This is a genomic window from Arthrobacter sp. Soil764, from assembly GCF_001428075.1.
GTDB lineage: Bacteria > Actinomycetota > Actinomycetes > Actinomycetales > Micrococcaceae > Arthrobacter.
This window is the reverse complement of the sequence record NZ_LMSI01000001.1, coordinates 1-57,671: the sequence shown is the minus strand read 5'-3', so window position 1 is coordinate 57,671 and position 57,671 is coordinate 1. Positions and strand designations below refer to the sequence as shown.

The 57,671-nt window shown below is 65.4% G+C and carries 46 protein-coding genes, 1 tRNA gene and 6 pseudogenes; 28 read left to right on the top strand and 25 right to left on the bottom strand.

The window, feature by feature from the left end; all coding sequences use genetic code 11:
- Positions 1-141: 141 nt before the first annotated feature.
- From ASG86_RS00250 to ssd, 5 genes and pseudogenes are all read right to left on the bottom strand, one after another.
- Entirely contained in the window at positions 142-522 is a 381-nt protein-coding gene (locus tag ASG86_RS00250) for a DUF4244 domain-containing protein (protein WP_056328606.1), read from the bottom strand.
- 158 nt (positions 523-680) lie between these two features.
- Positions 681-1,286, bottom strand: a complete 606-nt coding sequence (locus ASG86_RS00245) for a type II secretion system F family protein (protein WP_056328603.1) — start codon at positions 1,284-1,286, stop codon at positions 681-683.
- Entirely contained in the window at positions 1,283-2,077 is a 795-nt protein-coding gene (locus ASG86_RS00240; RefSeq protein WP_056328601.1) for a type II secretion system F family protein, read from the bottom strand. Before ASG86_RS00240 ends, ASG86_RS00245 begins: the two co-directional genes overlap by 4 nt.
- Positions 2,074-3,374 (bottom strand): annotated as a pseudogene (locus tag ASG86_RS00235) (TadA family conjugal transfer-associated ATPase). The gene ASG86_RS00240 and the pseudogene ASG86_RS00235 overlap by 4 nt, the downstream one beginning before the upstream one ends.
- Complete coding sequence (gene ssd, locus ASG86_RS00230) at positions 3,371-4,405, bottom strand: septum site-determining protein Ssd (RefSeq protein ID WP_082566632.1); 1,035 nt, start codon at positions 4,403-4,405, stop codon at positions 3,371-3,373. Before ssd ends, ASG86_RS00235 begins: the two are co-directional and overlap by 4 nt.
- Positions 4,406-4,750: 345 nt before the next feature.
- On the opposite strand from ssd, the gene ASG86_RS00225 reads away from it, so the two are divergent.
- Positions 4,751-6,487 (top strand): bifunctional 3'-5' exonuclease/DNA polymerase, encoded by a 1,737-nt coding sequence (locus ASG86_RS00225; protein ID WP_056328596.1) that lies wholly within the window; start codon positions 4,751-4,753, stop codon positions 6,485-6,487.
- Positions 6,488-6,665: 178 nt separating this feature from the next.
- On the top strand, positions 6,666-6,857 hold the full coding sequence (locus tag ASG86_RS00220; protein WP_082566611.1) for a YegP family protein: 192 nt from the start codon (positions 6,666-6,668) through the stop codon (positions 6,855-6,857).
- Positions 6,858-6,860: 3 nt separating this feature from the next.
- On the opposite strand, the gene ASG86_RS00215 is transcribed toward ASG86_RS00220, so the two are convergent.
- Genes ASG86_RS00215 through ASG86_RS00205 form a run of 3 tightly spaced genes read right to left on the bottom strand, consistent with a single transcriptional unit; the run spans position 6,861 to position 9,849 of the window.
- Positions 6,861-7,538, bottom strand: a complete 678-nt coding sequence (locus ASG86_RS00215) for an NUDIX hydrolase (RefSeq protein WP_056328592.1) — start codon at positions 7,536-7,538, stop codon at positions 6,861-6,863.
- Entirely contained in the window at positions 7,535-8,329 is a 795-nt protein-coding gene (nth, locus tag ASG86_RS00210; protein ID WP_056328589.1) for an endonuclease III, read from the bottom strand. Before nth ends, ASG86_RS00215 begins: the two co-directional genes overlap by 4 nt.
- A 44-nt stretch (positions 8,330-8,373) precedes the next feature.
- Positions 8,374-9,849, bottom strand: coding sequence for a hypothetical protein (locus ASG86_RS00205; RefSeq protein WP_056328586.1), 1,476 nt, complete (start codon positions 9,847-9,849; stop codon positions 8,374-8,376).
- 407 nt (positions 9,850-10,256) lie between these two features.
- Between ASG86_RS00205 and acs the strand changes: the two genes are divergently transcribed.
- From acs to ASG86_RS00180, 5 genes are all read left to right on the top strand, one after another.
- On the top strand, positions 10,257-12,278 hold the full coding sequence (gene acs, locus ASG86_RS00200) for an acetate--CoA ligase (RefSeq protein ID WP_056328584.1): 2,022 nt from the start codon (positions 10,257-10,259) through the stop codon (positions 12,276-12,278).
- Between the two features lie 205 nt (positions 12,279-12,483).
- On the top strand, positions 12,484-13,794 hold the full coding sequence (locus tag ASG86_RS00195; protein WP_056328580.1) for an ABC transporter substrate-binding protein: 1,311 nt from the start codon (positions 12,484-12,486) through the stop codon (positions 13,792-13,794).
- 106 nt (positions 13,795-13,900) lie between these two features.
- Complete coding sequence (locus ASG86_RS00190) at positions 13,901-14,866, top strand: carbohydrate ABC transporter permease (protein WP_056328577.1); 966 nt, start codon at positions 13,901-13,903, stop codon at positions 14,864-14,866.
- Entirely contained in the window at positions 14,863-15,777 is a 915-nt protein-coding gene (locus ASG86_RS00185; RefSeq protein WP_056328574.1) for a carbohydrate ABC transporter permease, read from the top strand. The genes ASG86_RS00190 and ASG86_RS00185 overlap by 4 nt, the downstream gene beginning before the upstream one ends.
- Before the next feature lie 58 nt (positions 15,778-15,835).
- Positions 15,836-16,624: a DeoR/GlpR family DNA-binding transcription regulator gene (locus ASG86_RS00180; RefSeq protein ID WP_056328572.1), complete on the top strand. Its 789-nt coding sequence runs from the start codon at positions 15,836-15,838 to the stop codon at positions 16,622-16,624.
- Here ASG86_RS00180 and ASG86_RS00175 read toward each other — a convergent pair.
- Both ASG86_RS00175 and ASG86_RS00170 read right to left on the bottom strand, forming a co-directional pair.
- The gene (locus ASG86_RS00175) at positions 16,621-17,649 is read right to left on the bottom strand and encodes a LacI family DNA-binding transcriptional regulator (protein WP_156386075.1); all 1,029 of its coding nucleotides are present in this window, start codon (positions 17,647-17,649) and stop codon (positions 16,621-16,623) included. The genes ASG86_RS00180 and ASG86_RS00175 overlap by 4 nt on opposite strands.
- A 1-nt stretch (position 17,650) precedes the next feature.
- Positions 17,651-18,856, bottom strand: a complete 1,206-nt coding sequence (locus ASG86_RS00170; RefSeq protein WP_056328570.1) for a Gfo/Idh/MocA family protein — start codon at positions 18,854-18,856, stop codon at positions 17,651-17,653.
- Positions 18,857-19,066: 210 nt separating this feature from the next.
- Here ASG86_RS00170 and ASG86_RS00165 point away from each other — a divergent pair, with 210 nt between their 5' ends.
- From ASG86_RS00165 to aroQ, 8 genes and pseudogenes are all read left to right on the top strand, one after another.
- Entirely contained in the window at positions 19,067-20,008 is a 942-nt protein-coding gene (locus tag ASG86_RS00165; RefSeq protein ID WP_056328568.1) for a carbohydrate ABC transporter permease, read from the top strand.
- 10 nt (positions 20,009-20,018) lie between these two features.
- Positions 20,019-20,945: a carbohydrate ABC transporter permease gene (locus ASG86_RS00160; RefSeq protein WP_056328565.1), complete on the top strand. Its 927-nt coding sequence runs from the start codon at positions 20,019-20,021 to the stop codon at positions 20,943-20,945.
- A gap of 45 nt (positions 20,946-20,990) precedes the next feature.
- Positions 20,991-22,331 (top strand): ABC transporter substrate-binding protein, encoded by a 1,341-nt coding sequence (locus tag ASG86_RS00155; protein ID WP_056328563.1) that lies wholly within the window; start codon positions 20,991-20,993, stop codon positions 22,329-22,331.
- 147 nt (positions 22,332-22,478) lie between these two features.
- Positions 22,479-24,659 (top strand): alpha-galactosidase, encoded by a 2,181-nt coding sequence (locus ASG86_RS00150; protein ID WP_056328560.1) that lies wholly within the window; start codon positions 22,479-22,481, stop codon positions 24,657-24,659.
- Between the two features lie 91 nt (positions 24,660-24,750).
- Positions 24,751-25,156: pseudogene (locus tag ASG86_RS20860) on the top strand (SDR family NAD(P)-dependent oxidoreductase); the annotation flags it as partial.
- Between the two features lies 1 nt (position 25,157).
- Positions 25,158-25,844: pseudogene (gene galE, locus ASG86_RS20855) on the top strand (UDP-glucose 4-epimerase GalE); the annotation flags it as partial.
- A 3-nt stretch (positions 25,845-25,847) separates the two neighbouring features.
- Positions 25,848-26,048: pseudogene (locus ASG86_RS21165) on the top strand (LacI family DNA-binding transcriptional regulator); the annotation flags it as partial.
- 261 nt (positions 26,049-26,309) lie between these two features.
- The gene (gene aroQ, locus ASG86_RS20850; RefSeq protein ID WP_056328556.1) at positions 26,310-26,774 is read left to right on the top strand and encodes a type II 3-dehydroquinate dehydratase; all 465 of its coding nucleotides are present in this window, start codon (positions 26,310-26,312) and stop codon (positions 26,772-26,774) included.
- Positions 26,775-26,784: 10 nt separating this feature from the next.
- On the opposite strand, the gene ASG86_RS00130 is transcribed toward aroQ, so the two are convergent.
- Entirely contained in the window at positions 26,785-27,969 is a 1,185-nt protein-coding gene (locus ASG86_RS00130) for a MarP family serine protease (RefSeq protein WP_056328552.1), read from the bottom strand.
- 196 nt (positions 27,970-28,165) lie between these two features.
- Here ASG86_RS00130 and ASG86_RS00125 point away from each other — a divergent pair, with 196 nt between their 5' ends.
- The gene (locus ASG86_RS00125) at positions 28,166-28,843 is read left to right on the top strand and encodes a Crp/Fnr family transcriptional regulator (RefSeq protein WP_013602309.1); all 678 of its coding nucleotides are present in this window, start codon (positions 28,166-28,168) and stop codon (positions 28,841-28,843) included.
- Between the two features lie 55 nt (positions 28,844-28,898).
- On the opposite strand, the gene arfA is transcribed toward ASG86_RS00125, so the two are convergent.
- From arfA to ASG86_RS20355, 8 genes are all read right to left on the bottom strand, one after another.
- Positions 28,899-30,437 (bottom strand): arabinosylfuranosidase ArfA, encoded by a 1,539-nt coding sequence (gene arfA / locus ASG86_RS00120; RefSeq protein WP_056328549.1) that lies wholly within the window; start codon positions 30,435-30,437, stop codon positions 28,899-28,901.
- 55 nt (positions 30,438-30,492) lie between these two features.
- A complete protein-coding gene (locus ASG86_RS00115; protein WP_056328547.1) occupies positions 30,493-31,389 on the bottom strand; it encodes a carbohydrate ABC transporter permease in 897 nt (298 codons plus the stop codon).
- A 2-nt stretch (positions 31,390-31,391) separates the two neighbouring features.
- Positions 31,392-32,372, bottom strand: coding sequence for a carbohydrate ABC transporter permease (locus tag ASG86_RS00110; RefSeq protein WP_235565028.1), 981 nt, complete (start codon positions 32,370-32,372; stop codon positions 31,392-31,394).
- Between the two features lie 25 nt (positions 32,373-32,397).
- The gene (locus ASG86_RS00105) at positions 32,398-33,732 is read right to left on the bottom strand and encodes an extracellular solute-binding protein (RefSeq protein ID WP_056328546.1); all 1,335 of its coding nucleotides are present in this window, start codon (positions 33,730-33,732) and stop codon (positions 32,398-32,400) included.
- A 223-nt stretch (positions 33,733-33,955) separates the two neighbouring features.
- On the bottom strand, positions 33,956-34,957 hold the full coding sequence (locus ASG86_RS00100; protein WP_056328543.1) for a LacI family DNA-binding transcriptional regulator: 1,002 nt from the start codon (positions 34,955-34,957) through the stop codon (positions 33,956-33,958).
- An 80-nt stretch (positions 34,958-35,037) separates the two neighbouring features.
- Positions 35,038-35,949 (bottom strand): NUDIX hydrolase, encoded by a 912-nt coding sequence (locus ASG86_RS00095; RefSeq protein WP_056328541.1) that lies wholly within the window; start codon positions 35,947-35,949, stop codon positions 35,038-35,040.
- A gap of 15 nt (positions 35,950-35,964) precedes the next feature.
- The gene (locus tag ASG86_RS00090) at positions 35,965-36,498 is read right to left on the bottom strand and encodes a RidA family protein (RefSeq protein ID WP_056328538.1); all 534 of its coding nucleotides are present in this window, start codon (positions 36,496-36,498) and stop codon (positions 35,965-35,967) included.
- Position 36,499: 1 nt separating this feature from the next.
- The gene (locus tag ASG86_RS20355; protein ID WP_009359196.1) at positions 36,500-36,655 is read right to left on the bottom strand and encodes a DUF4177 domain-containing protein; all 156 of its coding nucleotides are present in this window, start codon (positions 36,653-36,655) and stop codon (positions 36,500-36,502) included.
- A 37-nt stretch (positions 36,656-36,692) separates the two neighbouring features.
- On the opposite strand from ASG86_RS20355, the gene ASG86_RS00085 reads away from it, so the two are divergent.
- The 5 genes from ASG86_RS00085 to ASG86_RS00065 all read left to right on the top strand — a co-directional run bounded on the left by ASG86_RS00085 (position 36,693) and on the right by ASG86_RS00065 (position 43,954).
- Positions 36,693-39,020, top strand: coding sequence for a transglycosylase domain-containing protein (locus tag ASG86_RS00085; protein ID WP_056329609.1), 2,328 nt, complete (start codon positions 36,693-36,695; stop codon positions 39,018-39,020).
- Positions 39,021-39,026: 6 nt separating this feature from the next.
- Complete coding sequence (locus ASG86_RS00080; protein WP_056328535.1) at positions 39,027-39,971, top strand: metallophosphoesterase; 945 nt, start codon at positions 39,027-39,029, stop codon at positions 39,969-39,971.
- Positions 39,972-40,167: 196 nt separating this feature from the next.
- Positions 40,168-41,976: an ABC transporter ATP-binding protein gene (locus ASG86_RS00075; protein WP_056328532.1), complete on the top strand. Its 1,809-nt coding sequence runs from the start codon at positions 40,168-40,170 to the stop codon at positions 41,974-41,976.
- On the top strand, positions 41,973-43,799 hold the full coding sequence (locus ASG86_RS00070; protein WP_056328528.1) for an ABC transporter ATP-binding protein: 1,827 nt from the start codon (positions 41,973-41,975) through the stop codon (positions 43,797-43,799). The genes ASG86_RS00075 and ASG86_RS00070 overlap by 4 nt, the downstream gene beginning before the upstream one ends.
- Before the next feature lie 78 nt (positions 43,800-43,877).
- A tRNA-Pro gene (locus tag ASG86_RS00065) sits at positions 43,878-43,954 on the top strand.
- Between the two features lie 140 nt (positions 43,955-44,094).
- Here the strand turns inward: ASG86_RS00065 and ASG86_RS00060 are convergent.
- A complete protein-coding gene (locus ASG86_RS00060; RefSeq protein ID WP_056328526.1) occupies positions 44,095-44,322 on the bottom strand; it encodes a hypothetical protein in 228 nt (75 codons plus the stop codon).
- A gap of 130 nt (positions 44,323-44,452) precedes the next feature.
- On the opposite strand from ASG86_RS00060, the gene ASG86_RS00055 reads away from it, so the two are divergent.
- Positions 44,453-45,718: a helix-turn-helix domain-containing protein gene (locus ASG86_RS00055; RefSeq protein WP_056328523.1), complete on the top strand. Its 1,266-nt coding sequence runs from the start codon at positions 44,453-44,455 to the stop codon at positions 45,716-45,718.
- 51 nt (positions 45,719-45,769) lie between these two features.
- Here ASG86_RS00055 and ASG86_RS00050 read toward each other — a convergent pair whose 3' ends face one another.
- Both ASG86_RS00050 and purD read right to left on the bottom strand, forming a co-directional pair.
- The gene (locus ASG86_RS00050; protein WP_056328521.1) at positions 45,770-46,708 is read right to left on the bottom strand and encodes a phosphoribosylaminoimidazolesuccinocarboxamide synthase; all 939 of its coding nucleotides are present in this window, start codon (positions 46,706-46,708) and stop codon (positions 45,770-45,772) included.
- 3 nt (positions 46,709-46,711) lie between these two features.
- Positions 46,712-48,028: a phosphoribosylamine--glycine ligase gene (purD, locus tag ASG86_RS00045; protein ID WP_056329608.1), complete on the bottom strand. Its 1,317-nt coding sequence runs from the start codon at positions 48,026-48,028 to the stop codon at positions 46,712-46,714.
- Between the two features lie 96 nt (positions 48,029-48,124).
- On the opposite strand from purD, the gene ASG86_RS00040 reads away from it, so the two are divergent.
- Genes ASG86_RS00040 through ASG86_RS00030 form a run of 3 tightly spaced genes read left to right on the top strand, consistent with a single transcriptional unit; the run spans position 48,125 to position 51,198 of the window.
- Positions 48,125-49,711, top strand: coding sequence for a molybdopterin-dependent oxidoreductase (locus tag ASG86_RS00040; RefSeq protein ID WP_156386074.1), 1,587 nt, complete (start codon positions 48,125-48,127; stop codon positions 49,709-49,711).
- Between the two features lie 50 nt (positions 49,712-49,761).
- Positions 49,762-50,778, top strand: coding sequence for an asparaginase (locus ASG86_RS00035; protein ID WP_056328516.1), 1,017 nt, complete (start codon positions 49,762-49,764; stop codon positions 50,776-50,778).
- A gap of 42 nt (positions 50,779-50,820) precedes the next feature.
- Positions 50,821-51,198 carry a sterol carrier family protein gene (locus tag ASG86_RS00030; RefSeq protein ID WP_056328514.1) on the top strand — a complete coding sequence of 126 codons (378 nt, stop codon included), beginning with the start codon at positions 50,821-50,823 and terminating at the stop codon, positions 51,196-51,198.
- A 14-nt stretch (positions 51,199-51,212) separates the two neighbouring features.
- On the opposite strand, the gene ASG86_RS00025 is transcribed toward ASG86_RS00030, so the two are convergent.
- From ASG86_RS00025 to ASG86_RS00015, 3 genes are read right to left on the bottom strand one after another with little or no spacing between them, the layout of a single operon-like run.
- Positions 51,213-51,974 carry an SDR family oxidoreductase gene (locus ASG86_RS00025; protein WP_056328511.1) on the bottom strand — a complete coding sequence of 254 codons (762 nt, stop codon included), beginning with the start codon at positions 51,972-51,974 and terminating at the stop codon, positions 51,213-51,215.
- Positions 51,975-51,987: 13 nt separating this feature from the next.
- Complete coding sequence (locus ASG86_RS00020) at positions 51,988-52,731, bottom strand: aspartate/glutamate racemase family protein (protein WP_056328508.1); 744 nt, start codon at positions 52,729-52,731, stop codon at positions 51,988-51,990.
- Positions 52,732-52,783: 52 nt separating this feature from the next.
- Positions 52,784-54,352, bottom strand: coding sequence for an NCS1 family nucleobase:cation symporter-1 (locus ASG86_RS00015; RefSeq protein ID WP_056328505.1), 1,569 nt, complete (start codon positions 54,350-54,352; stop codon positions 52,784-52,786).
- A 493-nt stretch (positions 54,353-54,845) separates the two neighbouring features.
- On the opposite strand from ASG86_RS00015, the pseudogene ASG86_RS00010 reads away from it, so the two are divergent.
- The 3 genes and pseudogenes from ASG86_RS00010 to ASG86_RS20840 form a co-directional block, all read left to right on the top strand.
- Positions 54,846-55,933 (top strand): annotated as a pseudogene (locus ASG86_RS00010) (pyruvate dehydrogenase (acetyl-transferring), homodimeric type); the annotation flags it as partial.
- A gap of 1 nt (position 55,934) precedes the next feature.
- Positions 55,935-56,732 (top strand): annotated as a pseudogene (locus ASG86_RS20845) (pyruvate dehydrogenase (acetyl-transferring), homodimeric type); the annotation flags it as partial.
- A gap of 1 nt (position 56,733) precedes the next feature.
- Positions 56,734-57,671 (top strand): transketolase-like TK C-terminal-containing protein (locus tag ASG86_RS20840; RefSeq protein WP_442854280.1); only part of this gene is annotated, 938 nt, incomplete at both ends.

Below are 57,671 nucleotides of genomic sequence, written 5' to 3'. Positions count from 1 at the left end.
GGGAACTGGCTTTCAGGTTCCCGTCTTCCAGGGAACTGGCTTTCAGGTTCCCGTCTTCCAAGGAACTTGTTTCGACGGCTGTGGCTTCGACCGACCTGTAACCGAGGGCTCCTTGGAGAAGGCGTCCGGCCGGTGAAGCCGTCACGGCAGCGCCAGCGCCGTGCGGATGAGGTTGAGGAGGAAGCCACGTACTTCGTCGCTGCGGAGGATGAACACGAGCAGCCCGGCGAACCCGACTGCGGCGAGGGTGGCGATGGCGTATTCCGCGGTAGCCATGCCCGCCTGTGAACCCAGCAGCCCGCAGCGCCGGATGCTGGGCCGGGTACTGCCCGCGCCGGGGTAGAGCTGCACGACGTTGCTGGTTACGGGGACAGAACCTTTGGGGGCAAGGGAAGCGGCGGAAGCGTACGGTGCCCTGCTGGTGGCGGGCCGGCTGCTGTCCTGTTGTGCGGGCTTCTGGCCGGACGCGGCGAGCGCGGAGGTTCCGGCGGTGTAGTGGCGGCGGTGGTTGTTGATGTACATGTGGTTTCCTTTCCGTGGGTACCGGTGGTTTTCCCGGCTGTCTTGACTCTTCCCGGCCCCGCAGGAGCGGGTAAGTGAGTGGATGGGCTAAGTGGAAAAGGTGGGCGATTCAGCCTTTGTGGAGGAAGGGACCAGCATCTGTGGGCACGGTCCTGTGGTCAGCCGGATGGCACCAGGGCCAGCAGCACCGGGACAACGCCAAGGCAAATGAAGGCGGGAAGGGAACACAGTCCCAGCGGAACCACCAGCTTCACGCCGAGCGAGGCGGCCCGTTTTTCCGCGGCCCTGAACCGTTCCCGGCGAAGCCTGGCGGCCTGGGCGTAGAGGATTGCGGACGACGGCGCCCCCGTGAGTGCGGCGAAGCCGAGTGCATACCGGAGCTCCAGGATTTCCGGCAGCCGTACGGCGGAGCTGCGCCACGCTGTTTCCCAGTCGGCGCCAATGGCGAGCGCCGAAACCACGGGCCGCAGGGAGTCCCTGTATTGGGGCACGGCTGAGGCAGCCACCAGTTCCAGCGAACGGCCGATACCGGCGCCGGCGTCGAGCATCGCCGCGACAAGTTCGAGCATCATGGCCGTATCCTTCAAGCCACTGCTGCGCGCTCCCTCCGGTTCCTCAGCGGCGGCCGTCCGACGTGCTCCTGGTCCTGTATGAAACAGGCGGCGGAGCCGGTGACGCGACCGGTCGGGTCCTGAACACCCAAGCCAGATACCTGCGCCGAGCAGCAGGAACAGCGCCAGGCCCGGGGTCCAACCCGGAGTCATGGCACTCCTGCCCCTGCAGCCGCCGCAACAAGCCGGGCGGACCAGGCCCTTCCGGCTGCAGTAAGCACCACGCCGCCAAAAAGCGCGGCCAGCCCCAGAGGTGTTCCCAACAGGGTGGCCAGCGGATCCACACCCAGGGCGACGCCCAGTCCAAGACCCATCGCCGGAAGCCAAGTCAGGAGGCGGACTGTGGCTTTGGGACCGGCGAGAGCGGTTTGCCGGGCCGCGTCCGCATCCTCCTCCGCTTCCAGCTGGGCAGCGAACCGGGTCAGCACGTCGGCAAGGGGGCAACCGCTGGCTTCGGCGATGTCGAAGCAGGCAGCAAGCTCAGACCATGTCCTGGCTTCCCTGCCCCGGCGCGGGAACGCCAGGGAAACCGCACGCCGGATGGCCTCTGAAACAGGAGCCCCGGTTGCCGCGGCCGCGCGAGCGGAGGCCAGGACTGCAAGGGAACCGGTTGACAGCACCGGGGACGGGAGTGCCAAGTGAAGCCTCTGCCCATCCTCAGCGGTCCCATACACGGTCCACAGTTCGTCCCACAGCCGCCCCGGCGTTCGTCCGCCTTTGAGCAGCGCCGCCAACTGCTGAACCACCAGGGTCAGGCCGGGTCCCCGCGTCCTTTCGGAACCCCTGCCGGCCGGGCTGACCCACGGCAGTATCCGGTGTTTCCGGCCTCCGGGCGCCATCGGGCTCTTGCCGCCCGCTGCCCGCAACCTGGATGCGGCGTTCAGGGGCGGCTTGAGGAGCAGCACCATGGCGGCGACCAGGAGCGCACAGAGGAGGATCGTCACAGGATGTCCCCGGGGTCCATCCCCAAACGGGCTGCGAGCGCAGGCCAGCCGGGACCCGGCACGCCCGATTCTTCAACGGCCGGCACCACCGTCAATCCTCCGTTCCGTCATGAATCAGTCCGACGCACAGGACTTCCCTGCCCCGGGGCGTCCTGCCCACGTGGATGACAACATCGAGCGCACTGGCAGCCTGGAGACGCACGGCGTCGGGGCCCAGCCCTGCGAGGGCCCCGAGGGCGTTGAGCCTCGCGGGAACTGCCGCTGCCGTATTCGCATGGATCGTGCCTCCGCCGCCGCTGTGCCCGGTGTTCATCGCGGTGAGGAGTTCGCGGACTTCCCCGCCCCGGCACTCACCCACCACCAGCCTGTCCGGACGCATGCGCAGTGCCTGCCTTACGAGTTCGCCCAAATCCACTGCACCGCCGCCTTCAAGGTTTCCGTGGCGTGATTCCAGGGCGACCACGTGGGGGTGGACAGGATTCAGTTCGGACGCGTCCTCGATCAGGACCAGCCGTTCCTCCGCCGAACACAGGCCCAGCAAGGTGGAAAGCAGCGTGGTCTTCCCGGAACCCGTGGCCCCGCTGATCAGGAAGCTCAGCCTCCTGTCCACGACTTTCTCCAGCACCGCCTGCACTCCCGGACCAAACATTCCGCTGGAGCGCAGCTCTTCCATACTGAAGACCCGCTCCCTGCGGATCCGCACGCTCAGCAGCGTCCCGGACGTGGAAACCGGCGGCAACACGGCATGGACACGGTAGCCGCCGGCAAGCCTGACATCGACACAGGGTGAACCGTCATCCAGGCGGCGCCCGCCCGCGGCGACAAGCCTGCAGGCCAGCGCCCGCAACTGGGCCTCGCCGTCGAACAGGACAGGAACGCGCTCTATGCCGCGGCCCCGGTCCACCCACACGGAGCCGGGAGCGTTGACGAAGATGTCCGTGACGGCCGGGTCCCGGGTAAGTTCCTGCAGCGGCCCCAGCCCGTTCAGTTCGGCACTGATCCGCTCCACCGCGGCGAGTGACCCAGCGGTGCCCAACAGCTTGCCGGTGGCCTGGACGGCCGCCGCAACGCGTGAAGGCGTCACGGCTCCCGCCTCAGCCATCATGGACTCCCGGACTGATTCCAGCAGCCCTGAATCGACCGTCCTGGCGCCGGCTGCTTCCCTGCTGCGCACCGGGCGGCCTGCCTGGCCCGTTTCCAGGATGCGGGCGCTGCGCCGTGAACCCGGGCCTCCAGCCCCCGCTGCGGCGCCTGTTTCCCTGGCCGGTGCCGGCGGGCTGCCCGGCGCCCGCCTCATGCCATGTCTCCCACCGTCAGGTCATCGCCAAGCCAATCAAGCACAGAAGCCGCAAAGTTCCGGATTTTCCGGCGCTTCCCCAGGTCCAGCAGGCGGCCCGATTCCATGGCTCCCGCAACGGCGCGGAGTTCAGGTATCCGGCCCTGCACCGGCAGCCCTACAGCATCGGCGATCAGCGCAGCGTCCAGGGCAGAACCGGGGCGGCCCCGGACCAGCAGGGCCGCCTCCACCGGCGGAAGCTCCTGGAGCAGGCGCACCGCCGCCACTGCCGCCTTCAGCTGTGCGGGCACCACCATCATGATCCGGTCGCAGTCCCACGCCACCGTATGGAGCGGCTCCGCACCCCTTCCCACGTCGAGCAGGACCAGTTCATATCCACGGCGGGCAGCGTCAAGCACACCCGCTGCGGCTGCGGCGGCGACAGGAAGGGGCTGCTCACGTGTGGCAGGCCAGGACAGGAAGGAAAAGCCTCCCGCGACCGGCAGGGAATCCGAGAGCTGGAGGGGGTCGATGCTTCCCCTTGCCTCAGCGAGGTCCGGCCATCGGAGCCCGGGGTTTTCCTCGGCGGCGAGGGCCAGCTCCAGGCCCCCTCCCCATGGGTCGCCGTCAACGAGCAGGACACGCACCCCCAGCCCTGCTGCCGCCTGCGCTATCCAGATGGCGGCGGTGGTGGCTCCGGCGCCGCCGCAACCGCCCGTGATGCCAAGGACCAGTCCGCCCGGGCCTGGCGACCGCGACCTGCTCAGATGGTCGGCCAGCCAGGCAGCAGCATCCGGCAGCACGGCAACACGTTCCGCCCCCAGGGCAGCGGCGAGGTGCCAGAGGCTGTCCCCTTCACCGTCGAGGCCCACCATGACTGCAGGTGTCTGGCGCCGCGGCGGCAACTCACGCACGTCGCTGCCTACCAGGACGGCGGACGACGCTTCCCAATGACGTCCAGCCTCCACGGCATCGGGCACAACGCGCAGATGCGCACCGGCGGCTGCCACAATACGCTCCACTTCGGCCCGGAGGACGCCGGAGGAGGTCACCAACAGCACCTCGCCCGGACCGCCAGGCGCCGAACCACCAGGTTTTGGACCATCAGGCTTTACGTTGTCCGGCAGCCAGGCCGTGCCGGATGACGCCCCGTCCGTTGGCCGCCAGGAAGAGCCGGCGGCCCGTCCCGGTGCGGATGGGGATGCGTTCAGCTGATGCCTGCTCATGGAGCCACTCTGCCGCGAGGACGTAGCCCGGTTAAGGGAGCAAACCCCGTATGTGGACAACCTGCACCGCTGGCTCCGCGGACCGCACCACCACGGGGGTAAAGCACCACCACAACGGCAAGGCGCCAGCGCCGAGGGCAGGGCATACCCCCGGCAGGGCAGAATGGAAGCATGTACCTGCTGCTCGCCGCCCACCCACACGGCGCGGCGCTCCAGGAACTGACCCAGGCGGGCCACGCCCAGCCGGCCAACCCTGAACCCCGCACCGTGGCACTCAGCGGCCTTGCCGCCGTCGTACGCGATCTGGAAGCCCGGCGCCCGGGCGGCCAACCGCCCCGCTGGATCTGGCACCGGACCGAGGACTGGTACCCCGCGCTGCTGGCATCAGGGGTGGAGGTGGAACGCTGCTACGATCTCACCCTTTGCGGCACCATCCTGGCCTTCTCCCAGTTCAGCGCCCACACTGACTATGCCCGGAACACGGACAGGGCACCGGTGGAAGATCCAGTGCTTCCGCCAAAGGCACTGAAGCCACCACGTCCCCCTGCGGACCAAGGGGCCCTGTTCGACAACCCCGCCGCGGCGCCGGCACCCGGCTGGACGCTTGAGGAGCTCCGGGCCGAATACGCCGCCCAGCAGGCTGCGCTGGCCGCTGTGGGCACCGCGGAAAACCGTCGGAACCGCCTCCAGCTCCTGCTCGCCGCCGAGTCTGCGGCCGCCATCGTGGCTGCCGAGATGCAGCATGCCGGCGTCCCATGGCGCGAGGACCTGCACGAACAGATACTGGCCAGCCACCTGGGTCCCCGCCCGCCCGTGGGCCAGCGACCGGTGAAGCTGGACGCGCTGGCTGCGGAACTGCGCGCCCTGCTCAACTCACCCGGGCTGAACCCGGATTCCCCCCAGGACCTGATGCGTGCCCTGCACCGCAACGGGATCGAGGTCAAAAGCACGCGGAAGTGGGAGCTCAGGGAGTCCAGCCATCCGGCCATCGAGCCGCTGCTGGAGTACAAGAAGCTTTCCCGCCTCCACGCCGCGAACGGCTGGGCCTGGCTTGATGCCTGGGTGGACGGCGGGAGGTTCCGCCCGGAGTACGTGGTGGGCGGCGTGGTGTCGGGTCGCTGGGCATCCCGCGGCGGCGGTGCGCTGCAGATCCCCCGGCAGGTCCGCGGCGCGGTGCACGCCGACCCCGGCCACAAGCTCATCGTTGCCGATGCCTCTCAGCTGGAACCGCGCGTCCTGGGCGCCCTCGCGCAGGACTCGGCCATGGCTGAGGCGGCGCGGGACCAGGACCTGTATGCCGGGATCGCCGCCAAGGGCTTTGGCGGGGACCGGGCCAAGGCGAAGATGGCCCTGCTGGGGGCCATGTACGGGGCCACTTCCGGCGAGGCAGGCCGCCTGATGCCGCAGCTGGCCCGCATCTATCCGCGCGCGGTGGATTTTGTGGAACGCGCGGCACGGGCCGGTGAGGCGGGCGGGACGGTGACCACCAGGCTGGGCCGCAGCAGTCCTCCGCCCTCGCAGCAGTGGTTCCTGAGCCAGCGCTCGTCCACGGCGGAGGAGCAGCGGCGGGCAGAGTCGATTGCCCGGTCCCGCGGGCGCTTCACCCGGAACTTCGTGGTCCAGGGCTCGGCAGCGGACTGGGCGGCCTGCTGGCTGGCAGAATTACGACGGCGGCTGCGCGCCTTGCGGACGGCAGGAACCGGTGGCAGCGGCGGGGGTGTGCGGGCCGAGCTTGCCTTCTTCCTGCATGACGAGGTGATGGTGCATGCGCCGGCGGACGGCGTCGGCGCCTGCATCGCGGCCATCGAGGAATCAGCGAAGGCTGCGAAGGAGCTGCTGTTCGGCCCCATCCCTGTGGAGTTCCCGGTGAGCATGGCCGTGGTCGACTCCTACGACCTCGCTAAATAGCGGGGCGGGGGCCAGCCATGCTTGCCTGCAACAATGCGAAGTACCCTTGGCGACGCAAAAGTAACCTACCCGGTGGTAGCTATACTCCCCCGGTGACGGACGTTACAGTCGAAGCGACGACTGAAGCAGACCGGTCCACACGCTGATGCAACGACGCATACCAGGGAGGTCCCCGTCCATGGCGGGAAGATTTGAAATACACCGTGCAGGCGACGAGTCGTACCGGTTGCGGCTCACCGATGCCGAGGGCAACATCGTTGCGGTGTCACCAACCTTCAAATCCCTCAGCATGCTCCGCGACGGGATCAAGGCCATGCGCGAGAATGCCGCCACCGGCATCGTGGTGGATTTGCGCCAGCAGCAGGCCTGAAAATTAGACCCCTATCGGGTGCAGCCTGGTGCGGTCCCACGGAACAGACCAGCCGAGCTGGTCGAAGAGGCCGCTCAGCACGATCCCCGTGAAACCCCACACCACCACGCCGTTGACCGTGAAGGCAGGGCTGTCGAACGTACGGCCTGCCCGGTGGACGGTGGCCATGACCCTGTTGTCCGGGTCCAGGAGGTCCCTGACCGGGACGCGGAATACCTGTGCGGACTCGCCGTAATCAACCACCCGGACTGGCGACGGCGAATGCCACCACCCGAGCACAGGCGTCACCAGGAAGTTGCTGTGGGCCAGGCCCAGGTCCTGGAGCGTGCCCAGGACTTCCACCCCGCCTGAGTCCAGTCCGGTTTCCTCCTCGGCTTCCCGGAGCGCAGCGGCCACGGGTGTCTCGCCCCGGTCGATGCTGCCGCCGGGAAACGCCACCTGCCCCGGATGGGACCCCAGGGTATGGGCGCGCTCCAGGAGCAGGACGTCCAGGTCCGCGGGCGCCAGCGGCTTACCGGAGGCGGCCGGGACGTCGTCCAGCACGCCGAAGAGCATCAGGACGGCGGCCCTGCGGGCACGCTCGGCGTCCACGGTCAGCGCTGCCCAGCGCGGATCGGGCGGGCCGGCCGTTCCGGATGCCGCCCGCCGGACCAGGCCGGCCAGGTCTTCGCGTGCGCTCACGGAGCCCTCGTCTGGGAAGCCATCCGAATCTCCGCGGCCCGGTGCTGTTCGGACAGGTACTGCTCCAGCAGCGCCTCGCTGCCGGGTGCAAGTTCATATTTCAGCAGCTTGGCCGCTTTGACGGGATCGGTCTCCCCCAGCCCGTAACTGGGGCACCAGTTGGCCACGGGACAGGCCCCGCAGGCCGGCTTCCGGGCGTGGCAGACGCGGCGGCCGTGGAAGATGACCCGGTGGGACAGCATGGTCCAGTCCCTGCGCTCAAACAGCTCCGCCACGTCCTGTTCGATCTGCACCGGGTCCTCGGACTGGGTCCAGCCAAACCGCTTCGCGAGCCGGGCGAAATGCGTGTCCACGGAGATGCCCGGAATGCCGAAGGCGTTGGCGAGCACCACGTTGGCGGTCTTGCGGCCCACCCCGGGCAAGGTGACCAGATCCTCCATCCGCCCCGGGACTTCACCATCAAAGTCGTCCACCAGGCGCGTACACAGCGCACGGACGTTACTCGCCTTGGCGCGGAAGAACCCGGTGGGCTTGAGAATGGTTTCCAGCTCCGTGGGGTCCGCCTCCGCCAGCGCCCGGGCGTTGGGCCAGCGCGCAAACAGCACTTTGGTGACCTGGTTGACCGTGACGTCGGTGGTCTGGGCGGACAACACGGTGGCCACCAGCAGCTCGAACGGGTTGCGGAAGTCCAGTTCCGCGTGGGCATACGGATATTTTTCGGCGAGGGCCCGGTGGATACGCCGTGCCCGCCGCTTCAGCGCCAGGACGGATTCGGACGAGACCAGGGGCATGCCCGCGGCCTGCCCGGTCTTGCTGCGGGGCCCTGCCACCGGCGTCAGCCGCGCTCGATGTTGCTGAGGTCGCGCAGGACGCCCAGCCGCCCGTCGGTGTGCTGGACCAGGAATTCGTGACCCCGGTCCTCAAGTGCCAGCACCCATCCGCCTGGTTCGATCACGAACGCAGGCGCGCCCGTCCGCGGGTCATAGGCCGTGCGGTGCTGGGCGACGGCGAACCAGAACGCCTCATGGATCGGCTGCCCGTCAGCTTCATCGTGGCGGATGGACGGATCCACCGTTGCCCCGATCGGCTGCTCCGCCCGGACCTGCTGGTGCACGGCGGTGGCGGCCGGCGGTTCCCATGCCGCCTGTGGAGCGCCGGCTGCAGGGGCTGCCGCGTGCTGCGTCTCCTCCGCTGCCGGGGTTGGGCCAGGGCGGACGACGTCGGCTGCCTGGGTGGGCGGGCCGGCGTCGGCATGCGGCGTGCCGGCTTCCTGGTCGGAGACTTCGGGAGCCGTTGATACGGGCGCGGTTGGCGCGGAAACTGAGGGGGTCGCTCCCGCTCCCGCTCCCGCTCCCGCTCCCGCCGGGACGGTGCCGGCCCCGGCAGCTGCCGCGCCGGTTCCCGCACTGGCAGCTCCCGCGCCGGCGGCTCCTGCGCCGGGGGTTCCCGCCGCGGCGGCTCCCGCAGTGGCACCCCGGGGATTCGTCACGGGGACGGCAGCGGTAGCGGGCATGTGAGCGGAACGCGCCGGCTCATGGCTGGGGCTGGAAGATCCCGGCTGGACTGCGGAGGAACCTGCACCGGCGCCACCGAACAGGGCGCCGCCCTTGAAGCCGCCCTTTGACTGGTTGGAGCCGGACTGGTTGGAGCCGGACCCGGGCTTGGGAGCTTTGGGGGTCCGCGGCTTCCGGGCCGGAACCGCGGCCTCACGTGCCACGATGTGGGCCGGCGATTCCGGCCGGTCCTTGAAGTCCGCCGAAAGGTACGGCAGGAAGCGGCCCAACACGGTGGCGGCGAAGAGGATGAGCGCGCCGATCAGGCCCACCAGCAGGCTGGTGGCGTACCCGCCTGCAACCGACAGGAAGAAGAAGGCAAGGGCGAAGGAGGCCACCACGGAGGCGAACTGGTCGATCGAGAGCGAACCCACCCGGATCCTGGTGGCGGGTGCCAGGCGGCGGGCGGCGAACAGTGCGCTGGCAATCAGCGGCAGGATGATGCCCAGTCCCAGGAAGAACAGGTTGTTCAGGTTCCACAGGTTGTACCTGGCGCCGAAGAGGGGAAGCAGGGATGCGACGAACAGAACCAGGGTGGCGGCGAAGACGGCCAGGTCCCGCACGGTGAACGGTCCAAGCACGGCCTGGTTGGCGTTCGGGTCGATCTTTGCGGAGGCGGCCTTCTGCCCTGCAGACTGCCCCTTGGCGTCGTTGCCGGCCGGTGTCGCGTGCCCTGGTCCTCCCAGGGCGGATCCGGATCCTCCGGTTTCCGCCTTGGTGTCCGGGCCCGTTCGCTGGCCGTAGCTCTGCTGGTTCATTCTGCTCTCCTTAGCGTGGCGGCACCGGGACCGGTCCGGACCCGAAAACTGTGCCGTCTTGACATGCGGTCCGGGCCCGGCAAGGCACTGTGTGCACCCCGCCGGCGCGGTCCGAAGTGAAGTCACAATTCCATCTCAGCCTAGTCAACGGCCAAGCCGATCACTAGCTGGAGCAGGTCTCCACGGGTGCCGGGCGAGTCATGCAGACGCCATTCACCGCATAAAAAATGCCGCTCGCGGTGGTGCATGTGACGCCGCACACAGCCGATGCGCGGGAAGCATTAGGCTTGATTGCGGAACAGCTCTTTGCGGTATGCCGCCCCGACTGAAGCCCAGTGCCGTGCGAACGGCGGGCCATGCGGTGGCGGCGTCCCGCGCGGCGAAGATCGATGAATGATGAGGTTCACATGTCCCAGGACACCCCCAGCTCCACGGCCACCGTTCCGTCCGCTTCGGCCCAGCCGGAAGGACAGGAAGGCCATCAGGGCGACGCCTTCGAGAACCTGCTCAATGAGACCCGGGCTTTCCCGCCCTCCGCTGAATTCGCTGCCGACGCCGTTGTCACCGCAGCCGAGTACGACGAGGCGAATGCGGACCGGCCGGCCTTCTGGGCCAAGAAGGCACGGGAACTGCTGACCTGGAGCAAGGACTTCACGCAGGCCTTGGACTGGTCGGACCCGCCGTTCGCCAAGTGGTTCGTGGGAGGTGAGCTCAACGCTGCCTACAATGCCCTGGACCGGCATGTCGAGGCCGGCAAAGGCGACCGCGTGGCCATTTACTTCGAGGGCGAGCCCGGCGACACCCGCACCTACACGTACGCCCAACTGACCGAAGAAGTGAAGAAGGCCGCCAACGCTTTCGAGTCCCTGGGCGTGGCCAAGGGTGATCGGGTTGCCGTATACCTGCCCATGATCCCGGAAGCCGTCATCACCTTGCTGGCCTGCGCACGGATCGGCGCGGTCCACTCCGTCGTCTTCGGCGGGTTCTCCGCCGACGCACTCCGGTCACGGATCGATGACGCCGAAGCCAAGCTCGTTGTCACTGCCGACGGCACCTACCGCCGCGGCAAGCCCAGCCCGCTGAAGCCGGCCGTTGACGATGCCCTGGCCCACGACGGCCACACGGTACAGAACGTGGTGGTGGTCAAGCGCAACGGCCAGGACGTGGACTGGACGGAAGGCCGTGACCACTGGTGGGCGGACACGGTGGAGGCCGCCTCCGCCGAGCACACTGCCGTGGGCCACGATTCGGAGCACCCCCTGTACATCCTGTACACCTCGGGCACCACCGGGAAGCCCAAGGGCATCCTGCACACCACCGGCGGCTACCTCACCCAGACCGCCTACACCCACAGGGCTGTCTTTGACCTGCATCCGGAAACGGACGTGTACTGGTGCACGGCCGACGTCGGCTGGGTCACCGGCCATTCCTACGTCGCCTACGCGCCGCTCATCAACGGGGCAACGCAGGTCATGTACGAAGGCACCCCGGACTCCCCGCACCAGGGCCGCTGGTGGGAGATCGTGGAAAAGTACAAGGTTTCCATCCTCTACACCGCCCCCACCGCCATCCGCACCTTCATGAAGTGGGGCGCGGAAATCCCGGCGAAGTACGACCTCTCCTCCCTGCGGGTGCTGGGTTCGGTGGGCGAGCCCATCAACCCCGAGGCCTGGATGTGGTACCGCAAGGTGATCGGCGGCGACAAGGCACCCATCGTGGACACCTGGTGGCAGACCGAAACCGGCGCGCAGATGATCGCCCCGCTCCCCGGCGTCACCGCCACCAAGCCCGGTTCGGCGCAGGTTCCGCTGCCCGGCATTGCTGTGGACGTAGTGGATGAGATGGGCGAATCGGTCCCCAACGGCCACGGCGGCTTCCTGGTCATCCGCGAACCGTGGCCGGCTATGCTGCGCGGCATCTGGGGTGACCCGCAGCGGTTCAAGGACACCTACTGGTCCCGCTTCGAAAACATGTACTTCGCCGGCGACGGGGCCAAGAAGGACGAAGACGGCGACATCTGGCTGCTGGGCCGCGTGGACGATGTCATGAACGTCTCCGGACACCGGCTCTCCACCACCGAAATCGAATCCGCCCTGGTCTCCCACCCCGCCGTGGCGGAGGCTGCCGTCGTGGGCGCCACGGACGAAACCACCGGGCAGGCCGTGGTGGCGTTCGTCATCCTCCGTGGCGATGCGGTGAACAACGGTGACGCCACCGTCCAGGAACTGCGCAACCATGTGGGCAAGGAGATCGGGCCCATCGCCAAGCCCAAGAACATCCTGGTGGTGCCGGAGCTGCCCAAGACCCGGTCCGGCAAGATCATGCGCCGACTTCTCAAGGACGTGGCCGAGGGCCGCGATCCGGGTGACGCCACCACGTTGTCCGATCCCACGATCATGCAGCAGATTGCCCAGTCGCTCAGAAAGTAACAGTGGCTTAGCATCTCTCCCCGGACCACTGAATGGCCCCGTTTCCCGCGTCATCGCGGGAAAGCGGGGCCATTCCTGCGTTGTGACGATTCAAACGACGCCAGTGGTGAAACTGTTATTTAAAGTTCTTCCATGTTCGCTTTTGCAAGATTATAGTCAGCATATGTGAGGTGCCTCACACCGGCTATTTTTCAAGGGAGAGAACATGGCTTCAAAGTTCGATGCGTCGGCAACTGCATTTCCAAGCAGACGGACCATCCTCAAGACAGTCGGCGTGGGGGCTGCCGGCCTGGCCGGCATCCCGTTCCTGGCAGCATGTACCGGCGGCAGCGGACCGTCGGCAACCGGCTCCGATTCCTCCGGACTGACGTTTGGTTCAGGTTCTTCGGATGATGTTCCCAAGCGTGCGTACCAGGCCGTCACGGATGCCTTCACGGCAAAGACCGGCAAGAAGGTCACCACCAACGTTGTGCCCCACAACGATTTCCAGAACAAGATCAATTCGTACCTGCAGGGTTCACCGGATGATGCCTTCACCTGGTTCGCCGGCTACCGCATGCAGTACTACGCGGGGAAGGGACTGCTCGCGCCCATTGACGACGTCTGGCAGACCATTGGCGGCAACTACTCCGATGCGCTGAAGAAAGCCTCCACCGGTCCGGACGGCAAAATGTATTTCGTGCCCAACTACAACTACCCGTGGGGATTCTTCTACCGGAAGAGCCTGTGGGCAGAAAAGGGCTACCAAGTCCCCGAAACCTTTGATGCGCTGAAGTCGCTCGCCGCCAAAATGAAGGCCGACGGCATCATTCCCATCGGCTTTGCGGACAAGGACGGCTGGCCGGCCATGGGGACGTTCGACTACCTGAACATGCGGCTGAACGGCTACCAGTTCCACGTGGACCTCTGCGCCCACAAGGAATCCTGGGACCAGCAGAAGGTCAGTGCCGTCTTTGACACCTGGAAGGCGCTCCTGCCGTTCCAGGACCCCGCGGCGCTTGGCCAGACCTGGCAGGACGCCGCCAAAGCCCTGGAAGCGAAGAAGACCGGCATGTACCTCCTTGGTTCCTTCGTCACCCAGCAGTTCACCGACCCCGCGGTACTGGACGACATCGATTTCTTCGCCTTCCCGGAAATCGCGATGGAAGGGCGGGACGCGGTGGAGGCACCCATCGACGGCCTGCTGCTCTCGAAAAAGGGCGGCGAGAACAAGGCCGCCCGGGACTTCCTGGCGTTCCTCGGCACGCCCGAGGCCCAGGACGCTTATGCCAAGGTGGACAACTCGAACATCGCAACGGCCAAGGGTGCGGACACCTCAAAGTTCACGCCGCTCAACAAGAAGTGCGCGGACACCATCAAGGGCGCCAAGTACATCAGCCAGTTCTTTGACCGCGACGCGTTGCCGGCCATGGCCAACAACGTGATGATCCCTGCCCTGCAGAGCTTCATCAAGGACGGCAGCGTCGATGTCAAGAACCTTGAGGCGCAGGCCAAAACCCTTTACGCAGCGCAGTAATTGAACACAGCGCAGTAGTCCCGTCAAAGGCAGGACGACGGCGGCAGGAGACTTCCGCCGTCGTCCTTCCCCACCTGCACCAGGCCCCAGCTAGGGAAAGATTTCCATGAGCAGCACTGCACAAGAACTGATCCCGCCGGAAGCGCGGGAACCCGCCGGCTCCCGGCCCGCCAAAAGCGGCCGTGTCCGCCGTTTGTCCGGGCGGGACAAACTGGTCCTGTCCCTGATGGTGGGCATCCCCACCCTGATCGAACTGGCCCTCGTTTGGCTGCCCACGCTGATGTCCGTGGGACTCAGCTTCACCCGCTGGAACGGGCTGGACCTGGCGGACATCCGTCCGGCGGGAGGCGAAAACTACCAATTCATCTCCCAGGACTACCCGCCGTTCTGGCCCGCGGTCCAGCACAACCTGCTGTGGCTCCTGTTCCTGGCACTGATCGCCACGCCGCTGGGCCTGTTGCTGGCCGTGCTCCTGGACCAGAACATCCGCGGCAGCAAGATCTACCAAAGCATCTTCTTCGCCCCCGTCATGCTGTCCCTCGCCCTGATCGGCATCATCTGGCAGCTGTTCTACCAGCGGGACAACGGGCTCCTGAATTTCCTCCTGGGCACGGCCGGCACACCGAAGGCAGTGGACTGGTTCGGAGACTCGTCGGTCAACATGTGGGCGGCAATGATCGCCGCCACCTGGCGGCATGCCGGCTACGTCATGCTGCTGTACCTGGCCGGCCTGAAGGGCGTGGACCCGAGCCTGAAGGAAGCTGCGGCCATCGACGGCGCCAGCGCCGTCCAGACCTTCTTCCGTGTGGTCTTCCCGGCCATGCGCCCCATCAACATCGTCATCGTGGTGATCACCATCATCGAGTCCCTCCGCGCCTTCGACGTCGTCTACGTCATCAACCGCGGCACCAACGGCCTGGAAATGCTCAGTGCCCTGGTGATCCAGAACCTGGTGGGCGAGGGCCAGGTGATCGGCGTCGGATCTGCCCTGGCGGTGGTGCTGCTGGTCATCTCGCTTGTTCCCATCGTCTTCTACCTCAGCCGCACCTTCGGCAAGGAGAACCAAGCATGAGCATTGCCGCTGCCCGCGCCGCCGGGAACGCCACCGCCAACCAGTCCCGCTCCGGCAGCCGGCCCAAACGCCATTACGGGACACACATCTTCCTTGCGGCCATGGCCGTCATGTGGCTGGTTCCGTTGGGCTGGGCCCTCTTCACCGCGCTCCGGCCGGTGGCCTCCACCAACGAGCATGGCTACTTCAGCGTGGCCGGGGAGTTCAACTTCGACAACTTCGTCCAGGCCTGGACCCAGGGCGGGTTCGCCACCTATTTTTGGAACTCGGTCATCATCACTGTCCCCTCCGTCCTGCTGACGCTGTTCCTTGCCTCCCTGATGGCGTTCGCCGTCAGCCGGGTGAACTGGAAATTCAACATCACCCTGCTGATCATGTTCACCGCCGGCAACCTGCTGCCCCCGCAGGTCCTGGCGGCACCCCTGTTCGAGATGGCCAAACACCTGGAGGTGCCCTATTCGTTCAGCGACTCCGGCAACCTGCTCAATACCTACATCGTGGTGATCGCCATCCACATCGGGTTCCAAATGGGGTTCTGCACCTTCGTGCTCTCCAACTACATGAAGGCACTCTCCGCAGACCTGACCGAGGCTGCGCTGGTGGACGGCGCGGGCATCTGGCGGCAGTACCGGGAGATCATCATGCCCTTGTGCAGGCCCGCGTTCGCCGCGTTGGCCACGCTTGAGGTCATCTTCATCTACAACGACTACTTCTGGCCGCTCCTCTTCATCCAGAGCGGCAACCGGCTCCCCATCACCACCGCGATCAACAACCTGCAGGGACAGTTCCTGAGCAACTACAACCTCCTTGCCGCGGGAGCGGTCATCACCGTCATTCCCACCCTGGTCATCTACCTGCTCCTGCAACGGCAGTTTGTTGCGGGCCTGACACTTGGTTCCAGCAAGGGGTAGGTAAAGATGGACTGTGACGGGGACACTGCTCCCCCAACCTCCGCCCGAAAGGAACACCATGCTCCCCGCTGCTCGACACCAGGCCATCGTGGACACAGTCCAGCGGGAACGGGTTGTCCGCGTGTCAGACCTGGCCCAGCAGCTGGGCGTATCCCTCATGACCGTCCGGCGGGACATCGAACTGCTGGAGGAAGCCGGCCGGCTTGAACGGATCCACGGCGGCGCCAAGCTTCCGGGGGACGCCAGCACCCATGAACCCGGCTTCGAACTGAAGTCCACACAGCTGACCTCGGAGAAGCGTGCCATTGCCGTTGAAGCGGCTGCGCTGGTCCAGGAGGGGATGGCCGTTGGCCTGAGCGCCGGAACCACCACCTGGGCGCTCGCCAAAGAACTTGTTAACGGGCCGCCCATCACCGTGGTCACCAACTCGGTGCGCATCGCGGACTTGTTCCACCATGCCGCGGCCGCAGGCCGGACCCACTACAGCTCCACGGTGATCCTCATCGGCGGCCAGCGGACGCCGTCGGACGCCCTGGTGGGCCCCATCGCCACCAGCGCCCTGAAGCAGCTGCACCTGGACCTGCTGTTCCTGGGCGTCCACGGCATGGACGCGGTGGCCGGCTTCACCACCCCCAACCTGCTCGAGGCGGAAACGAACCGTGCCTTTGTGGCTGCCGCGCGCAAAACAGTGGTGCTGGCGGACCACACCAAATGGGGTGTCCTTGGCATCAGTTCCATTGCGTCGCTGGACGAAGTGGATGAGGTGATCAGCGATCCGGGGCTGGGTTCGGAAGCCCAGCGTGTCCTGCAGGAGAAGGTGGGCAAGCTCCGGCTCGCTGCTGCCTAGGGGCAGCCGCAGGACTGCCGGACCTGCAGTTCGGCGGGGAAGATCAGGTGCTCGGATGCACTGCCGCGGTGTGCCCCGATCAGGGCGCTGACGGCGGCCTCCGCCATGGCCTTTGCCGGTTGCTTCACTGTGGTGAGGGGAGGCCAGCTGTATTCCGCTTCAGCTGAACCGTCAAAGGATGCCAGGGCGATGTCCTCCGGAATGGACAGCCCCGCTTCATGGAGGGCCCGGAGGATCCCCACTGCCTGCAGGTCGGAGGTGGCAAAAATGGCGGTGGGGCGGTCCGCGGCGGCCAGGAGCCGCTTGCCCGCCGCGTACCCGCCCTCCCGGGTGAAGGGGGCGCGGACAATGGGACCCTCCGGCAGGCCCGCCTCGGCCAGGGCCTGCAGCCAGCCCTCCTCGCGGCCGTCATAGTAGTTGCCGGTGTTGGTACCCATGGCGAGGGCGATGTTGGTGTGCCCGTGGCCGATCAGGTGTTTGACAGCCGATTTTGCCCCGGCCACCAGGTCCACCCCCACGCTGCTGAATCCTGGCGCATCGCCGCTGTGGTTCAGCAGGACAACAGGAATCTCCGCAGAATCAAGTTCCGGCAAGGCAGGTTCCATCAAAACGCTGGAAAGGATCACCCCGTCCACCTGCCGCGCAGCAAGGTTGCGGACGTTCCGGAGTTCCTTCGCCAGGTTTCCGTCCGAATTGGTTAGCACCAGGGCGTAGCCCAGTTCAGCGGCGGCATCTTCCACCGCATGGGCCAGCAGCGAGAAGAACGGGTTGCTGTTGTCCGGGATGACCAGGCCTATTGTTTCGCTGGACCCCAGCTTCAGGGCCCGTGCGGCAGCATTGGGACGGTACCCCAGCCGGCGGATGGCGTCCTGGACTTTCGCCTCCGTGGCCGGGGCTACCTTTTTGGGTCCGCCATTGACCACATAGCTGACGACGGCGGTGCTGACGCCGGCATAGCGCGCAACATCCTTGCGCGTCACCGGTCCCCGGGGCGCCGGAACAGTCGAAGTGGCCATGGAGTACATGCTAGCTACCAGTGGACGGGGCGTCGCCAAAGTCGCGGATGGGAAGCCGCGCGCCGTTTTGCAGGGCGGACTGGTGGGCCACGATGCCCGGAAGGGTGTAGCGGGCAGCAACCCAGGCATTCACGGGCGGCAGGGTGCCGTTGTTGACCGCGGTGACGAAGTCGTCCACAAGGAAGTGGTGGCTGCCTTCATGCCCATTGGGTGCACCGCGAAACTCCTCGGGAAGCCTTTCCGCATTATGGACGGGTGCGAGCCCGGAGACGAAGGCATCGCGAAGCTCGGGGGCCACGTTGGCCAGTGAGGGGTCGTCCAGGGACATGCTGGGCCGGGTTTCCATTTGCTCCGAGATGTCATGGACGTTTTGCTTGTCCTGCCACACGGTGACCTTGGCGAGCTGCTCGAAGCTTGCCTCAGTACCAAAGAAGCGGAAGCGGGATTCGCGGATGTGGGAGGGGTAGCCTACGCGGCGCATCTCATTGGTGCGCATCACGCCGCCGTCGTTCAGCTCGAAGAGTGCGGTGGCGTTGGAGAAGTCGTTGCCGAACATGCTGACGTCGCGGTCGAAGACGCCGTCGTTCCGGTCATCCCGAACCCCTACACAGCTGACGCTGACCGCGTGCGACGGGACGGCGCCCAGCACTCCACCGATCGCGTGCGTGGGGTACAGCATGGGCGGGTAACTGGCTGTCTCTTTCCAGCGGTCGCCGCCGCTGTACTGGTAGGCATCGTAAAACCCCAGGTCCATGTCGTGAACGTAATCGCCCTCGGAGTAAAAGATCCGGCCGAACCTGCCGGCCTCCTGCTGCTCGCGGGCATACACCGTGGCCGGGTTGTAGTAGCTGGTCTCGCCCATCATGTACACCATGCCGGTGTCACGGACGGCCTCGATGATGCGGGCGATTTCCTCTTCGGAAACCGCCATGGGGACAGCCGAGTAGACGTGTTTGCCTGCCCGCAGCGCCCGTTCCACCAGCGGCCCGTGGGTCCAGCGCTGGGTAAAGATGGCAACGGCGTCAACGTCCGAGGCGAGAAGTTCTTCGAAGTCCGCCTTGGTGCCCGCCAGGTGGTACCGCTCCACGGCTTGGGCAGCACGCTCCGGCCGCTCGTCCACCACATAGACGTCGCTGACGCCGGGGTGGAGGTTGAACAGGTGCGCGAACTGGCCGCCGAACTGACCGGCTCCTACTACGCCGATTGAAAACGTCATTGTCTACCTTTCCTGGACGGTGGAAGCACTCAGGCAAGCGCTGTCCATCAGTGAACCCAGTGTTCCACTCGCTTCTACTCGAGTCAACAGGCCGATTACGTGGAAAGTCCTTTTTGTGACTGATTAAAACTCACCCTTGCGGCCCCTAATCTACTCGTGTAGATTGCTTTCGAAGTTGTTACCCCCGTCACAGTCAGGAAAGGGTCGAAGATGACCACCCTTGCCAAACGCTCAAGATCTCTTTCACCGGCACCGGACAAACCCAAGCGCAACGGCGGTCTCCGCCAGCTCGGTGACCTCAAGATAGCCCTGCTTTTCATCGCACCGGCCATGATCGGCTTCATCGTCTTCTACGTCGTGCCCACCGTCCGCGGCGTGTACCTGAGCTTCACCGAATACAGCATCCTGGGCGACCCCGAGTGGGTGGGCATGGAAAACTACACGGCCATCGCCAAGGATCCCCTCTTCTGGAACTCCCTGGCCGTCACAGGACAGTACGTCTTCCTGAACATCGTCCTGCAGACCGCACTGGCCCTGGGGCTGGCCCTCCTGATGCACCAGGTAGCCAAATCCACCATCATTCGGGGCACCCTGTTGCTGCCGTACCTGATGTCCAACGTGATCGCCGCGCTGCTGTGGTTCTGGATGCTCGACTACCAGATCGGCGTGGTGAACCAGTTCATCGAGTGGGCGGGACTTCCCCGGGTGGCCTTCTTCGGCAGTGAAGCGTGGGCCATCCCCACCCAGGCCCTGATCAACACCTGGCGGCATATGGGCTACACGGCGCTGCTGATCTTCGCCGGCCTGCAGGCCATCCCCGGCCACGTATACGAGGTAGCGAAACTGGACGGCGCGTCAGCCTCCCAGACCTTCCGGAAAATCACCATTCCGCTGCTTCGCCCGGTCCTGGTCCTGGTGCTGGTGGTGACCGTGATCGGTTCCTTCCAGGTCTTCGACACCGTTGCCGTCACGTCGGGAGGCGGCCCGGTCAACGCCACCCGCGTCATCCAGTACTACATCTACCAGCGCGCATTCACCGAGTCGGACTTCGGCTACGGATCCGCCATCGCCGTCATTCTCTTCCTCATCCTCGCCCTGGTGGCCTTCATCCAGATGAAGTTCCTCAAGGGCAACGAGTCGGACCTGGACTAAGGAATCCTCCATGACCACCACTGCAAGCCGCGCGCCGCTGCCGGCCGCAACCAGCCGCCGTCGTACTTTCAACCCCCGCCGCGCCGCCGCCTGGGCCCTCCTGGTCCTCGCTATCGCCGTCTCGGTCCTGCCCTTCCTCTGGGTCCTTCGGACGGCGCTGTCCACCAACAACGCGCTGGCCACCAATGCCACCAGCCTGTTGCCGGCCGAGTTCAGCTTCGGCGCCTTCAAACGCGTCTTCGGGCTCCAGACGGCTGCCGAGGCTGTGGCAGAAGGCGGTTCCGGAGCGCAGATCGACTTCTGGCTCTACCTGCGGAACTCCATCATCTTCTCCTCGATCACTACCGCCGGGGCAGTGTTCTTCAGCGCGATGGCCGCCTACGCTTTCGCCCGGCTGCGCTGGAAGGGCCGGAACGCCGTCTTCAGCCTCTTCCTCGGCACCATGCTGGTCCCGCCGATCTTCACGGCACTGCCCAACTTCCTGCTGATCAAGAACCTGGACCTGCTCAACACGATGCTCGGCATGGTCCTGCCGTACCTCTTTATGACCCCCTTCGCCATCTTCTTCCTGCGGCAGTTCTTCCTGAACATGTCCCGCGAGGTGGAAGAGGCAGCAATGCTCGACGGCGCCAAGCACCTGAGGATCTTTTTCCAGATCGTCCTGCCCAACGCCGCAGCCCCCATTGCCACCCTTGCCCTGCTCACCTTCATCGGCCAGTGGAACGAATACTTCTGGCCGCTGCTGGTGGGCTCCCAGGACGACGTCCGGGTGCTGCAGGTTGGCCTGGGCGTCTTCAAGTCCCAATCACCGCAGGGCGCACCGGACTGGTCCGGGCTCATGGCCGCCACCCTGATCTCCGCCCTGCCGGTGCTGATCCTCTTCGCCGCCTTTGGCAAGAAGATCGTCAACTCCATCGGCTTCTCCGGCATCAAGTAACCACCTGCAACCCTTCCACCCCACCCCTGAACGGAAAGTAGAACCATGAAGAAATCACTCGGCGCCGTCGCCGTTGCCGCCGCTGTGGCGCTCTCCCTGTCCGCCTGCAGTGGATCCTCCTCCTCCGCCGAGGCGTCCAAGGGCGAGATCAACTACTGGCTTTGGGACGCCAACCAGCTCCCCGCGTACCAGCAGTGCGCTGACGACTTCAGCAAGGCCAACCCGGACATCAAGGTCAAGATCACCCAGCGCGGGTGGGACGACTACTGGAGCACCCTGACCAACGGCTTCGTGGGCGGCACCGCTCCGGACGTGTTCACCAACCACCTGGGACGCTACGGCGAACTGGCCGAGAAAAAGCAGCTGCTGGCCATCGATGACGCCGTCAAGAAGGACAACATCGACCTGACCGCGTACAACGAAGGCCTCGCCGATCTCTGGGTAGGCCAGGACGGCAAGCGCTACGGCCTGCCCAAGGACTGGGACACCATTGGCCTCTTCTACAACAAGGCGATGCTCGCCAGCGCGGGCATCACCGAGGACCAGATGAAGAACCTCACGTGGAACCCCGAAGACGGCGGCACCTACGAAAAGGTCATCGCCCACCTCACTGTGGACAAGAGCGGCAAGCGCGGCGACGAGCCCGGCTTCGACAAGAACAATGTGGCCGTGTACGGACTGGGCTTGAACGGCGGCGGCGACTCCTCCGGCCAGACCGAGTGGAGCTACCTCACCAACACCACCGGATGGTCCCACACGGACAAGAACCCGTGGGGCACGCACTACAACTACGACGACCCCAAGTTCCAGGAGAGTATGGGATGGTTCGCCGGGCTGGCTGACAAGGGCTACATGCCCAAGCTGGAGACCACTGTGGGCGCAGCCATGGCTGACACCTTCGCCGCCGGCAAGTCGGCCATCAACGCGCACGGCTCCTGGATGATCGGCCAGTACACCGGCTACAAGGGCGTCGAAGTGGGCATCGCCCCCACCCCGGTCGGCCCCAAGGGCGAGCGCGCCTCGATGTTCAATGGCCTGGCCGATTCCATCTGGGCGGGAACAAAGAAGAAGGACGCATCCATCAAGTGGGTGGAGTACCTTGCCTCCGCTGACTGCCAGGATGTTGTAGCCTCCAAGGCCGTGGTCTTCCCGGCGCTCAAGGCATCCTCGGACAAGGCTGCCGCGGCATTCGCCGCGAAGGGCGTGGACGTCACAGCCTTCACTGAGCACGTCAAGAACAAGACCACGTTCCTGTACCCCATCACGGACAACACCGCCAAGGTCAAGGGCATCATGGAGCCCGCCATGGACGCGGTGGTTTCGGGCAAGGCGCCGGCGAGCTCCCTCACCCAGGCCAACGAACAGGTCAACGCCCTCTTCAAGTAGGCCCCATTCGTGGCTGCGTATGTGGTCGCAGCCACCGGCTGGATGCCGCCGTTCCCTCCTCGCGGCGGCGGCATCCGGCAGGCCCTTCCCCTTGCTTTCCTCCCGTGCGTAACTTAAGGCGCACCCCTTGACACTGAAAGAGATCCCATGGACCCCCTCCACCTCCGTTCCGCCGGCACCAGCCTGGTGATCAGTTTCGACAGCGGGGAGGCCGAAGTCATCCACTGGGGTGCGGATCTTGGCAGCACCCTCCCGGACCTCGCCATCCTTGGCGGGCCCGTGGGGCATTCCTCCGCCGATGCCCGCGTCCCTGCCGGCCTCCTGCCCCAGGCGTCCTCCAGCTGGCGCGGCCGCCCGGGCCTCCGCGGGCACCGCATTGCCGACGGTATCTCCGGACTCGACTTCTCCCCGCGCCTGCGCACTGTGGCAGCTCGGGCCGAGGGCACCACGGCAGTCATCACCCACGCTGACGCTGAGGCCGGCCTCACCGTTGAATCAACCCTGATACTGCACGACGGCGGCCTGCTGGAACTGCGGCACACCCTCACCAACCACGGCACCACCCCTTACCAGCTGGATGAACTGGCCACCATTCTCCCGGTGGCGCCCGACGCCGTCGAACTCCTCGACCTGACCGGCCGCTGGTGCCGGGAAAACCACCCGCAGCGCCGCGCCATCCAGCAGGGCACGTGGGTCCGGACCGGCAGGCATGGCCGCACCGGGCACGACTCGTCCCTCCTGCTTGCCGCCGGCACCCCTGGTTTCGGCAATCGCCACGGAAAAGTCTGGGCCACCCACCTGGCGTGGAGCGGCAACCACGAACAGTTCACCGACACCATCGGCGACGGCCGGACCATGATCGGGGGTTCGGAGCTGCTGGGCCCAGCCGAAGTCATGCTTCAGCCGCAGGACAGCTACACCACCCCGGCCCTGTTCGCCGCGTACTCGGACCGCGGGCTGGATGGCATCAGCGAGGCGTTCTACACCTGGTTCCGGTCACGGCCCCACCACGTGCTCCCGGCCGCCGGGGGCGGCAAGCCGCGCCCCGTGGTGCTGAACACCTGGGAAGCGGTCTACTTCGACCACAACCTCCCCACCCTGATCGAACTCGCGGATTCCGCTGCGGACCTCGGCGTGGAACGTTTTGTGCTCGATGACGGCTGGTTCCGCGGGCGGCGCGACGACCACGCCGGACTCGGCGACTGGTACGTGGATGAGACGCTCTGGCCGGACGGGCTGACGCCGCTGATCGACGCCGTCACCTCCCGCGGGATGGAATTCGGCCTCTGGGTGGAACCTGAAATGGTCAACCTCAATTCAGACATTGCCCGCGCGCACCCGGAATGGATCGTGGGCCCGGCAGCGCAGTCCCACAAGAACGGCGGCCGCCTGCCACTGGAGTGGCGGAACCAGCACGTGATCGACCTGGTGAACCCCGACGCCTGGCAGTACATTTTCGACCGCATCGACGCCCTGCTGCGCGAAAACAGGATCAGCTACCTGAAGTGGGACCAGAACCGGGACCAGGTGGAGCACGGGCACGCCGGCCGCGCGTCCGTCCACGAACAGACCCTGGCCGCCTACCGGCTGTTCGACGAGCTCAGGAAGGCACATCCCGGCGTCGAAATTGAAAGCTGCTCCTCCGGCGGCGGCCGGGTGGACCTGGGGATCCTGGAGCGGACGGACCGGATCTGGGCCTCGGACTGCAACGACGCCCTGGAACGCCAGAGCATCCAGCGCTGGACCGGGCTGGTGGTTCCGCCGGAGCTGGTGGGCGGACACGTTGGCCCCACCACCTCGCACACCACAGCCCGCACCCACGATCTGTCCTTCCGCGCCATCACGGCGTTGTTCGGGCACTTCGGCATGGAGTGGGACGTCCGCCAGGTCACCGGCGCCGAGCGCGACGAACTCAAGCGGTTTATCGGCCTGTACAAGGAGCACCGGGACCTGATCCACAGCGGCCGGATGGTCCGTGCCGATGTTCCGGACGAGTCCTTGATGCTGCACGGTGCGGTCGCCGGCACGGCACCTGAGGCTGGTACGACGGCGGCCCTGTTCGCCTTGGTCAGCACCCGCACGGCCTTCGCCGAGCAGCCCGGCAAGGTGGCCATTCCCGGCCTTGAGCAGGCGCGTGACTACCGGGTGGAGGCGGTCTTCCCGGCCCCGGGTGACGCGGACTACCGCCACAACTTCACCCAGGTCCAGCCGCCGGCCTGGCTGGCGGACGGCGCCGTGGCCAACGGCCGCTTCCTGGCGGAAGTGGGGCTGCCCATGCCCATCCTGAACCCCGAGCACGCGCTGCTGCTGCGGTTCACCGCGCTCTAGTCCTCCGCAAGCCCAAGGCTGCCCCGCCGTCCCGTGCTTTTCGAGCACTGGGGCGGCGGGGCAGCCTTCGCTCCATACAAGGAAAAACTCAATGCGAATTCTGGTTACTGGTGGTACCGGCTACATCGGTTCCCACACTGTTCTTTCCCTGCAGGAAGCCGGCCACGACGTGGTCGTCATTGACAACCTGGTCAACTCCAGCGAGGAATCGATGCGGCGCGTGGCCGAACTCAGCGGCAAGGCCGCAGAGTTCCACCACGTTGACCTGGTGGATGAGGCCGCCGTGGAGAAGGTCTTTGCTGGCAGCGGCATCGAGGCCGTCATCCACTTCGCCGGGCTCAAGGCCGTGGGGGAATCGGTGCAGGAGCCGTTGAAGTACTACTACAACAACCTGGTGGGCACCCTGAACCTGATCCGGGTCATGGACCGGCACGACGTCCGCTCCATCGTGTTCAGCTCCTCAGCCACCGTCTACGGCGAACACAACCCCATCCCCTNCACCCTGAACCTGATCCGGGTCATGGACCGGCACGACGTCCGCTCCATCGTGTTCAGCTCCTCAGCCACCGTCTACGGCGAACACAACCCCATCCCCTATGTGGAAAAGATGGAGATCGGCGCCAACAACCCCTATGGGCGCACCAAGGAACAGATCGAAGACATCCTCTCCGACCTCGGCGCCGCCGACTCCCGCTGGCACATCGCACTGCTGCGCTACTTCAACCCCGTGGGCGCACACCCCTCGGGCCGGATCGGCGAAGACCCCCAGGGCATCCCCAACAACCTCGTTCCGTTCATCGCCCAGGTGGCAGTGGGCCGCCGCGAGAAGCTCATGGTCTTCGGCGGCGACTACGACACCCCGGACGGCACCTGCCTGCGCGACTACATCCATGTGGTGGACCTGGCCGAAGGGCACGTTGCGGCGCTGGACGCGTGTGCCGCTGGAACCTTGGCTCCGGCAGGGGCTCCTCCGTCCTGGAGGTCCTGCGCTCCTTCGAAAAGGCAGTGGGCAAGCCCATCCCCTACGAGATCACCGGCCGACGCGCGGGGGACCTTCCCGCCTTCTGGGCCGACGCCACCTCTGCGCTGGCAGACCTGGGCTGGTCCACCACCAAAACGGTGGACCAGATGTGCGAGGACCACTGGCGCTGGCAAAAGAACAACCCCAACGGCTACAAGAACTAGGAAATGGCCAGAGGCATGACCAGCCTTCACAAGGATCCGCCCGGTTCTTTGCTGGTCCAGACCGGACGTGGCACATCCGCAGCGAGCATCAGGGATGTGGCGGCGGCCGCAAGGGTTTCCACTGCCACCGTTTCACGTGCCCTGCGTGGACTACCGCGGGTGTCAGTTGCCACCCGCCGGAAGGTTGAGGCCGCCGCCCTGGAGCTCGGATATGTTGCTTCGGCCGCAGCTTCGGAACTGGCCAGGGCCCGGAACGGCCCCGCCACGGTGTGCACCCACGTTCACGGGTTAACGGCCTCCGCCGTGGCATGCCCTGATGCCCACAGGGCTGAAGGTGTGCGAAGTGATGCCGGTTCGGCCGCAGGCATCGTGACCAGGATGCCGGCATACCCAGCAGCAGCGCCGGAAGCACTATCGGGCGTAAGAATGCACGCCCCGAACTACCCGGGCGATAGATTGGCAACCATGACTGAAGCCACCTCCACTGACGAAGCCGGCCGCGGCACCATCCTGGTCATCAATGGCCCCAACCTGAACTTGCTGGGCACCCGTGAGCCCGAGAAATACGGCACCTCAACCCTTGCCGACGTGGAGCAGCTGGCTGCGGCCGCCGGGAAGAACCACGGATTCGCGGTGGAGTGCGTCCAGTCCAACCATGAAGGCGTCCTGCTGGACACCATCCACGCCGCCCGGCAGAACGCCGTCGGGATTGTCCTCAACGCCGGCGCCTTCACGCACACGTCCGTGGCACTTCGTGACGCCCTGGCGGCTGTGCAGCTGCCCGCCGTCGAGGTTCACATCACCAACGTGCACCAGCGGGAGGAATTCCGGCACCACTCCTACCTGTCGCCGGTCTGCGCCGCGGTGATTGTTGGCGCCGGAGTGTTCGGCTACAAGCTGGCCATCGACTACCTCGCCGAGGTCCTTTAGCCGCAGGCCGCTATTTCTGGATGCACTGCCCGGAAGAAACGGGAGTGGACAGCGCCGGCGCCTGCTCTGCCACGGGGTCAAGGTCGCTCATGGTGATGGCGAACCCCACCTCGGCATCGGAGGTTGCCTTGGCGAAGACCACGCCGGCCACCTGGCCGTCGGTGGTGAGCAGCGGGCCGCCCGAGTTTCCCGGCTGCACATCGCCGGCCAGGCGGTAGATGTCCTCCGGCGAGGGGTTGTTTCCATAGATGTCCGGGACCAGGACCGTGGCGATGTCCTGCACCGTGGCGGGCTTGGACTGGAAAGGTCCGCCGTGCGGATATCCGGCAAATGCGGCCTGGCTGCCGCCGGGAAGGTCGCGGCTCAGCGGCAACGGCCGGGACGGCAGACTGTCCACGGCAAGGACCGCCAGGTCCCGCTTGGTATCGAAGTAGACCACGCGCCCTGGCATCGCACCGCCGTCGGGCATCTCCACCACCGGCTGCGACACACCCGCAACCACGTGTGCGTTGGTCACCACGCGGTCCTGGGAAACCACGAAGCCGCTGCCGGTCTGGTTCTGTCCGCATTCGTACGCCGTGCCGGCGATCCTGAGGACGGACTGTGCCGCTTTGTTAAGCGCGGGCGTATTGGTGCTGGTGTTGGGTACCTGGACTGCCTGGCCCTGGTCCAGGCCTTCGATCAGCGTAGGGATACCGTTGCCGATCACCGTGGAGCGCAGCTGCGCCATGGTGGCCTTCACGGGAGTGGGGGTGAGCCCGTCGATAAAGCGGATCACCTTGGACTCGGCCAGCTGCTGGGACACCACCGGCACGCCGAGGGAGCTGACACTGAAGGCCAGCATGGACATCACCAGAGCCGAGACCACCAGGTTCAGCGCACCGCCCACCAGCCGGTCCACCGCGCGCAGCGGCCGGATCCGCACCACGCCGCGTAGCTGGCGCCCCACCATGGTGCCCAGCCCATGCCCCAGGGCCATCAGGAAGAAGGCGGCAGCAATGATGGCGGTGAGCCTCCATCCGGAGTCCTCGACAAAGGTGCTGACGAGGGGGACGGCAAAGAAGGCGGCAATGGCGCCCGCAGCAAAACCGGCAAGGCCACCTGCGGTGACCAGGAACCCGTTGCGAAGGCCGTAGATCAGGTATGACAGCAGCGCCAGGATCAGGACGATGTCCAGGACAGTCAGGCCGACCACAAAGGCTCCTTATTAACAGTTGAATCCCCATTCTAGTGGCGCACACTGACAAACTTCCGCGGCCTGCCCCGCCGTCCGGCAAACCCGCGTTCAACTGCCTGCAGGCGTTTCGGCTGCCAAGTTCGTCACAGAACGTTGAAAATTCTGAAACAATGGCACAAGCCGCCACAGCCGATACTTTTACTCAGGAGATTTCATGGACATCGAGGTACTGCGCCGAGCACCCCTTTTCGCCACGCTCGACGACGACGCATTCCGCCTTCTGACGGATGAGCTGACCGAGGTGGACCTGTCCCGCGGCGCGTCCGTGTTCCGCGAAGGTGACCAGGGTGACCAGCTGTACTTCATCGTCTCCGGCAAGGTGAAGCTCGGACGCACCTCCCCCGACGGCCGCGAATCGCTCCTGGCCATCCTGGGCCCCGGTGAGCTCTTCGGCGAGATGGCGCTGTTCGATCCCAGCCCCCGAACGGCCACCGCCACCGCGGTGTCCGAAACCCGGCTTGCCGGGCTCAAGAACGAGAGCCTGAACACCCTGCTGCGCACGCGCCCCGAGGTGTCGGCCCAGCTGCTGCAGGCCCTGGCCCGCCGCCTCCGCCGCACTAACGACTCCCTCTCCGACCTCGTCTTCTCCGACGTCCCCGGCCGTGTGGCCAAGGCGCTGCTGGACCTGGCGGACCGATTCGGCCGGCCCGCCACCGATGGCGTCCTGGTGGCACACGAGCTGACCCAGGAAGAACTGGCGCAGCTGGTGGGCGCCTCCCGCGAGACGGTCAACAAGGCCCTGGCGGAGTTCGTCCAGCGCGGCTGGCTCCGGCTCGAAGCCCGCGCCGTGGTCATCCTGGACATGCAGCGGCTCCGCCAGCGCTCCCGCTAAACCCCCACGAAAAAGGCCGCCCCGAGGGGCGGCCTTTTCTGTGCCTGGGAGTGGGTCAGTTCTTGACCACGTCCAGTTCGACGACGGCCCACGACAAGGCGGGGAGGCTGAGACGGAGCTCGGACCCGTTTGCCTTGGCTCCCTGGAGCGGCTTGAGGCCCACGCGGTCCGGGTTCTCCTGGTTGTTGATGGTGAAGCGGTCACCGCCCTCGGGAATTTCGAGTACCTCGGCCCTGACCACCCGCTGCGCATCGAAGCCACGCAGGCTGACCTCCACCTCCGCGGCCTCCTCCAGCCCGCGGTTGGCCAGGAACAGGGCCACCCGGCCTGTTTCCTCGTTCCAGGTGGCGCTGACATCCACCAGGTCCGTGTCGCCGAACCGGGCGTTGTCATATTTGTCCGAGTCCACGGACAGCCGCAGGATCCGGCCCTTCGCCAGTTCGGCCATGCGTGCGAAGGGGTGGAAGATGGTCTGGCGCCAGGCAGGGCCATTCTCCTCGCTGAAGATGGGGGCAATGACGTTGACCAGCTGTGCCTGGTTGGCGATCTTGACCCTGTCCCCGTGGCGGAGCAGCGAGTTGAGCAACGTACCGACGACGACGGCGTCCGTCACGTTGTACTTGTCCTCGATGACCCGGGGGTGCTCGCGCCACCCGGCCTTGGAGACGTTGTGCGGCTGGTCCTCGGTATCCAGGCCCCGCTGGTACCAAACGTTCCACTCGTCGAAGGACAAATTAATGTGCTTCTTGTGTTTGCCCTTGGCCCGGACGGCGTCAGCAGTGGCGATGACTGATTCGATGAAGTAGTCCGTGTCCACTGCGCTGGCGAGGAAGCTGCCAACGTCGCCGTCGCGCTCCTGGTAGTAGGCGTGCAGCGAGACGTAGTCCACTTGGTCGTATGCCTGGGTCAGGACCGTCTGCTCCCATGCACCGAAGGTGGGCATTCCGGAATTCGAGCTTCCGCAGGCCACCAGTTCGATGTCCGGGTCCACGAATCTCATGGCCTTGGCCGCTTCCTGGGCCAGCCGGCCGTACTCTTCGGCCGTCTTGTGGCCGATCTGCCACGGACCGTCCATCTCGTTGCCAAGGCACCACAGTTTGATGTTGAACGGATCCTTGTGGCCGTTCTTTGCCCGCAGGTCGGACAGGCGGGTGCCGCCGGGGTGGTTGGCGTATTCGACAATGGCACGGGCAGCGTCCACTCCCCTGGTGCCGAGGTTGATTGCTTCCATGATTTCGGTGCCGGCCTGCCGGGACCAATCCACGAATTCGTGGAGGCCGAAGGCGTTGGTCTCCAGCGTGTGCCAGGCGCCGTCCAGCCTGCGCGGCCGGTCTTCGCGGGGGCCGATCCCGTCCTCCCAGTCGTAGCCGGAGACGAAGTTGCCGCCCGGATAGCGGATGACGGTGGCGCCGAGCTCCTTGACGAGCTTCAGGACGTCCTGGCGGAAGCCGTTGTCGTCAGCCTCCGGGTGGCCGGGTTCGTAAATACCGGTGTAGACGCAGCGGCCCATGTGTTCGACGAATGAGCCAAACAGCCGGCGGGGCACGTCGGCGATGGTGAAGTCGCGGTCGAGGGTGATCCTGGCGCGGGACATGTGCAAATCTCCTTGGGTGTGCTCGGGGTCTGTGATGTAGAAGCGAAGGTGGGAATCAGGTGCCGGCGAGTCCCGTCGTCGCAACGCCCTTGATGATCTGGCGCTGGAAGAACAGGAACACCAGAATCAGCGGCAGGGCTGCAAGCAGGGCCGATGCCATGTTCTGGGCGTACTGGATGCCGTACGCACTCTTGATGGTCTGCAGCCCCACGGGGAGGGTCAGGATGGAGCCGTCGTTGGTGGCGATGAACGGCCAGAGGAAGTTGTTCCAGGCGCCGATGAAAACAAAGATCGCGACGGCGGCCAGGATGGGACGGGACAGCGGCAGGACCACCTGGAGGAAGATCCGCATCCGGCTGGCGCCGTCCATCACAGCGGCTTCCTCGAGTTCGCGGGGAATCTGGTCGAAGAACTTCTTGAGCACGAACACCATGGCGGGGTGGATGACCTGCGGCAGGATGATGGCCCACGACGTATCGATCATGTGCAGCGCCACCATTTGGTAGAACAGCGGAATGATCAGGACCGGCGGCGGGATGATGATGGACGCAATGATCACCACCATGAGGACCTTCTTGCCGCGGAAATCGATCCGGGACAGGGCGTAGGCCACCAGTGCGGAGATCACCAGGGTGATAGCCGTGATGGCCGCCGAGGTGTAGAGGGAATTCCAGGTCCACAGCGGGATGTTGCCGTCCTGGAACACCTTGACGAACGCGTCGGCGGTGAAGCCCGACGGCGGGATCCAGCTGATCTTCGGAGCGGCGGCGTCCGTCTCACTCTTGAAAGCCGTAACGGTTGCCCAGGCGAAAGGCACCAGCCAAAGGACGGCCAGCAGAGCGGCGACTGCCAGGACTGCGGCCCGCCCGGGGGTCATCCTGCTGCCGGTCCTGCGGCTGGCGGACGGCCTGGCAGTGGAGGTGGCGGGGCGGGTGAGAATTTCGGTTGCCATGGCTATGCACTCCTGCGGCGGGTGATGAAGAACTGGATGACCGATACAGCCACGATCAATCCAAAGAAGATGTAGGAGATGGCCGCGGAGTATCCCAGCCGGTATCCGGTGAACCCGGTTTCGAAGATGTACTGGACCACCGGCCGGGTGGCACCGCCGGGGCCGCCGGCGGTCATCTGGTAGACCTGGTCAAAAATCTTGAGCGAAGCCAGGATCTGGAGGAGCACGATCATCACCGTGGTCGGGGCCAGTTGCGGCAGCGTAATCGAGAAGAACTGCCGCCATGCGCCGGCGCCATCAAGCGATGCTGCTTCGTAGTGCTGGGCCGGGATGTTCTGCATGGCTGCCAGGTACAGCAGGAAGTTGAAACCCACCGTCCACCACAGCGTGGCAATGACGATGGCCCACATCGCTACGCCGGGATCGTTCAGCCACGCCACTTTCGGCAGTCCAACACTGACCAATGCGTTGTTGATGAGGCCCAGCTGGGGGTTGTACATCCAGGTGAAGAACAGGGATACCACGGTGGAGGCCAGCAGGTACGGGGCAAAGTAGGAAAGGCGCCACAACCATTGTGCGGGCAGTCCGACATTGACCAATGCCGCCATGACCAGGGCAACGACCACCAGCGGGACAGTGCTGATGACGGTGAAGTAAAGGGTGTTGCCCAGGGAACGCCACATGTCGGAATCGGCGAGGGCCTCCGCGTAGTTCGCGAAGCCAATGAGGCTGTCGTTCGCGCCGGTAAGCGATTTGCCGGTCAGGCTCATGTACAGCCCGTAGAGGAGGGGCCAGACGAGGAAGACCAGGAAGAACGCCAGGAACGGCGCGGCGAACGCCCAGCCGTTGATGTTGTCCCTGCTGCCTTGGGAACGGGACTTTGCGGGCTTGGACCCCGCCTGGTTGGATATTCTGTGCCGGGACAGGCCGGGCAACGAACCCCGCTGCCCCTCCCTGTCGTGTGATGTTGCTACGGAACTCATTTGGACTCCTATGTCGCTTGGCGGTTCAAACCGGGTTGGGACGGGAAAGCAGGGTGTTGGTGCGCCGCACGAAGGCATCCCAGCCGTCAGTTGCCTTGTCGCGGCCGAGGAGCACGTTCTGCACGGTCTCCGCAAAGTAGGTTTGCCAGTCTGAGCCGGATCCGCTGAACCATGCCTCCGGGTCGTAGGCGATGATGTCCGCGGCGTTGGCGTAGTGGATCTGGGGCGTGAGCTCGCGGTAGGCCTGTGACTGGACCACCGGCTGGTAGGCGGGGATGTGGCCTGCTTCGGCCCAGGACAGCGAGCCCTTGAGGATGTCACTCACGAACTTGTAGACATCGCGGCGCTTCACGTCGTCGACATTCAATTGCCGTGGCAGGACGAAGGAATGCGAGTCGGCGTAGGCTGCCGGCGTCCCGTAAAGCGTTGGAATGGTTGCGGCGTCCACCGGGAGGCCTGCCTTCTTCATCGTTGGCAGTTCCCAGACGCCGCTGAACAGCATTCCCGAGCCGCCGCGGGCGAATTCCGCGATTCCTGTACTGATATCACCGCTCTGCGCCGCAATGGTGTCATCGAAGAGCGATGCCATGAACTCCAGGGACTCGATCGCCGCCTCGTTGTCAGCAACCATTGGCTTGCCGGGAGTCAGCTCCATATCTGCCCCGTGCTGCTTATAGAGGGTGTAGAAAAGGCGCCACATCTGGGACCCGCTGCCGAGGTACCCAAAGGACAAACCGTGGGCCTTCGTCACCTTCTGCATTTCCCGGGCCATGGCGAGGAAGTCCTGCGGGGAATGCACTTCCTGCAACAGCCCGTTCCCGGCCAGGAGGCCGGCTTTCCCGGCCACATCACGGTTGTAGAACATCACAAAGGGATGTGAATCCAGGGCGATGGAAAAAACTTTGCCGTTGTTCTGGCTCTTGTCCCAGATCCGCGGTGCGAAGCTCTGGGCGGTAACGCCATGTTCGGCCAGCAGGTCCAGGTCCCAGGGGTCAATCAGCCCGCCCGGCGCATAGCCCGGAACCCTGCTGGCGTGCATGATGGCCAACTGGGGCGGACGGCCGCCCGCGGAGGCCATGGCGAGCTTGGTGTAGTAGGGCGGCCCCCAGGCAAGAACCGTCGGATGAACCTTGAACCCGGGGTTGCCGTCATTCGCCTTGCTGATCATGTTCTGCATCTTGATGCCGTCGCCGCCGGACAACAGATGCCAGAACTGGATGTCCCTGACAGCCGCGGCGGAGGCGTTCCCACCGCACCCTGCCAGGGCGGCCGCAGCAAACACGCTTCCCATTGCTGCGGTTCCTGATAAGAGCTGCCGCCTTGACAGCTGCCTGCCTGCGAAAGAATCAAACTGCTTCACCCGTCACTCCTTTGGATGGGTCCGCTGAAAGTCATTTCCGTGCCACAAACCGTTGTTGCTGCATACCCCTCGGCTGAGTGCCGAAGAGCCGGCGGTGTGACGCACGCCTCACATTACATCGATGTAATGACCACCGCAACGAAAATTTGTTAGCGTTCCCAAAGTGACCTGCCGCTCTCGATTACGTGGTTCCTCGAAGGTTTTTGACGGGGGTGCAGGCAGCCTAGGAGGAGGTGCTTTGCCGCTCCACAATTCTGTAATCAATGGCTACAACCTTTTGAGGGCCCTGCCGGTCCACCATGCGTTCCGTGAGGAGGCGCAACGCTTCACGGGCAACCTGGCGCTTGTCGAAGGAAACGGTGGTCAGTGACGGCACTGCAAACTGTGCGTCGGCAATGTCGTCGAAGCCGGCAACGGCCACATCGTCGGGAACCCTGATGCCGCGCTTCCACAGCACGCTGAGTGCGCCGATGGCCATGGAGTCCGTGAAGCAGAACAAGGCCTCCGGAAGCGGATGGGAGTCCAGATGGGCGGACAGCGCTTTCGCTGCCGCATCCGGGCTCCACTTTTCGCAGGGGATGATTAGGGAGTCATCCCGGGCAATGCCCAGTTCTTTGAGTGCCGCGTGGTACCCACGTGTGCGGAGGACGGCCGCCGCCGAGCCGCGGCCTTCCGCGGCTCCCAGCACTGCGATACGCCGCCTGCCGGTCCTGCCGAGCGCCAGGGTCATGTCACGGGCAGCCGCAACACTGTCCACCCATACACGGTCGGCCAGTTTCTGGGACACCTCACCCAACAGCACCACCGGAGGCAAGGCAACGCCCACTTTGACGGCACTCTCGTCCAGGACCACGGGGTTGAGGATGAGCCCGTCGATCAGGTTGGACCGCGCCCGCGACATGAGCTCGTATTCACGGGTGGGATCGGACCCCGTCTCCTCGATCTGAACGCTCCACCCCTGCTCGTGGGCTACTTCCACCACGCTGTGCGCGATCTCGGCAGAATAGGGCGTGCCCAGGTCGGGCAAGGCCAAGGCAATGACCCCCGACCTGCCGTTGCGCAGTCCCCGGGCCGAGAGATTGGGCACGTAATCCAATTCCGCCATGGCCTGCTCCACCTTGGCCCTGGTGGGACCGCTGACCGGGACGATGCCGTTCATGACGTTCGAGACCGTCTTGGGCGAAACCCCTGCGAGGCGCGCTACGTCCTTGACCGTTGCGCGCAACGGCGCCCCCTTATTCCCGGTATGGCTTTGGTGACGATTTTACTCCGGCCCGCCATCCCCAGCTGCACGGAGGCGGAGCATCAGCGTTCGCGCTGGTGGTCCCCCGCCACGGTCTTGGCGGCCTCGACTTCGAGCATGAGCTTGCCGTCCTCTTCAACCAGTGTTGGCTGGTACACGTGCGGCTTGCGCTTGTAGCTCAGGTAGGCGATGCAGCCGTTGGCAGCGGCCATCTTCTCGAGCATGATCTCGGAGCCGGGGACCAACAGCTCACCCAAGGGGCGGCCCACAGTGTTCTCCTGGCCCGCCTCATCGCCCAGGGCGCTGGTGTTCCGCTCCTGGACCACCTGTGCGGCATTGACCCACCTGCCCCACACGCCCTTGCCTTCAAGCAGCGATGGTTCCTGGCCAAGCGGAACGGTGGCGGCGAAGTAGCGGGTGTCGAACCGGCGGTGCGCAAAGTCGGGGCTGCGCCAGTTGACGAGGGACTTGAGCAGATCCGTCCGGAGGGACAACCCACGCTTGCCCAGCACCTGGGCGAGCGTTTTCTCCTGGTCCGCCACCGCAATGCGTGCCCGCATCCACTCGGGGGTGGAGGTGGCCTCGACCGTGCTGGACATGTCCGGGCCCGCCAGCAGCACGCCGGTTTCTTCAAAGAGCTCGCGGATGGCGCCCACCACGTGGCGCCGCGCCAGCCCCACGTCGTCCGTTCCCATCTGCTCAGCCCAATGCTGCGGTGACGGGCCCAGCCAACCCATGGCGTCGTCGTCGGCCGGGTCAAGGGACCCGCCGGGGAAGGCGAGGACCCCCAGCGGCGAGGAGCCGGGCCGGTAACCCAGCCACGTCTCCAGGCCATTGGGCGAATCACGCAGGAGGACAACGGATGAGGCGAAGCGCGCGGCCCGGGGGGTGCGCTCGCCGTGTTCGAGCCAGCTTTGCGCTGCCCCTTCAAGGTCCTGGGGAAGTGCAAAAAGGCGTCGTGCGAGGTGTGGCAAGGGAAGTGTCCGGTCTTAGCTGAATTCGGCGATCAGCTCGACCTCTACGGGAGAGTCGAGCGGAAGAACGGCAACGCCGACGGCGGAACGTGCGTGCTGCCCGGCCTCACCAAGGACGCGGCCCAGCAGTTCCGATGCGCCGTTGACGACGGCGGGCTGGCCGGTGAATGAGGGATCCGAGGCAACGAATCCCACAACTTTCACGATCCGGGTGATCCGGTCGAGGTCGCCGATGACGCTCTTGACGGCAGCCAGGGCGTTGACGGCGCAGACGGCTGCGTAGCGCTGCGCGTCCTCGGGGGAAACGGTGGGTTCGTCGGCGTACCCTTCCGTACCGGCGGACACCTTGCCCGTAGCTTCGAGTTTGCCGTTAATAAACGGGAGCTGGCCCGAGGTGTAGACGTGGCTGCCGGAGACTACGGCTGGAACGTAGGAGGCTACCGGGGCGGCCACCTCGGGGAGGGTGATGCCAAGTTCGGCAAGGCGCTGTTCGACGGCGGAAACGGGCGCCGTTGCGGCGCTGGACTGGGCTTCTGCGGGGGTGCTCATGCTACTGCTTCTCCCTCTTGAGGTAGGCGACCAGGCCGTTGCCGTCAGGTCCGGGGACCACCTGGACGAGCTCCCAGCCGTCCTCTCCCCACTGGTCCAGGATCTGCTTTGTGGCGTGGATAATGAGCGGAATCGTCGCGTACTCCCATTTGGTCATGAAAGAAAGCGTAGCCCTTGCCGGTAAAGTGGAAAACATGGCGACTCGCAAGAACCCCTTATTCGACACTGCCACCACACTGGGTAAGATCCTTCTTTTCCTTGGTGTGAGCGCGATTTGCGGTGTCCTCGTGGCAGGCCTGCTGGTCCCTGCCGCGGCCGTCTCAGGCAGCGCGGCAAGCGGTTCCATCGACTTCTTCGATTCCCTTCCGGCAGAGCTGAAGGTTGATCCCCCCAGCCAGACCACCAGGATCCTGGCTGCGGACGGCAGCGAGATCGCCAGCGTCTACACCGAGAACCGCACCAAGGTTCCGCTGGACCAGATTTCGCCGAACATGAAGAACGCCATCATCGCCGTCGAGGACAGCCGGTTCTACGATCACGGCGGCGTGGATACCACCGGCATCCTCCGCGCGCTGGTGAGCACCGCCCGCGGCAACAAGCAGGGCGCGTCCACCATCACGCAGCAGTACGTCAACAACGTGCTGAACGCGAACCTCGCCGCCGCCGGCGAAGAGGACCAGATCAAGCTCAACGGCGTCAACAAGGGCGTGGGTGACAAGCTCCGCGAAATGAAGCTCGCCATCGCCCTGGAGAAGGAGTTCAGCAAGGACCAGATCCTTGAGGGCTACCTGAACATCGTGTTCTTCAACCGTGACGCCTACGGCATTGAGGCCGCTTCCCGGTACTTCTTCAGCACCACCGCCAAGGACCTGACCCTGCCGCAGGCAGCGCTTCTGGCCGGCCTGGTCAACAGCCCCTCCGCCTTCGACCCCATCACCAACCCGGAGAAGTCCAAGCAGCGCCGCGACCTGGTGCTGGGGCTGATGCTGAACCAGAACAAGATCACCCAGGCCGAACATGACGCCGCCGTGGCAACCCCGGTGGAGCCCAAGGTGACCCAGCCCAAGCAGGGCTGCGCCTATGCGGCCTCTGCCCCCTACTTCTGCGACTACATCCTGCACCTGCTGGAAAACAACCCCGCCTACGGTGCGGACGTGAAGGAGCGCCAGCGGCTGATCTACGGCGGCGGGCTCACCATCACCACCACGTTGGATCCCAACGCCCAGGCCACGGCCCAGGAGCAGGCCAACGCAGCCGCCGGCGCCAACCCTGATAAGTGGGGCGCCGCCATGGTGTCCGTGCAGCCCGGCACTGGCAAGATCATATCGATGGCCCAGAACACCACGTTCCTGCCGGGCCAGGGCTTCGACTCCCAGTTGAACTTCAACGTGGACAAGCTGGACAAGGACGGCAACGACCTCAACGGCATGGGCGGCGCCCAGCCGGGGTCCACCATGAAGCCGTTCACGTTCGCCGAGTGGCTCAACGAGGGCAAGACCATGAACACCGTGGTCAACGCAGCGCAGCGCGTCTACCCCATCGGCTACCCGTGGAAGAACACCTGCGGCAAGATCCAGGGCGCCTACAGCACGGCTCAGAAAAACGCCGGCCTGGACGCCGCGGACGACCTCCAGAACGCCGAGCCCCAGTGGTACCGGCCGTTGACGGTCCTGGAGGGCCTCTACAACTCCATCAACACCGTGACGTTTGCTTCGGCCGCCCAGCTGGACTTCTGCGGCATCCAGAAGATCGTGGACGCCGTGGGACTGCACAGTGGCTTGCCCTCAGCTGACGAGCCGAACCCCAAGGTGAACATGATGACCCTTGGCAACCTCCTGGGTTCCACCCAGACCTCCCCGCTGACCATGGCGAGTGCCTTTGCCACCTTCGCCAACGACGGCAAGTACTGCGAACCCATCGCCATCACCGCGGTCACTGACGCCACCGGCAAGCAGCTCCCGGCGCAGTCCAGCAGCTGCCGTGATGCCATCAAGCCTGAGGTTGCACGTGGCGTGAACTATGCGCTGCAGGAAGTCCTGAACCGGGGGTCCGGTGCGCTGATCCAGCCCCGCATCTCCACCAAGACCAGCTTCCCCATCGGCGCCAAGACCGGTACGTCCAACAACAACGGCTCCACCTGGGTTGTAGGCCACACCACCGGCCTGGCCACCGCTGCCTGGTTCGGTGACCCGTTGGGAGCACAGGACCGTGCCGGACAGAACATCACGGTCAACGGCAAGTTCTACAAGGGCATCGACGGCTACATGATCGCCGGCCCCATGTTCTCCAGCTACATGGCCAAGATCGCCCCGGCCTACGGGACCAACCCGTTCCCGGCACCGCCGAGCAACATGATCAGCGGGACCACCACCAGCTCTCCGCCGGCAAGGACCACGCCGCAGGCCACCCAGGCTCCCGTTCCGTCGGCACCGGCTCCGCAGGCTCCCGCCACCCAGGCCCCGGCCCCGGCACCGGCACCCACGAGCAACGGAAGCGGGAATAACGGAAAGGGCAACGGCTAAGCACCCATGAACATCGACACCCTGGCAAGCCGCGCCCGTGCAATCGGGCGCGGCTTTGCCGTCACTGCAGGCGCCGGCGCCGCGGCCGGAATGGCTGCCTTCGGCTACGGACTGTGGGAGAAGAACCAGTTCGTCCTCCGCGAAGAAACCCTTGCCATCCTGCCTCCCGGCCGCGAACCATTCCGGATCCTGCACCTCAGTGACATCCATTTCGTGCCCGGGCAGAACAAGAAGGCGGACTGGCTGGGGTCATTGGCTGACCTTCGGCCGGACCTCGTGGTGAACACGGGCGACAACCTCAGCCATGTCAAGGCCGTGGACCCGCTGCTGGATGCCTTAAAGCCGCTGCTGCAGTTCCCCGGCGTCTTCGTCCCCGGCTCCAACGACTACTTCGCGCCAAGCCCCAAGAATCCGGCAGCGTACCTGTTAGGGCCATCCAAGGTGAAGCCGAAGCCGATCGCACTCGACTGGCCGCGCCTGCGCTCGGGCTTCGGCATGAGCGGCTGGGTTGACCTCACCAACCGCAGCCAGTCCCTGGTCCTTAAAGGCATGCGCTTCGATTTCTCGGGCGTTGATGATCCGCACCTGAAGCGGGAACGGTACGCCGGCTGGCCCCGCGGAACGGTCAGCCAGGATGCGAATGACCACCTCCGGGTAGCGGTCATCCACGCGCCGTACCAGCGGGTCCTGGACCACTTCACCGAAAGCGGAGCGGACCTCCTGTTGGCCGGACATACCCACGGCGGCCAGCTGTGCATCCCCGGTTACGGAGCCATCGTGTCCAACTGCGACCTTCCCACCTGGCGCGCAAAGGGCCTCAACGACTGGTCAAGCAACGGAAGCACGACGCCGGTCAACGTCTCGGGCGGCATCGGCACCTCGCGCTTCGCCCCGGTAAGGATCGCCTGCAAACCTGAAGCCGTCCTGCTGACCCTCACCTCCCCCAGCTGACACCTGTTGCTCCATCAGATACGGTCCCCAAAATGGGGTTATGAGGACCGTATCTGATAGGGCAACGGGCATTACGGTCTGCAATAACTGGGCAAGCAGCACGCGCCCCTCAAAATACGTGTGAACCGCCTCACGCCAATGGCATAGGGTAGTTGCTAGAGGAAACTACATTCGTTTTAGAGCTTGAGAAGCGGGCATGGCCAAGCAGACTCCCTTTTTCCGATCCATCAGCCGTCTTTATCCGCACGTCCGGCCCATCATCCCCAGGCTCCTGATGGGACTCCTCTGCGCCCTCCTGGCCAGCGTGGTGGCCCTGACCATCCCGCAGGTGCTGCGGGTCCTGGTGAACACCGCACTGCAGCCGGGGGGTACGCCGGAGGCAGTGTGGGTTTCGGCCGCCGTCATCCTGGTCCTGGGCATCGCCGAGGCGGGACTGGTGGCCCTGCGCCGGCAGTTCGTCATCAATCCTGCCACCTCGGTGGAAACCCGGATGCGGGTCTCCCTTTATGACCACCTGCAGGACCTGACCGTCTCCTTCCACGACCGGTGGGGCTCCGGCCAGCTGCTGTCACGGGCCATGACGGACCTGAACTTCCTGCGCCGCTGGATGGCCTTTGGCGCCATCATGCTGGTAGTCACCACCCTGACAGTGACCATCGGCATCGTGGCCATGTTCGCCATGAGCTGGCAGCTGGCCCTGATCTTCCTGGCCGCCGCCATTCCCATCACCATCAACAGCTTCCGGTTCCGCACCCGGTTCAGCAAGGTTGCCCGCCAAGGCCAGGACCAGGCCGGGGACCTTGCCACGACGGTAGAGGAATCGGTCCACGGCATCCGGGTGCTCAAGGCCTTTGGCCGCAGCCGGGAAGCCTTGGAAAACTTCAACCAGCAGGCGGAGGAACTGCGCCAGACGGAGATCGCGAAGGCACGGCACCAGGCAACGTTCACCATGGTGGTCACCCTGCTTCCCGAACTCGCCCTGGGAGCCGGCCTGGTGGTGGGCGTGATGCTGTGCGCCAGCGGTGAGTTGAGCATCGGCGCCCTGGTGGCGTTCTTCGCCACAGCCGCAGTCATCGCCTCCCCCGTGGAATTTTCCGGCATGCTGCTGGCCATGGCACTCACGGCCAAGACCGCCGTCGACCGCCACTACGAAGTGATGGACACGCAGAACGCCATCACCAGCCCCGCACGGCCCAGCAGCCCGGGCGAACTGGCGGGGGCGCTCCGCTTCAACCACGCCACCTTCGCCTTCGAGGACGCACCGGACAAGCCGATCCTCAAGGACATCAACCTGGATATCCTTCCCGGTGAAACCATGGCCCTGGTGGGCATTACCGGCAGCGGCAAGAGTGCGCTGATCCAGCTGGTGCCCCGGCTGTACGACGTCAGCGGCGGCGCCATTACCATCGACGGTGTCGACCTCCGGGACTTCGATGTTGAGGAGCTGCGCAGGATCGTCGGCGTGGCTTTCGAGGACACTACGCTCTTCTCCAATTCAGTCCGGGACAACGTCCTGCTTGGCGCCCCGGTCCGCACGGAGGATATCCTGGACGAGGCCCTTGACGTGGCCCAGGCACACTTCGCCTATTCCCTGCCGGAGGGCGTGGACACGCTGATCGGCGAGGAGGGCCTGAGTCTCTCCGGCGGCCAGCGGCAGCGCATCGCGTTGGCACGTGCCATCGCCGCGCGTCCGCGGGTGCTGGTCCTGGACGATCCGCTGTCCGCCCTGGACGTGCACACCGAAGAACTGGTGGAGGCCCGCCTCCGCGAGGTCCTGAAGGACACCACCACCCTGATTGTGGCCCACCGTCCTTCCACCGTGGCCCTCGCAGACCGGGTGGCGCTGCTGGAGGACGGGCGCATCACTGCTGTCGGAACGCACACCGAACTGCTGGCCCACAACCAGCACTACCGCTACGTCATCGCCAGCCTTGACCGGGAGCCGCGGGACCTGGACTCCGAACTGTCGGCCCTCGAAGACCAGGCCGAGGAAGTGACCCGATGAGCACCGCAACGTTCGGCACCGCCAACGAAGACAACGCCCACCTCAGCAAGAGTGACAGCAGGGCAGTACGACGGCGGTCGCTCGCCCTGCTGCGGTCGCTGATCCGTCCGGTGCGGGCGCGGTTCTGGCTGACTATCGCCATGGTGGTCCTGTCCCAGGCCGCGCGGGTGGCCGGCCCCGCACTGATCGCGTTCGGGATCGACCACGCCCTGCCCGCCCTGCAGGCCGGCGACAACCTCCCGTTGGTGCTCACCGGCGTCGCTTACCTTTTGGCAGCCATTGCGACGGCGGGACTCACCGCCCTCTATGTCACCTCCACTGCGCGGCTCAGCCAGGCGATGCTGCTGGACCTGCGGTTGCGCGTCTTCCGCCACACACAGCGGCTCAGCCTGGAGTTCCACGAAAAGTACACTTCGGGCAGGATCATCGCCCGGCAGACCTCGGACCTGGAGGCGCTGCGCGAACTCCTCGATTCGGGCGTCAGCTCCCTCGCTTCCGGCATGCTCTTCATGGCCTTTACCGCCGTCACCATCTTTGCCCTGGACTGGCGGAGCGGCTTGCTGGTGCTCGCTGCCGGCGTGCCCATGTTCTTCCTGTCCCGCTGGTACCAGAAGCACTCGCAGATCGCCTTCCGGGAATCCCGTGTGGTCTCCGCCCGGCTGATCGTGCACTTCGTGGAAACCATGACCGGCATCCGCGCCGTCAAGGCCTTCCGCAAGGAGAAGGAGAACTCGGAGCGCTACGGCAAACTCGCTGAGGACTACCGGCTGGTCACCGTCCGGTCCATCAACCTGAACGGCATCTTCCAGCCCGGCCTGGTGCTGATCGGCAACGTCTGCGTTGCCGTAGTCCTGCTGTTCGGCGGATTCCGGGTGCTGGACGGCGGCCTGGCAGTGGGTGTGCTCCTGGCCCTCATCCTCTCCACCAAGCGGTTCTTCCAGCCGGTGGACCAGATGGCCATGTTCTACAACTCGTTCCAAAGCGCACAGGCGGCCCTGGAAAAAGTGTCCGGACTGCTCGAAGAAGTGCCCACGGTCCGGCCACCGAAGAACCCGGTGCCCCTTCCCAGTGCCACGGGGCGCATCGACTTCAACGGCGTGGAATTCCGCTACGGCGATGGCCCGGTGGTGGTACCCCGCCTGGACCTGCACATCCCGGCCGGACAGACCGTTGCCCTGGTGGGACAGACAGGGGCCGGAAAGTCCACCCTGGCCAAACTCATCGCACGCTTCTATGACGTCACCTCCGGCACCCTCACCCTGGACGGCGTGGACCTCCGCGACCTGGCCACCACCGACCTCCGCCGGAACATTGTCATGGTCACCCAGGAGGCGTTCCTGTTCAGTGGCTCGGTGGCGGACAACATTGCGCTAGGCAGGCCTGAAGCGTCACGCGCGGAGATCGAAGAGGCCGCCAAGGCGGTGGGCGCCCACGAGTTCATCCTGGAGCTTCCGGAAGGCTACGACACCGACGTCAACAAGCGCGGCGGCAGGGTCTCCTCCGGCCAGCGGCAGCTGATCAGCTTTGCCAGGGCCTTCCTGGCACAGCCGGCGGTGCTGATCCTGGACGAGGCTACCTCCTCGCTGGACATCCCTTCCGAGCGGCTGGTGCAGGCCGGGCTGGCACGCCTGCTCGCCGGGACGGAAGCGGCACGCAGGACGGCCCTGATCATCGCGCACCGCCTGTCCACGGTGGAGACGGCGGACCGTGTCCTGGTGGTGCACGACGGCCGGATCGTGGAGGATGGCACGCCGCAGGAACTGATCGGCGGCGGCGGACGCTTCGCCGACCTGCACGGGGCATGGAAAGACTCACTGGTCTGACCCGCTTCTTCGGTGGGCCGTGATTTCGCATCCAGGGCCTGAATCGGCTATCCTTGTAAAGTTGCTTTTGCAGCGGATCGGGATGTAGCGCAGCTTGGTAGCGCGCTTCGTTCGGGACGAAGAGGTCGCAGGTTCAAATCCTGTCATCCCGACCATAACGAAAAGAGGGTCTCCTTGCGGAGGCCCTCTTTTTTCATCTCGATGTGGTCACGGCCATCACTGATCGCCTAACAGAAACAGCCCCGGAGCGGTTGCTCCGGGGCTGCCTCATCGCCTCCTGTTGTGAGGAAGCAATTTACGCAGGGTCAGGCCAGTTGCCAATGTAGGTGACGACGGAGGTGTCAGTGGTAGTGGTCTTCTTGTCCTTCTTCACCTTCGTGGAAGCAGGGTCAGGCCAGTTACCGATGGCTACCGACGTACCCGAGTTATCGGCGATGGAACCTGCAGACAGGACGGCCGGAGCCGCCGCGGAGAAAGCCAGGGCCCCAGCCAAGGCGGCCGCGGTTGCGATCTTCTTCAACATATAAGTTCCTCAATACGAGTCGGATTCGTTACAAAGCCAGCACTGTCCTTGTTGACACACATTGTAAAATATTTTCCACAGGGGCTGTCAAGCATTCGCGCAGCCTTGGCTGTCCAGAAGGAGGAAACGCGTGGGCAACGGATTCGGAGAAAAGCTCCGGGCGGAGCGCCTTGAGCGTGGACTGACACAGGCCGAACTGGGCAAGGACCTGTATTCACCCAGCTATATCTCACTGTTGGAGACGGGCCGTAGGGAACCGACAGCGGAGGTAATCGAGGAACTGGCCCGTCGGCTGGAGCTTGCACCGAAGGCATTGGAGGCTTGGAGCCAACCGATTTCCCTGAGTGACGCCGAGTACGTGCTGGCAGGGCTTTATGCCCGTCAGGCATGGGATTTACGTGACTATCCATTGGCCGCCACCCACGCTGCCACGGCAGCACAGATCGCGCTCGACGGTAAAAACACGAGTGCCTGGTGGAACATGACATACATGCAGGCCGAGTGCCTCATGAAGCAGGGTGACCTGCAGGAGTGCCGCAAAATCGTCGAGCGTCTCCTTGAGCATCCAATGGCAACAGAGTCTGTGGGTCTTGGAGTGCGTGCCCGCCAAATGCTCGCCGCCGTGTGCCACGGCCAGGGCCAGCTGCCCATCGCCGTGGAGCATGCGTTGGAAGCTGTCAGGCTCTCCGTTAATTTGCCCCGTGGTTCAACCGTGCTTATCGGTGCCCACAGGATCCTGATCGGCGCCTTGGCCGAAAGTGGCCGCTTGGACGAAGCCTGGAAATACTGCCAGGCGCTGCTGGACCAAGTGGATGAGCACGCCATGTCCCAGCTCGCGGGCGAGGTCGCCTGGGTGATCGGCAACGTGGCCTTCATGCGGCACGACTACACGGAAGGCGTCAAGCACCACGAGCGGGCGGCGCGCCTGCTCTCCCCCGCCAATGACATCGAGTTGTGGGCCCGTTTCAATAAGGCGTCTGCTGCTGTTCGGCTTTCCTCGGGGATCGTGGAGCCTGAGACGCTTTCAGCGATCGAGCGGGCGGAGCTGGCCTTCTCGATCGTTGGCGGAACCAAGAGCGATGAACTGGAAGTCGCCTTCATCCGTGCCCGCTGGCTGTACCTGACCGGGGACATCGTTGCCGCCGTCGAAAAACTGCGCGAGATCCACGCGGAGCGCGACGCACTGGGCAAGCACACTGCTGGCGAGGTCTCACTGCTGCTGGGCAAGTCGCTCAAAGCCTCGGGAGAAACCGACGAAGCACTCGTCCATCTTGAGGACGCCCAAAAGGCCTTTGCCGCTGCCGGCGCACAGGATCGCGTCCAGCAGGCGCTGGACGCAATCCTCGAAATCAAGCTGGCGCAGAAACGGGCAGCCGCTGCCGCCAACGCCAGTTAAGCGAAGCCAGGCAAACCCGCGAACGCGGGCTTACCTGGCTCCGAGGTTGGCCTAGGAGAAGGTCTTTCCCGTGATCTTCTCGTACGCTTCGACATAACGGCCGCGGGTACGCTCCACCACTTCAGCGGGAAGCGCCGGCGGCGGGGTGTCCGACGATTTGTCCCAACCGGACTCGGCTGAAGTGAGCCAGTCGCGCACATACTGCTTGTCGTAGGAAGGCTGGGCCTGGCCCGGCTTGTAGGTGGCGGCATCCCAGAAGCGCGAGGAATCCGGGGTCAGAACCTCGTCGCCCAGCGTTATTGACCCGGAGACCGCGTCGTAGCCGAACTCCACCTTGGTGTCCGCCAGGATGATGCCGCGCTCACGGGCAACCTTTTCCGCCGTCGTGTAGATCTTCAGCGTCAACTCGCTGAGGCGGGCGGCGATGTCGTCGCCAACCAGGGCAACCACGGCGTCGTAGGTGATGTTCTCATCGTGCTCACCGATCAGAGCCTTGGCTGACGGCGTGAAAATCGGGTGCTCGAGCCGGGACCCGTCCACCAGGCCTTCGGGCAGCGGGATGTTGCAGACCGTTCCGGAGGCCTTGTATTCCTGCAGGCCGGATCCCGTGAGGTAGCCGCGGGCGATGCATTCCACCGGGAACATGTCCAGCTTCTTGCAGATCATGGCCCGGCCTTCCACCTGGGCCGGCACGCCGTCCTCCACGGTGGAGCCGAGCACATGGTGTTCCACGCCCAACTGGTCAAACCACCAGAGGCTCAACTGGGTGAGGATGCGTCCCTTGTCGGGGATTTCGCTGGACAGCACATGGTCGTAGGCGCTGATCCGGTCGCTGGCCACCACCAGCACGCATTCCTGGCCAACGCGCTGCAGGATGGACTCGTCAGCGGGCTCGTAGAGGTCGCGCACCTTGCCGGAGTAGACGTGCGTCCAGCCGGGCAAGTCAAGGGTCTGGGTGGCGTAGCCGCGGTTCTCAGGAGTTGCAGTCATGGGTCAGGCCTTTGCTTTCACGATGGGCATGGAGCCCGTGGCGCCGTATGGCACCTTGATCTCCCCGCGGGCAGCTTTGCGTCCGATGTCGGTGCGGAACTGCGAGCCGTCCAGCTTCACCAGCTCCACGCCGTCGTACGCTTTTTCGCGTGCCTCCACCAGGTCGCTGCCCAGGGCGACCACGGCGAGGACCCGCCCGCCGGCGGACACCACCTTGCCTTCCTCATCCAGGGCAGTTCCAGCGTGGATGACGTGCACGCCGTCGAGTTCCTCAACCTTCTTGAGCCCGCGGATGCGGTCACCGGTACGGGGCTTGTCCGGGTAGTTCTCCGAGGCGATGACGACGGCGACGGCAGTTTCCCTGGCCCACCGCAGCTCCTCCGCCTTGTCCAGTTCGCCCTTGGCGGCCGCCATCAGCAGCGCGCCGAGGGGGGTCTTGAGCCGGGCGAGGACCGCCTGGGTTTCGGGGTCGCCGAAGCGGACGTTGAACTCGATCACGCGGGTGCCGCGCGAGGTGAGGGCGAGGCCGACGAACAGTACGCCGACGAACGGGGTGCCGCGGCGGGCCATTTCCTTGACGGTGGGCTGGGCCACGCGGTCAAGGACTTCCTGGACCAGACCCTCCGGGGCCCACTCGAGCGGCGTGTAGGCGCCCATGCCGCCGGTGTTGGGCCCTTCGTCGTTGTCGAAGATGCGCTTGAAATCCTGGGCGGGCGACAGCGCCACGGTGTTCTGCCCGTCGCAAAGGACAAACAGGGAAACTTCAGGGCCGTCCAGGAACTCCTCGATGACCACCGAACCGCCGGCGTCGAAGCAGGACTGGGCGTGCGCCAGGGCTTCGTCGCGGTTGCGGGTTACCACCACGCCCTTGCCGGCGGCGAGCCCATCGTCCTTCACGACGTACGGGGCGCCGAAGGTGTCCAGGGCGGAGGCGGCTTCCTCGGCGTTGGTGGCCACCATGGCCATCGCCGTGGGGACACCGGCTTCCGCCATGACTTCCTTGGCGAAGGCCTTTGAGGCCTCCAGCTGGGCTGCTGCCTTGCTGGGCCCGAAGACGGGAATCCCGGCTTCACGGACGGCGTCCGATACGCCTGCGGCCAGCGGAGCCTCCGGGCCCACCACCACGAGGTCCACACCGAGCCGGGTGGCCAGCTCCGCAACTGCCTCGGGATCGTTGCCGTTGATGTTGTAGGTGGGAACCAGCTTGCTGATGCCGGCATTGCCAGGCGCCGCGTGGACCTCGGACACGTTGGGGTCGGCAAGCAGGGAGCGGACAATGGCGTGTTCGCGGCCTCCGGGGCCAATGACGAGTACCTTCACAGTGTCCAAGGGTACTTTGTGCACCCTCCCCGCTCCTAAGCTGTGTCCTCCCCCCTTGCGGTCAATCCGGATACCCGCCCGCTCCGAACCATAGACATGACAAAGCTGCGAAACAGGATTACAGGTCCCGCAACCATGGCCGCATTGGCAGGCGTGGTGGCAGCCGCCGTCGTACTTGCTGTCGCGGAGCTGACAGGGGCGTTCTTTACCGCCAGGGCTACCCCCCTGTTTGCCCTGGGGTCCACCTTCATCGACTTCACGCCGCCCGCCCTGAAGGACTTTGCGATCGCCACCTTCGGCACCAACGACAAGGCGGCCCTGTTCGTGGGCATGGGCCTGACCATCGCGGTGCTTGCCTGCATCCTGGGCGTGGTGGCGTACCGGAAATGGGCGCTGGGCGTCCTGGGCGTGCTCTTCATGGGTGCCGTGATCGTGGCCAGTGTGGTGACCCGCGCGGGGGTGGGCGCAGCGGATGCCATCCCTTCCGTGCTGGGAACCATTGCCGGGCTGGTGGTCCTGCGCCGCCTGATGGTACCGCTGTGGGGGATGAAGGCCTGGCCGGAAGCGCCGGCGGATACAGCGGCCGACGGCGGGGAACCGGTTGGGAGCAACGGCACCAGCCGGCGACGGTTCTTCGCTGCTGCCGGGTTCACCGCCCTGGCGGCGGGCATTGCCGCCACCGGTGGGCGGGTGCTGGCTGCCGCCCGCAGCAATGTGGCCAAGGCAAGGGAAGCACTGACGCTGCCGTCCCCGGCAAAGGCCGCAGCCGCCGTACCGGCCGGGGTCCAGTCCCCCGTGCCCGGGGTTACGCCGTGGCTGACTCCCAACGGCGAGTTCTATCGGATTGATACGGCGCTGAGCGTGCCGGAAATCAACGTCGACGACTGGGAACTGCGAATACACGGGCTCGTGGAACAGGAAGTCACGCTGACCTTCCAGGACCTGCTCGACGCTGAACTGATCGAGTCGCATGTCACGCTCACCTGCGTCTCCAATCCCGTGGGCGGCAACCTGGCCGGCAACGCCAAGTGGCTGGGCCTGCCCATCCGTGAGGTCCTGGCCCGCGCCAAACCCAAGGACGGGGCGGACATGGTGCTGTCGACGTCGATCGACGGCTTCAGCGCCTCCACTCCCCTGGAGGTCCTGCAGGACGACAGGGACGCCATGCTGGCCATCGGCATGAACGGGGAGCCGCTTCCGGTGGAGCACGGCTACCCGGTGCGGATGGTGGTTCCCGGGCTGTACGGGTTCGTCTCCGCCACCAAGTGGGTGGTGGACCTGGAGGTCACCCGGTTCGCTGACAGCAAGGCCTACTGGACCGAGCGCGGATGGTCGGAGCGCGGTCCCATCAAGACGATGGCGCGCGTGGACGTGCCTAAATCCTTTGCGAAAGTACCGGCCGGGATAGTCGCCGTGGGCGGGACGGCCTGGGCCCAGACACGCGGCATCACCAAAGTGGAAATCCAGATCGACAACGGCGATTGGACGGAGGCCACCCTGTCCACCGAAGCGTCCACCGTCACCTGGCGCCAGTGGTCCTACGAATGGGACGCCACGCCCGGCCCGCACTACATCAAGGTCCGGGCCACGGACGGGACCGGGGAGGTCCAGACGGACCAGCGCGCCGATCCCGTCCCTGACGGCGCATCGGGCTGGCAGTCGGTGATGGTCACCGTGCAGTAGTCCCGGCGGCAGTCCCGGGCATCTGCGGGGCTGGCCCATAGACTGGCTGTATGCCGCACAATCCGCATGCCACCTTCACTGTTGACTCCGCCGTCGAACTGGCCGTGATCGAACGCAGCGGCTTTGTGGAGTCGAGGCACATTGGTTCCGCCGTGCTCCTGTCCGCGGACGGTTCGGTGGTCACTGAACTCGGGGACATCAACACCCCTATCTACGCCCGGTCCACGCTCAAGCCGTTCCAGGCCCTGGCGTCCATGCAGTCAGGGGTTCCGCTGCGGGGCGCCCAGGTGGCCATCGCGTGCGGAAGCCATACCGGGTCACTGGACCACATGGATGTGGTGGCGGGCATGCTCAAGGCGGCCGGAGTCCGTGAAGACCAGCTGCAATGCCCGGAGGCGTGGCCGCAGGATGAAACGGCCCGGAACTGGCTGGTGCGCTCGGAAAAGGGGAAGTCGCGGCTGGCGTACAACTGTTCCGGGAAGCACGCAGCCTTCCTGTGGGCCTGCACCGAAAACGGGTGGGACACCCACAGCTACCTGGAGCCGAACCACCCGCTGCAGCAGCGGGTGCGGACCGTCGTGGAGGAATACACGGGCGAGAAGATCGCGCACCTGGGGATCGACGGCTGCGGCGCCCCCGTGGCGGCTGTTTCCCTGAAGGGCCTGGCCAGGGCCTACTCCCACCTGGCCAAGGCACCCGGCGACCAGAGCTTCAGCGCCAGGGCCGCCACCATCGCCACCTCGATGCTTGACTACCCCTGGGCGGTGCAGGGCCGCGGCGAAGCCAACACCCTGGTAATGGATGAGCTTGAGGTCATCGCCAAGATCGGAGCTGAGGGCGTCCTGGCCATGGCAACGCCCCAAGGGGTCTCCGTGGCAGTCAAGATCCTTGACGGGAATGTCCGGGCCACCTCGCTGGTGGCCCTCACCCTCCTCGCCGCGGCAGGGGCCGTGGAGATTCCGGGAGTTGCCAGCGCCCTGGAGCGGGTGGTGGAACCTGTGCTTGGCGGCGGCCGCCCGGTGGGCAAGATCAGGCTGGGCCCGGCAGTTTCCGCGCTCCTGGACTGACGCCCCATCCCCCAAGCGACACACTGAAGGAAGATTGAACGCATGGCCGTAGCCCGCCGTCGTATTGACGTCCAGGAAGGCAAAGCAGCACTGAAGGCGTGGCTGGAAGCTTCGCAGCCGGCGTCGGACGCTCCCCTGCCGCGGACGGTCCTGGCCACTGCCGTCAGGTACTCGTTGGAGGAGGTGACGGCGCGCGCGCCGGGGAACTCCGTGGAGGTGCGCGTCCCGCCGTTTGGCGTCACCCAGTGTGTTGAGGGTCCGCGGCACACGCGCGGAACCCCACCCAACGTAATTGAGTGCGACGCCGCCACCTGGCTGGGGATGGTGACCGGCCAGCTGGGCTGGGCGGAGGCAGTCGGGGCCGGCAAGGTGGCCGCGTCCGGCCTGCGCGCGGACCTGTCGGCCCTGCTGCCGCTGTAACCCTTCGGGTGCGGCTACCCGCGGCCGATGAAGGGCATCCCCGCCGCGGTGACCACCACTGAGCCCACGCTGGCCGAGGCCGGCATGTTGGCCATCATCAGCACTGCCCGCGCCGCGTCCGCCACCGGAAACATCGGCTCCACCTTGCGGCTGCCGTCCGCCTGGAGCGCACCCGAGCCGACGCCGATGGTGTCCATGATCTCGGTGGCAGTGTTGCCGATATCGATCTGCCCGCAGGTGATGCCGTAGCCGCGGCCGTCCAGCTCGATGCTCTTGGTCAGGCCGGTCATGGCGTGCTTGGTCACGGTATAGGCCACGGTCCGCGGCCGCGGTGAATGCGCGGAGATGGAGCCGTTGTTGATGATCCTTCCGCCCTGAGGTTCCTGCGCCTTCATGGTCCGGACCGCTGCGGCGGCACACAGCATGGACCCGGTAAGGTTCACGGCCAGGGTGGCGTTCCAGTCCGCCAGGCTGATCTCGTCCACCCCGGCCGCCGGGCCGAACACCCCGGCGTTGTTGAACAGCACGTCCACCCGTCCCCACTGTTGGTGTGCTGCCTCGAAAAGCCGCTCGACGTCGTCGGGCCGGGTCACGTCGCAGGGAACCACCAGCGCGTCCGGGCTGCCGTCCGCTGTTTCCTTCAGCTGCGCCTCCCGGCGGCCGGCCAGGACCACGCGGTAGCCGTCGGCCAGCATCTGCCGGGCAACCTCCCGGCCGATGCCGGAGCCTGCGCCTGTGACGACGGCGACGCGTGCTGTGGAAGGGGAAGTGTCCATGCGCTCTCCTGGGCTAAAGCTGGGCCGGCACGGCCGGCTTGTTCAGCGGCCAGCCTATGACGGTCTTGGGCCGCGGCGCAGCGAACGTCCGCACCTTGGAGGTGGTCAGGCGCATGCGGACGAGTGATTCGGCAATGGTCACGGCAGAGGCGACGCCGTCCACCACGGGAACACCTGCCCGTTGCCGTATCTGCTCGTCCAGGCCGGCCATCCCGCCGCAGCCGAGGACAATCACCTCGGCCTTGTCCTGGGTTACGGCCAGCATCGCCTGGTTGATGATGGCCTCGACGGCGCGCTCCGGTTCCTCCTCGAGTTCCAGGACTGCCATGCCGCTGGCACGCACGGAGGCACACCTGGCGTCCAGTCCGGCCAGCTTCAGCCGGTCCTCGATGAGGGGAACCGTCCGGTCCAGGGTGGTGACCACCGAATACTTGTGGCCCAGGAACATGGCCGTGCTGGCGGCGGCCTCGGTGATGTCGACGACCGGGACGTCCAGCAGCTCCTGCAGCCCCTCGCGGCCGTGCTCGCCGTATCCGGCCTGGATGACGGCGTCGAAGGGCTCCTGGTAGGAGGTGACGGCGTCCATGACGGCGATGGCCGCCAGGTAGCTTTCGAAGTTGCCTTCGCAGGAGTCGGCGCCGAACCTGGGGGTGATGCCGATGATTTCGGTGCCCGAGGCGGCCACGCTGCGCGCGGAGGCCGCGATCGAGTCGGTCATTGACTGCGTGGTGTTGACGTTTGCGACGAGTATGCGCATGGGGAGGATCCTTGGTCGGGCGGCCCTTCTTGGGCCGGGTCAGCGGTGGGGCTTAGTGGGTGCTGACGACGGCGATGGCCTCGCCGTCGCGGTCGTCCAGCCTTTGGTTGCGGTCGGCGATGAAGAAGTACAGTGCCGCTGCTATGCCCGCTGCGAAGAACCAGGCGAAGGGTGCCGCGGCAGCCAGCCCCGGCACGAAGGCGATCAGCAGGGCCAGGACGGCCGCCGGAACCATGGCGATGATGGCCCGCGGATTTACGCCCTTCCGGTAGAAGTACGCGCCTTCCGGTGAGGCCGTGTAGAGCTCGGGGACGTTGACCTTGCCGCGGCGGATCAGCCAGTAGTCAGCCATAACGACGCCGAACAGCGGACCAAGCAGCGCACCGAGGCCGCCCAGGAAGTACACGATCACCAGAGGGTTGTTGTAGAGGTTCCAGGGCAGGATGACCAGCCCGATGGTGCCTGAGACCATTGCCGCCCTGCGGAAGTTCAGCCGCTTGGGGAACAGATTGGTCAGGGCGTACACAGGGGCGACGAAGTTGGCCATCAGGTTCACTGCGATGGTCAGAATCAGCAGGGCAAGGCATGCGAGGACCAGGAACAGCGTGTTGGGGATGGTTTGGACGATATCGGAAGGGCTCTTGATGATGGTGCCGTTGATTTTGAACTGGCCGCCGGCCATCACTACCACGATGGCGCCGAACACGAGCATGTTGATGGGGATGCCCCAGAAGTTGCCCCGGACCACGGCCTTCTTGGAGACCGCTGAGCGGGTGAAGTCGCAGAAGTTCAGGACGAACGTGCCGTAGATCGAGACCCAGAGGGCGCCGCCGGCGAAGATGGTGAGCCACATTTCCGGCCCTTCCAGGGCCTTATTGGAGGACCAGGCAATGCTTCCGCCGGCTTCCACGAAGATCCAGACGGCCATTGCGGCCATGGTGGCCAGAATGACAGGGCCGGCGAATGCCTCGTACTTACGGATCATTTCCATGCCGAAGCTGACGATGACCAGCTGCACCACCCATAGGGCCACGAATGCCATCCATCCCAGCGTGGACAGTCCCAGGATTGAGTCCTGGTCCAGGTCACCGAGGGCCGGGAACATGGCTACGAGCATGACGCGGAAGACGACCGAGGCGAGGTAGGTCTGGATGCCGAACCATGCCACGGCCACGGCGCCGCGGAGGAGGCTGGCGATCTGGGCGCCCCTGATGCCGAAGCTGATGCGGCTCATGACCGGGAAGGGAACACCGGTCTTGACACCCATGAATCCGGACAGCGTCAGGAGGCCGAACAGCAGCGCAGCGCCGATGCCGAGGGCCATGAGGATCTGCCACCCGCCCAGCCCCAAGGCGAACAGGCCGATGGCGAAGGCGTAGTTGCCCAAGCTGTGCACGTCGTTGGCCCACAGGGTGAAGATGCTGTAGCTGGTCCAGCTGCGGCCGGCGCGCCTGGTGGGGGCAAGATCGGAGTTGTACAGGGAAGGGCTGATGCTGGTGCCCGAGGCTGCGCTTGCTGATTCGCACAGGGCTTCAACGCTGCCGGGGGTATGTGCTGCAGGGGCCGACGGCGCTGTCAGTCCCTGGTCAGCAGCAACGCCCGCCGTAGGAGGGGTTTGCATAAGGGTCTCAATTCTTTGGATGATTCCGGGTGGTGAGGCCGACCCGAGGGTCGTTTCTGTTATTCCACATCGCGGAAAGGAGATATTGAATAGTGAAATAATGGTATGACCTGGGTCACTGCTGGTCAAGCGGCAGCATCAGTGGGGTCCAGTCATAAATGGTTGCTTCGTTGCGCCCGCCCGCCCTTCACCGGAGTGCCCACCGCCACATTGACCGAAGCCAAGACTCTCACTAATCTCATCTAGCAATAATGTTTTTTCACAATATGAAAAACATGAAGCCTGATGCGTTCAAAGATGAAAAGAGGCTGACATGGCTGCAGGAGAAGATACCTCCCATATCCTCAGCGGGTTGACTAACCAGCTGCCTGATCGTGATCCGGAAGAGACTGCSGAGTGGGTTGAGTCCCTGGACGCGTTGATCAGGGAACAGGGCACCGAGCGTGCCCAATACATCATGCGGAGCCTGCTGCAGCGCGCGGGCGCGCAGAGNGAGTGGGTTGAGTCCCTGGACGCGTTGATCAGGGAACAGGGCACCGAGCGTGCCCAATACATCATGCGGAGCCTGCTGCAGCGCGCGGGCGCGCAGAGCGTCGGGGTGCCGATGGTGACCACCACCGATTACGTGAACACSATCCCGGTGGACCAGGAAGCCGAGTTCCCGGGCAACGAGGAGTTCGAGCGCCGGTACCGGGCGTACATGCGGTGGAACGCCGCGGTCATGGTCCACCGGGCGCAGCGGCCCGATATCGGGGTCGGCGGGCACATCTCCACCTACGCCGGCGCCGCGACCCTGTACGAGGTCGGGTTCAACCACTTCTTCCGCGGCAAGGACCACCCCGGCGGCGGGGACCAGGTCTTCTTCCAGGGCCACGCCTCCCCCGGCATGTACGCCCGGGCGTTCATGGAAGGACGCCTGTCCGAGGAGGACCTGGACGGGTTCCGGCAGGAAAAGTCCCGTGAAGGCCATGCCCTGTCCTCCTACCCGCACCCGCGGCTGATGCCGCACTTCTGGGAATTCCCCACCGTGTCCATGGGCATCGGCCCGATGAACGCGATCTACCAGGCCCAGAACAACCGGTACCTGCACAACCGGGGCCTGAAGGACACGTCCGACCAGCAGGTCTGGGCGTTCCTGGGCGACGGCGAAATGGACGAACCCGAGTCCCGCGGCCTGCTCCAGCTCGCCGCGAACGAGAACCTGGACAACCTGAACTTCGTGATCAACTGCAACCTCCAGCGCCTGGRCGCCTGGACGGGCCGGTCCGGGGCAACGGCAAGATCATGCAGGAACTCGAAGCGTTCTTCCGCGGCGCGGGCTGGAACGTGATCAAGGTCGTCTGGGGCCGGGAGTGGGATGACCTGCTCACCCGCGACACCGACGGGTCCCTGGTGAARATCATGAACGAGACCGTCGACGGCGACTACCAGACCTACAARGCMGARTCCGGCGGGTTCGTCCGCGAACACTTCTTCGGCAAAACCCCGCAAACCAAAGACCTCGTCGCGGACCTCACCGATGACCAGATCTGGAACCTCAAACGCGGCGGCCACGACTACCGCAAGGTCTACGCCGCCTACAATCATGAACGAGACCGTCGACGGCGACTACCAGACCTACAAAGCCGAATCCGGCGGGTTCGTCCGCGAACACTTCTTCGGCAAAACCCCGCAAACCAAAGACCTCGTCGCGGACCTCACCGATGACCAGATCTGGAACCTCAAACGCGGCGGCCACGACTACCGCAAGGTCTACGCCGCCTACAARGCCGCCACCGAATTCAAGGGCAAACCCACCGTCATCCTCGCCCACACCGTCAAGGGCTACGGCCTGGGCCCGAGGTTTGAAGGAAGGAATGCCACGCACCAAATGAAGAAACTGACGGTCGAGGACCTCAAGGACTTCAGGGATTACCTGCGCATTCCCATTTCGGACGAACAACTGGACGCAGATCCATACCGGCCGCCCTATTACCACCCGGGCCTGGATTCGCCCGAGATCGCCTATCTCCTCGAAAGGCGAAGGGCGTTGGGGGGCTCCGTGCCGGAGCGCCGTGCAGCCCACCAGGCGGTTGAACTGCCCGGGGCGAAGTCCTACGAGGTGGCCAAGCGCGGATCCGGCAAGCAGCAGGCCGCCACCACCATGTCATTTGTGCGCCTGCTCAAGGATTTGCTCCGGGACAAGAAGTTCGGGGACCGAATTGTGCCCATCGTGCCGGATGAGTCCCGCACTTTCGGCATGGATGCGTTCTTCCCCACGGCGAAGATCTATAGCCCGGCCGGCCAGAACTACCTGTCCGTGGACCGGGACCTGGTCCTGGCCTACAAGGAATCCCCCGCCGGGCAACTGATCCACCCCGGCATCAACGAAGCCGGCGCCNGGCCAGAACTACCTGTCCGTGGACCGGGACCTGGTCCTGGCCTACAAGGAATCCCCCGCCGGGCAACTGATCCACCCCGGCATCAACGAAGCCGGCGCCGTGGCAGCCTTCACCGCCGCCGGGACCTCCTACGCCACCCACGGCGTGCCCCTGGTCCCCGTCTACGTGTTCTACTCCATGTTCGGCTTCCAGCGCACCGGCGACGCCTTCTGGGCAGCAGCGGACCAAATGACCCGCGGCTTCATCATCGGCGCCACCGCAGGACGGACCACCCTCACCGGCGAAGGCCTCCAGCACGCCGACGGCCACTCCCCCCTGCTGGCCTCCACCAACCCCGCCGTCATCACCTACGACCCCGCCTACGGCTACGAAATCGGCCACATCATGCGCTCGGGCCTSGAACGCATGTACGGGCCGGACTCGGACGACAAGAACGTCATGTACTACCTCACCGTGTACAACGAACCCATCGTCCAGCCCGCCGAACCGGAAAACCTCGACATCGAAGGCGTCATCAAGGGCATCTACCTGCTCGCCCCGGCAAAGATCGACGGTCCCCGCACCCAGATCCTCGCCTCCGGCGTCTCCGTGCCCTGGGCCATCGACGCCCAACGCATCCTSGCCGATGACTGGAACGTCTCCGCCGACGTCTGGTCCGTCACCTCCTGGAACGAACTCCGCCGAGACGGACTCGCCGCCGAAGAAGAAGCCTTCCTCAACCCCGGCCAACCCGCCCGCACCCCCTTCGTCACCCAGCAACTCGAAGGCGCCACCGGCCCCATCGTCGCCGTGTCCGACTACATGAAAGCCATCCCGGACCAGATCCGCCAATTCGTCCCCAACGAATTCGCCACCCTCGGCGCCGACGGCTTCGGCTTCTCCGACACCCGCGCAGCAGCCCGCCGCTACTTCAAAAACGACACCCACTCCATCGTGGT

Coding starts and splice junctions, on each gene's coding strand:
- ASG86_RS00250 (WP_056328606.1), bottom strand. CDS start 522: ATGTACATCAACAACCACCGCCGCCACTACACCGCCGGAACCTCCGCG.
- ASG86_RS00245 (WP_056328603.1), bottom strand. CDS start 1,286: ATGACTCCGGGTTGGACCCCGGGCCTGGCGCTGTTCCTGCTGCTCGGC.
- ASG86_RS00225 (WP_056328596.1), top strand. CDS start 4,751: ATGTACCTGCTGCTCGCCGCCCACCCACACGGCGCGGCGCTCCAGGAA.
- ASG86_RS00220 (WP_082566611.1), top strand. CDS start 6,666: ATGGCGGGAAGATTTGAAATACACCGTGCAGGCGACGAGTCGTACCGG.
- nth (WP_056328589.1), bottom strand. CDS start 8,329: ATGCCCCTGGTCTCGTCCGAATCCGTCCTGGCGCTGAAGCGGCGGGCA.
- ASG86_RS00205 (WP_056328586.1), bottom strand. CDS start 9,849: ATGAACCAGCAGAGCTACGGCCAGCGAACGGGCCCGGACACCAAGGCG.
- acs (WP_056328584.1), top strand. CDS start 10,257: ATGTCCCAGGACACCCCCAGCTCCACGGCCACCGTTCCGTCCGCTTCG.
- ASG86_RS00195 (WP_056328580.1), top strand. CDS start 12,484: ATGGCTTCAAAGTTCGATGCGTCGGCAACTGCATTTCCAAGCAGACGG.
- ASG86_RS00190 (WP_056328577.1), top strand. CDS start 13,901: ATGAGCAGCACTGCACAAGAACTGATCCCGCCGGAAGCGCGGGAACCC.
- ASG86_RS00185 (WP_056328574.1), top strand. CDS start 14,863: ATGAGCATTGCCGCTGCCCGCGCCGCCGGGAACGCCACCGCCAACCAG.
- ASG86_RS00180 (WP_056328572.1), top strand. CDS start 15,836: ATGCTCCCCGCTGCTCGACACCAGGCCATCGTGGACACAGTCCAGCGG.
- ASG86_RS00175 (WP_156386075.1), bottom strand. CDS start 17,649: ATGTACTCCATGGCCACTTCGACTGTTCCGGCGCCCCGGGGACCGGTG.
- ASG86_RS00170 (WP_056328570.1), bottom strand. CDS start 18,856: ATGACGTTTTCAATCGGCGTAGTAGGAGCCGGTCAGTTCGGCGGCCAG.
- ASG86_RS00165 (WP_056328568.1), top strand. CDS start 19,067: ATGACCACCCTTGCCAAACGCTCAAGATCTCTTTCACCGGCACCGGAC.
- ASG86_RS00160 (WP_056328565.1), top strand. CDS start 20,019: ATGACCACCACTGCAAGCCGCGCGCCGCTGCCGGCCGCAACCAGCCGC.
- ASG86_RS00155 (WP_056328563.1), top strand. CDS start 20,991: ATGAAGAAATCACTCGGCGCCGTCGCCGTTGCCGCCGCTGTGGCGCTC.
- ASG86_RS00150 (WP_056328560.1), top strand. CDS start 22,479: ATGGACCCCCTCCACCTCCGTTCCGCCGGCACCAGCCTGGTGATCAGT.
- aroQ (WP_056328556.1), top strand. CDS start 26,310: ATGACTGAAGCCACCTCCACTGACGAAGCCGGCCGCGGCACCATCCTG.
- ASG86_RS00125 (WP_013602309.1), top strand. CDS start 28,166: ATGGACATCGAGGTACTGCGCCGAGCACCCCTTTTCGCCACGCTCGAC.
- arfA (WP_056328549.1), bottom strand. CDS start 30,437: ATGTCCCGCGCCAGGATCACCCTCGACCGCGACTTCACCATCGCCGAC.
- ASG86_RS00115 (WP_056328547.1), bottom strand. CDS start 31,389: ATGGCAACCGAAATTCTCACCCGCCCCGCCACCTCCACTGCCAGGCCG.
- ASG86_RS00110 (WP_235565028.1), bottom strand. CDS start 32,372: ATGAGTTCCGTAGCAACATCACACGACAGGGAGGGGCAGCGGGGTTCG.
- ASG86_RS00090 (WP_056328538.1), bottom strand. CDS start 36,498: ATGAGCACCCCCGCAGAAGCCCAGTCCAGCGCCGCAACGGCGCCCGTT.
- ASG86_RS20355 (WP_009359196.1), bottom strand. CDS start 36,655: ATGACCAAATGGGAGTACGCGACGATTCCGCTCATTATCCACGCCACA.
- ASG86_RS00085 (WP_056329609.1), top strand. CDS start 36,693: ATGGCGACTCGCAAGAACCCCTTATTCGACACTGCCACCACACTGGGT.
- ASG86_RS00080 (WP_056328535.1), top strand. CDS start 39,027: ATGAACATCGACACCCTGGCAAGCCGCGCCCGTGCAATCGGGCGCGGC.
- ASG86_RS00075 (WP_056328532.1), top strand. CDS start 40,168: ATGGCCAAGCAGACTCCCTTTTTCCGATCCATCAGCCGTCTTTATCCG.
- ASG86_RS00070 (WP_056328528.1), top strand. CDS start 41,973: ATGAGCACCGCAACGTTCGGCACCGCCAACGAAGACAACGCCCACCTC.
- ASG86_RS00060 (WP_056328526.1), bottom strand. CDS start 44,322: ATGTTGAAGAAGATCGCAACCGCGGCCGCCTTGGCTGGGGCCCTGGCT.
- ASG86_RS00050 (WP_056328521.1), bottom strand. CDS start 46,708: ATGACTGCAACTCCTGAGAACCGCGGCTACGCCACCCAGACCCTTGAC.
- ASG86_RS00040 (WP_156386074.1), top strand. CDS start 48,125: ATGACAAAGCTGCGAAACAGGATTACAGGTCCCGCAACCATGGCCGCA.
- ASG86_RS00035 (WP_056328516.1), top strand. CDS start 49,762: ATGCCGCACAATCCGCATGCCACCTTCACTGTTGACTCCGCCGTCGAA.
- ASG86_RS00030 (WP_056328514.1), top strand. CDS start 50,821: ATGGCCGTAGCCCGCCGTCGTATTGACGTCCAGGAAGGCAAAGCAGCA.
- ASG86_RS00025 (WP_056328511.1), bottom strand. CDS start 51,974: ATGGACACTTCCCCTTCCACAGCACGCGTCGCCGTCGTCACAGGCGCA.
- ASG86_RS00020 (WP_056328508.1), bottom strand. CDS start 52,731: ATGCGCATACTCGTCGCAAACGTCAACACCACGCAGTCAATGACCGAC.
- ASG86_RS00015 (WP_056328505.1), bottom strand. CDS start 54,352: ATGCAAACCCCTCCTACGGCGGGCGTTGCTGCTGACCAGGGACTGACA.